The sequence below is a fragment of the Archangium sp. genome (assembly GCF_045802675.1).
Classification (GTDB): Bacteria; Myxococcota; Myxococcia; order Myxococcales; family Myxococcaceae; genus Archangium.
Genome location: NZ_JBJMQO010000135.1, coordinates 1 through 44,458, shown reverse-complemented (window position 1 = coordinate 44,458; position 44,458 = coordinate 1). Strand labels below are relative to the sequence as shown.

Annotated in this window: 29 protein-coding genes and 1 pseudogene; 15 read left to right on the top strand and 15 right to left on the bottom strand. The window is 70.7% G+C overall.

The features are described 5' to 3' along the window. Nucleotides 1–1,149, bottom strand: a pseudogene (locus ACJ8AN_RS37550) (vitamin B12-dependent ribonucleotide reductase); the annotation flags it as partial. A 585-nt stretch (nucleotides 1,150–1,734) separates the two neighbouring features. Here ACJ8AN_RS37550 and ACJ8AN_RS37545 point away from each other — a divergent pair. Continuing rightward, nucleotides 1,735–2,070 (top strand): (2Fe-2S) ferredoxin domain-containing protein, encoded by a 336-nt coding sequence (locus ACJ8AN_RS37545; RefSeq protein ID WP_407760414.1) that lies wholly within the window; start codon nucleotides 1,735–1,737, stop codon nucleotides 2,068–2,070. A gap of 91 nt (nucleotides 2,071–2,161) precedes the next feature. On the opposite strand, the gene ACJ8AN_RS37540 is transcribed toward ACJ8AN_RS37545, so the two are convergent. Next, nucleotides 2,162–2,872 (bottom strand): Bax inhibitor-1/YccA family protein, encoded by a 711-nt coding sequence (locus tag ACJ8AN_RS37540; RefSeq protein ID WP_407760413.1) that lies wholly within the window; start codon nucleotides 2,870–2,872, stop codon nucleotides 2,162–2,164. A gap of 114 nt (nucleotides 2,873–2,986) precedes the next feature. Next, entirely contained in the window at nucleotides 2,987–4,453 is a 1,467-nt protein-coding gene (locus tag ACJ8AN_RS37535; RefSeq protein ID WP_407760412.1) for a hypothetical protein, read from the bottom strand. 201 nt (nucleotides 4,454–4,654) lie between these two features. Here ACJ8AN_RS37535 and ACJ8AN_RS37530 point away from each other — a divergent pair, with 201 nt between their 5' ends. Next, nucleotides 4,655–6,307 (top strand): thiamine pyrophosphate-binding protein, encoded by a 1,653-nt coding sequence (locus ACJ8AN_RS37530; RefSeq protein WP_407760411.1) that lies wholly within the window; start codon nucleotides 4,655–4,657, stop codon nucleotides 6,305–6,307. On the opposite strand, the gene ACJ8AN_RS37525 is transcribed toward ACJ8AN_RS37530, so the two are convergent. Continuing rightward, nucleotides 6,295–7,152 carry an alpha/beta fold hydrolase gene (locus ACJ8AN_RS37525; protein ID WP_407760410.1) on the bottom strand — a complete coding sequence of 286 codons (858 nt, stop codon included), beginning with the start codon at nucleotides 7,150–7,152 and terminating at the stop codon, nucleotides 6,295–6,297. The genes ACJ8AN_RS37530 and ACJ8AN_RS37525 overlap by 13 nt on opposite strands. A 42-nt stretch (nucleotides 7,153–7,194) precedes the next feature. Continuing rightward, nucleotides 7,195–7,596, bottom strand: coding sequence for a cyclic nucleotide-binding/CBS domain-containing protein (locus ACJ8AN_RS37520; RefSeq protein WP_407760409.1), 402 nt, complete (start codon nucleotides 7,594–7,596; stop codon nucleotides 7,195–7,197). Between the two features lie 88 nt (nucleotides 7,597–7,684). On the opposite strand from ACJ8AN_RS37520, the gene ACJ8AN_RS37515 reads away from it, so the two are divergent. Continuing rightward, entirely contained in the window at nucleotides 7,685–8,233 is a 549-nt protein-coding gene (locus ACJ8AN_RS37515) for an isochorismatase family protein (protein ID WP_407760408.1), read from the top strand. 6 nt (nucleotides 8,234–8,239) lie between these two features. On the opposite strand, the gene ACJ8AN_RS37510 is transcribed toward ACJ8AN_RS37515, so the two are convergent. From ACJ8AN_RS37510 to ACJ8AN_RS37485, 6 genes are all read right to left on the bottom strand, one after another. Then, nucleotides 8,240–9,118, bottom strand: coding sequence for a metal ABC transporter permease (locus ACJ8AN_RS37510; RefSeq protein ID WP_407760407.1), 879 nt, complete (start codon nucleotides 9,116–9,118; stop codon nucleotides 8,240–8,242). Next, nucleotides 9,099–9,920, bottom strand: coding sequence for a metal ABC transporter ATP-binding protein (locus tag ACJ8AN_RS37505; RefSeq protein WP_407760406.1), 822 nt, complete (start codon nucleotides 9,918–9,920; stop codon nucleotides 9,099–9,101). Before ACJ8AN_RS37505 ends, ACJ8AN_RS37510 begins: the two co-directional genes overlap by 20 nt. Continuing rightward, nucleotides 9,907–10,626, bottom strand: a complete 720-nt coding sequence (locus tag ACJ8AN_RS37500) for a hypothetical protein (protein WP_407760405.1) — start codon at nucleotides 10,624–10,626, stop codon at nucleotides 9,907–9,909. The genes ACJ8AN_RS37505 and ACJ8AN_RS37500 overlap by 14 nt, the downstream gene beginning before the upstream one ends. 3 nt (nucleotides 10,627–10,629) lie before the next feature. Beyond that, nucleotides 10,630–11,553, bottom strand: a complete 924-nt coding sequence (locus tag ACJ8AN_RS37495) for a metal ABC transporter substrate-binding protein (protein ID WP_407760404.1) — start codon at nucleotides 11,551–11,553, stop codon at nucleotides 10,630–10,632. Between the two features lie 24 nt (nucleotides 11,554–11,577). Next, nucleotides 11,578–12,921 carry a zinc-regulated TonB-dependent outer membrane receptor gene (locus tag ACJ8AN_RS37490; protein WP_407760403.1) on the bottom strand — a complete coding sequence of 448 codons (1,344 nt, stop codon included), beginning with the start codon at nucleotides 12,919–12,921 and terminating at the stop codon, nucleotides 11,578–11,580. 69 nt (nucleotides 12,922–12,990) lie between these two features. Then, nucleotides 12,991–13,407, bottom strand: coding sequence for a hypothetical protein (locus ACJ8AN_RS37485; protein ID WP_407760402.1), 417 nt, complete (start codon nucleotides 13,405–13,407; stop codon nucleotides 12,991–12,993). Nucleotides 13,408–13,533: 126 nt separating this feature from the next. Between ACJ8AN_RS37485 and ACJ8AN_RS37480 the strand changes: the two genes are divergently transcribed. The 6 genes from ACJ8AN_RS37480 to ACJ8AN_RS37455 all read left to right on the top strand — a co-directional run bounded on the left by ACJ8AN_RS37480 (nucleotide 13,534) and on the right by ACJ8AN_RS37455 (nucleotide 19,375). Beyond that, entirely contained in the window at nucleotides 13,534–13,875 is a 342-nt protein-coding gene (locus ACJ8AN_RS37480; protein ID WP_407760401.1) for a Rieske (2Fe-2S) protein, read from the top strand. Between the two features lie 123 nt (nucleotides 13,876–13,998). After that, nucleotides 13,999–14,562 carry a GTP cyclohydrolase I gene (folE, locus tag ACJ8AN_RS37475; protein ID WP_407760415.1) on the top strand — a complete coding sequence of 188 codons (564 nt, stop codon included), beginning with the start codon at nucleotides 13,999–14,001 and terminating at the stop codon, nucleotides 14,560–14,562. After that, nucleotides 14,559–15,989 carry an FAD-binding oxidoreductase gene (locus ACJ8AN_RS37470; RefSeq protein ID WP_407760400.1) on the top strand — a complete coding sequence of 477 codons (1,431 nt, stop codon included), beginning with the start codon at nucleotides 14,559–14,561 and terminating at the stop codon, nucleotides 15,987–15,989. The genes folE and ACJ8AN_RS37470 overlap by 4 nt, the downstream gene beginning before the upstream one ends. A gap of 225 nt (nucleotides 15,990–16,214) precedes the next feature. Continuing rightward, entirely contained in the window at nucleotides 16,215–16,964 is a 750-nt protein-coding gene (locus ACJ8AN_RS37465; RefSeq protein WP_407760399.1) for an RNA polymerase sigma factor RpoD/SigA, read from the top strand. Between the two features lie 132 nt (nucleotides 16,965–17,096). After that, nucleotides 17,097–17,528, top strand: coding sequence for a hypothetical protein (locus ACJ8AN_RS37460; protein WP_407760398.1), 432 nt, complete (start codon nucleotides 17,097–17,099; stop codon nucleotides 17,526–17,528). After that, the gene (locus tag ACJ8AN_RS37455) at nucleotides 17,525–19,375 is read left to right on the top strand and encodes an AMP-dependent synthetase/ligase (RefSeq protein ID WP_407760397.1); all 1,851 of its coding nucleotides are present in this window, start codon (nucleotides 17,525–17,527) and stop codon (nucleotides 19,373–19,375) included. The genes ACJ8AN_RS37460 and ACJ8AN_RS37455 overlap by 4 nt, the downstream gene beginning before the upstream one ends. Nucleotides 19,376–19,477: 102 nt before the next feature. Here the strand turns inward: ACJ8AN_RS37455 and ACJ8AN_RS37450 are convergent, their stop codons facing one another. Together ACJ8AN_RS37450 and ACJ8AN_RS37445 are read right to left on the bottom strand one after the other, a co-directional pair. Beyond that, on the bottom strand, nucleotides 19,478–19,708 hold the full coding sequence (locus ACJ8AN_RS37450; protein ID WP_407760396.1) for a twin-arginine translocase TatA/TatE family subunit: 231 nt from the start codon (nucleotides 19,706–19,708) through the stop codon (nucleotides 19,478–19,480). A 74-nt stretch (nucleotides 19,709–19,782) separates the two neighbouring features. Then, nucleotides 19,783–20,784 (bottom strand): sensor histidine kinase, encoded by a 1,002-nt coding sequence (locus tag ACJ8AN_RS37445; protein WP_407760395.1) that lies wholly within the window; start codon nucleotides 20,782–20,784, stop codon nucleotides 19,783–19,785. Nucleotides 20,785–20,982: 198 nt separating this feature from the next. Here ACJ8AN_RS37445 and ACJ8AN_RS37440 point away from each other — a divergent pair, with 198 nt between their 5' ends. The 6 genes from ACJ8AN_RS37440 to ACJ8AN_RS37415 all read left to right on the top strand — a co-directional run bounded on the left by ACJ8AN_RS37440 (nucleotide 20,983) and on the right by ACJ8AN_RS37415 (nucleotide 43,000). Next, nucleotides 20,983–21,354 carry a response regulator gene (locus ACJ8AN_RS37440; RefSeq protein WP_407760394.1) on the top strand — a complete coding sequence of 124 codons (372 nt, stop codon included), beginning with the start codon at nucleotides 20,983–20,985 and terminating at the stop codon, nucleotides 21,352–21,354. 90 nt (nucleotides 21,355–21,444) lie between these two features. After that, nucleotides 21,445–21,774, top strand: coding sequence for an SCP2 sterol-binding domain-containing protein (locus tag ACJ8AN_RS37435; RefSeq protein ID WP_407760393.1), 330 nt, complete (start codon nucleotides 21,445–21,447; stop codon nucleotides 21,772–21,774). A gap of 113 nt (nucleotides 21,775–21,887) precedes the next feature. Continuing rightward, nucleotides 21,888–23,060, top strand: coding sequence for a CaiB/BaiF CoA transferase family protein (locus tag ACJ8AN_RS37430; protein ID WP_407760392.1), 1,173 nt, complete (start codon nucleotides 21,888–21,890; stop codon nucleotides 23,058–23,060). A 329-nt stretch (nucleotides 23,061–23,389) separates the two neighbouring features. Then, complete coding sequence (locus ACJ8AN_RS37425) at nucleotides 23,390–31,099, top strand: SDR family NAD(P)-dependent oxidoreductase (RefSeq protein WP_407760391.1); 7,710 nt, start codon at nucleotides 23,390–23,392, stop codon at nucleotides 31,097–31,099. Continuing rightward, nucleotides 31,096–40,596 (top strand): SDR family NAD(P)-dependent oxidoreductase, encoded by a 9,501-nt coding sequence (locus ACJ8AN_RS37420; RefSeq protein ID WP_407760390.1) that lies wholly within the window; start codon nucleotides 31,096–31,098, stop codon nucleotides 40,594–40,596. Before ACJ8AN_RS37425 ends, ACJ8AN_RS37420 begins: the two co-directional genes overlap by 4 nt. Before the next feature lie 10 nt (nucleotides 40,597–40,606). Then, nucleotides 40,607–43,000, top strand: a complete 2,394-nt coding sequence (locus ACJ8AN_RS37415) for a type I polyketide synthase (RefSeq protein ID WP_407760389.1) — start codon at nucleotides 40,607–40,609, stop codon at nucleotides 42,998–43,000. Here ACJ8AN_RS37415 and ACJ8AN_RS37410 read toward each other — a convergent pair. Further along, nucleotides 42,978–43,478: a response regulator gene (locus ACJ8AN_RS37410; RefSeq protein ID WP_407760388.1), complete on the bottom strand. Its 501-nt coding sequence runs from the start codon at nucleotides 43,476–43,478 to the stop codon at nucleotides 42,978–42,980. The two genes, ACJ8AN_RS37415 and ACJ8AN_RS37410, sit on opposite strands and share 23 nt — an antisense overlap. Then, a partial coding sequence (locus ACJ8AN_RS37405) for a sensor histidine kinase (protein WP_407760387.1) occupies nucleotides 43,475–44,458 on the bottom strand: 984 nt, incomplete at its 5' end. The genes ACJ8AN_RS37410 and ACJ8AN_RS37405, both read right to left, overlap by 4 nt.

Below are 44,458 nucleotides of genomic sequence, written 5' to 3'. Positions count from 1 at the left end.
GCAGGCCGAGTCGTCGAGGAACATGTACTCGGAGCACGGGTTGGACGCGTTGATGCGGTCCGTGTTCGAGCAGGTGTGCCAGGTGTTGATGGTGCTGTCGAACTGCAGGCCCGGGTCACCGCACAGGTGCGCCGCCTCCGAAATCTCCCGGAACAGCTCGCGCGCCTTGTAGGTGTCCATGGGACGCCCGTCGCGCACCGCGCGCGTCGTCCACGCGCTGTCGTTCACCACCGCGCGCATGAACTCGTCCGTCACGCGCACCGAGTTGTTCGAGTTCTGGAAGAACACCGACGAGTACGCCTCGCCGTTGAAGCTCGGATCATACCCGGCCTCGATGAGCGCCCAGGCCTTCTTCTCCTCGGTGGCCTTGCAGCGGATGAAGTCCAGCACGTCCGGATGGTCCGCGTTGAGGATGACCATCTTCGCCGCGCGGCGCGTCTTGCCGCCGCTCTTGATGACGCCGGCGAAGGCGTCGAAGCCCTTCATGAAGGAGACCGGGCCGGACGCGGTGCCGCCGCCCGCCAGCAGCTCCTTGCTCGAGCGCAGCGTGGACAGGTTGCTGCCCGTGCCCGAGCCGTACTTGAAGAGCATGCCCTCCGTCTTCGCCAGCCCGAGGATGGACTCCATGGAGTCGCCCACCGAGTTGATGAAGCACGCCGAGCACTGCGGGTGCTCCTCCACGCCCACGTTGAACCAGACCGGCGAGTTGAAGGCCGCCTTCTGGCGCAGCAGCAGGTGGGTGAGCTCGGCGTGGAACGTGTCGCGGTCCGTCGCCGTGGCGAAGTAGCCGCCCTCGGCGCCCCAGCGCGTAAGGGTGTCCACCACCCGGCCCACCAGCCGGCGCACGCTCGTCTCGCGCTCGGGGGTGCCGGGCGTGCCCCGGAAGTACTTCGAGGCCACCACGTTGGTGGCCAGCATGGACCAGGACTTGGGCACTTCGATGTTCTTCTGCTCGAAGACGGACTTGCCGTCCTCGCCGGAGATGGACGCCGTGCGCAGCTCCCACGCGAGCTCGTCAGCGGGATCCACCCCGGGCGTCGTGAAGAAACGCTCCACCGTCAGGCCGCCGCCGGGGACTCTCGCCCTCAGTCCCGCCGCCGTCTCCTTGCCGTCCAGAACTGCTGCCGTGGCGCTCAGGTCGTGCTCCATGGTCCCTCCCACTGCTCTCACTCAGCGTGTGAATGCAAAATTTGCAAAAAGCCAAGCCCGCGAGATCTCTCGGGATCGAGTGATCTCGATTCGACACGTCTCCCCCTGGGTGGGAGGAGGTGCGTGGCGAGGGGTCAAAATCTCAATTTTTGGGATTTCGCCTGCTCGTCCGTCCAGCAGGCAGGTAGGCAAAGGTACGATCTTCGTTCCGGGCTCGTCAAGGTTCTCTGTCCCCCAGATCTTGTGCCCGTCATCAGTGCACCACCTACAGATAGGGGAGTGTGACCGAGCCAACGGTCCACATCCGGAACGCCCACCGCGGTGCCGAGCCGCGCCGGGGGTGCCGATCTAAAGCCTGCTCGGCTGGCGATCAACTCTCTTGAACAGCCCTCTGTGAAGTGGAGCTTCAATGGGTGACGAGTCATGTAGCGTCACTCCTGCGGAAAGGTCGATGATCACTAGCGGATGTTTGCTGAGAGTCTGTGCACGAATCGTCCGGCCGCCTAGGGTCCCAGGCAAGAAAGGGGCAGGAGGCACCCGGGCGGGATAGTCGCTTTTGGACGAAGGGCGCGTTAGGAGGCCGACATGCCCCCCTTCAAGCGTCACGTATTCGTCTGTACCAACCGTCGCCCGGATGGGCACCCCAAGGGCTGTTGCGCCACCAAGGGGGCCGAGGAGATCCGCGCCGCCTTCAAGGAGGAGCTGGAGAAGCGGGGCCTCAAGGGGCAGATGAGGGCCAACGCCGCCGGGTGCCTGGATACGTGCGCGTTCGGCGTGTCGGTGGTCGTCTACCCCGAGGGCACCTGGTACGGCGGGGTGAAGCCCGAGGACGTGCCCGCCATCGTGGACGAGCACCTCGTGGGAGGCCGCCCCGTGGAGCGGCTGCTGATGCCGTTCTCGCGCAAGAAGGCCGAGGAGTAGGCGCGGGCCGGAGCTCTCGAGCGGGCATGAAAAAGGCGGTGGGCCCCGAGGGAACCCACCGCCCGTGACTCATCCGAGCCGTATGCGCCGGTTAGCGGCGGCGATCGCCGAAGAGGCGCAGCAGGGCGAGGAAGAGGTTGATGAAGTCCAGGTACAGCGACAGCGCGCCGACGATGCTCACCGTGGCGGCCGAGCTGTAACCCGAGGCGGCGTGCATCTCGCGCAGCTTCTGGGTGTCATACGCGGTGAGGCCCGCGAAGACGACGACGCTGGCGCACGCGGTGACGAAGGACAGCGCCGAGCTGTGCACGAAGAGCTGCACCACGCTGGCGATGACCACGCCGATGAGGCCCATGAAGAGGAACGTGGACCAGCCGCTGAGGTTCTTCTTGGTGAACGTGGCGAAGGCGCTCATCGCCCCGAAGGTGCCCGCCGTCATCATGAAGGCGCTGCCGATGGAAGCCGCCGTGAAGACGTGGAAGAGCACCGAGAAGGTGAGTCCGGTGAGCGCCGAGTACGCGACGAAGAGCGCTCCAGCCACCGCGCCGGACAGCCGCGTGGCCATGCCCGACAGGGCGAACACCAGGCCGAGCTGCGCGATGAACAGCACCCAACGCACGTTGAGCACCGTCTGCATCAGCTGCGGAGAGGCCGCGGTGAAGAGCGCCACCAGGCCCGTAATGGAGAGCCCGGCGAACATCCAGCCGTACACGCGCGACATGAAGGCGCGCTGGGACTCCTGCACGAGGACGTCATTCACCTCGGCGCGAGCCGTCTGCCAACCGGGAGTTTCCCAAGCCATGAATCCTGCTTCCTTTCCTTGCACCCGGGCGGGTCCTCCCGCCCGACGCGAGCTTTATAACGCGCCTACAACCGCCATGTGCGGCTTCCCTTCCCGGCTGTCCGCCACCCGGGATTAGAGCGCCTTCCAGGCCATCAGCAGCTTCTGGGCGACCTCGGTGGTGATGAGGGGCAGCACGCCGCCCCCTCCCACGATGTTCACGATCTCCGAGGTGGAGCCCCGGCACACGCCCCCCCAGGCCGGCTGCTTCGCCAGTCCCACCGAGGCATACGCCGAGTAGTCCACGTGCAGGCGCAGGCTCGTCAGGCCGCTCTCCTCGCACAGCAGGTGCTCCTCGGGGGTGGTCTCCACCACCTCCTGCACCACGAAGCCACCTCCGGCCGGGTCCGTGGCCGCCCGCTCGCACAGCTCCGCCCAGGTGGGCACCATGCCGTAGGCGGCGCGCGCCCGCTCCTCGAACGCCGGAGTGCCCACCGAGCGGCCGAGGTACACCGCCCGGCCTCCGTAGTCCCACGCCCGCTTGAGGACGAAGCGGCGGGGCTCGGCGGCCACGCGCGCGACCAGGTCGTCCACGCGCTCGCCATCCGGACCCACGCCCGCGCCGTGCCGGAAGGGCCGCGTCCAGGGCACCGAGTCGCGCACCGCCTCCAGCTCCTCGGGCGTCAGGCCCGCGGCCTGCGCGAGCTCGGGCTCCACCAGCGACTGGGAGAGCAGGGCGAACGTCGTCTTCACCTCCACCGGAGACACGGGCGGGTTGAGCAGCACCGCCTTGCGCCCGGGCACCGTGCCGAAGAAGTCCGACATCCACGGCGCCGGCGTCTCCTCCAGCCGCCGCACGAAGAGGTGCCGGTACACCAGGTCGTAGCGCTTGCCGCGCGCCTCGAAGTACTCGTCGCCGGAGACCTCGTCCGGGTGGATGACGTCCGCGTCCGCGCCGAACTCACGGAAGCGCTCGCACAGGTAGCGCTGCTCGGTGATTTGCGCGTCATTGCGGCGGCAGAGCAGGGCCACGGTGTTGGGCGTCTGGCCGTCGCGCTCCGCCGCATAGCCATCCAGCAGGGCGCGGTAGAGCGCGAGCGCGTTGCTGCCGTTGGCGGAGATGACCGCGTAGAGGGCCTTCTCGGGGTAGCGGAAGTGCCGGGCCACCACCTCGATGAAGGTGCGCGCGGCGATGTCCGAGTAGCCCTGCATGGCCGGAATGGTGGCGTTGAGCTCCAGCGCGCGCGGCTTCGAGTCCACGAAGTAGTCCACCCGCGTGGTGGCCAGCCGCTTCACGTTGGTGAAGGTGCGCTCGGTGAGCTCGCGCTCCAGCGGGGAGAGGCCGCCGAGCACCAGCTCGCGCTTGTCTCCGGCGAGCGCCGCCTGCGTCATCTTCACCGTGGCCGAGGCCAGGTGCGCGGAGAGCGTGGCGCGCTGGCGGATCTCCGCCGCGTCGAGGATGACGGGGGTGGCGGTGACGGGGATGGGCCGGGTGGAGCCGTCCTTCTGGGTGACGGCCAGGCCTCGCGCGTAGGCGGTACGCGCCAGCTCGGGTCCGAAATGGACGGCCTGACGCCGCAGCACTTCCAGGAGTTCTTGCACGGGGGATCCCTCTTGGCTCACGCGCCCTTCCTAACCCGGCTGGGGGCCTCGGGGGAGCGTCTTCGACATGACGGAGAGGGGATTGTCGCGCCGGTCCAGGGGGCGGCCGGGCATCCAGGGCCTTCCAGGGCGGCTCGATTCGAGGATGATGGCCCGACTTCCGAGGTTCCGGTTACTCCGAAGACAGGGAGGAAGCACCGCATGGGCATGGTCACCGGAGGACAGCTCGTCGGACGGATGCTGAAGAAGGAGGGCGTCCGGCACATCTTCACCCTCTCGGGGCTGCACGTGGCCCCCATCTACGCGGGCTGCGTGGAGGAGGGCATCCACATCATCGACACCCGCCACGAGCAGGCGGCCGCCCATGCGGCGGATGCGTATGCCCGGGTGACTCGGGGCGTGGGCGTGGCGGTGGTGACGGCGGGCCCCGGCGTGACGGATGCGCTCACCGGCGTGGCCAATGCGTACGCGGCCAGCTCACCCATGATTCTGCTGGGTGGCGCGGCCCCCATCTTCAACCAGAGCCGCGGCTCGCTGCAGGAGATGGAGCAGGTGGACCTCTTCCACCGCATCTCCAAGTGGTCGGATCGCATCCCCACGCCCGAGCTGGTGCCGGCCTACCTGGCCAAGGCCTTCCGCGTGGCGCTCTCCGGGCGGCCCGGGCCGGTATTCCTGGAGCTCGCCTGGGACGTGCTCTGCAACGGCGTGGACGAGGACGCCGTGCAAATCCCTCGGAGCTACCGTACGGACGCGCGGCAGGCGCCCGACCCGCGCATGGTGGACGAGGCGATGGCGCTGCTGAAGACCGCCGAGCGCCCCGCCATCATCGCGGGCTCGTCGGTGTATTGGGATGGGGCGTGGGACTCGCTGCGGCGCTTCGCGGAGACGGCGCAGGTGCCCGTGTACCTCAACGGCGCGGGCCGCGGCTGCCTGCCGGCGAACCATCCGCTCTTCTTCCAGCACACGCGCAAGGACGCGCTGAGCGGGGCGGACCTGGTGTTCGTCATCGGCACGCCCTTCGACTTCCGGCTCAACTACGGCGCCGAGCCCACCTTCAGCGCCGAGTCGAAGATCGTCCAGGTGGACATCGACCCCGTCGAGGTGGGGCGCAACCGCGTGGTGGACGTGGGCATCATCGCGGACAGCTACAGCGCGCTCACCGCCTTCGCGGACGCGGCGCCCCGGGGCAAGCGTGACGCGTTCCTCTCGCGACTGCGCGAGCGCGAGCAGAAGAAGCTGCGCGACCTGGAGCAGTGGACGAAGGACGACGGTGTGCCCATCCACCACTACCGGCTGGCGAAGGAGATGTCGGACGTGGCCAACGGGCCAGGGCAGGATCCCGTGTTCATCGCCGATGGCGGCAACTGGGTGGCGATGGCCGCCAAGGTGATTGAATTGCGGCGGCCGGGCCGGTGGTTGGATCCAGGCCCGCTCGGGTGCCTCGGCGTGGGGGCGCCGTTCGCGCTCGCGTCCAAGGTGCTGCACCCCGAGCGCACGCATTGGATCATCCAGGGCGATGGCTCGTTCGGCCTCAACGGCATGGACTACGAGACGGCGGTGCGCTTCAAGCTGCCCATGGTGTGCGTGGTGGGCAACGACGCCGCCTGGGGGCAGATCCGTCTTCCCCAGGTGCAGATGTTCGGCGAGGACAAGTCGCCGGCCACGCTCCTGGCGCCCACCCGCTACGACAAGATCGTCGAGGCGTTCGGCGGCCACGGTGAGCTCGTGACGGAGCCGGCACAGATCCGCCCCGCGCTCGAGCGCGCCCTGGCCAGCGGCACCGTGGCGTGCGTCAACGTGATGCTCGACCCGGACGCGCCGGTGAAGGCGGGCGCCATGGGCTACGCCGTCTGATTCGAGGTGTGACCGGGCACCGTGTCGGGGAACGTGAGGATGCGCCGCGCGCACTCCTCCGGGTGCTCCAGCGGGAAGAGGTGGGTGCCGGGCTGCTCCTCTGCGCGGACGCCGGGGAGCGTGCGCTTCACGCGCTCCAGCGCCGGGGGCAGGAGCGTGTCCGAGTCGCTCCCGCGCACCACGAGCGACGGCACCGCCACCGAGCGCAGCTTCCGCCACACTCCGTGCGGAGAGGTCTCGAAGACGCGGGCCTCCCAGGCCGTGGGGATGCTGAGCCGGAAGCCACCTTCGGGCGCCTCGGTCAGGCCGTGGGTGATGTAGTCCTGGAAGCACTCGGGATCGAAGTGCAGGAAGAGCGCCTTCTTGCGGTAGCTCGTGGCGGCCTCCTCGCGGGAGCCCCAGTGCTCGCGGCGGCGCCGGGCCAGGCTCGCGGGGGGAATCCGGTGCCGCATTCCGAGCAGGCCCAGTGCCTGGATGAGCAGCGCGCGCGAGCCCGTGAACAGCACCGGATCCAACGCCACCACGGCCCGGAAGAGCCCCGGGTGCTTCACCGAGGCGAGCAGCGTCGCCACGCCGCCCATGCTGTGGCCCACGCCGACCACGCCCTCGAGCCCTCGTGCGCGCAGGGCCTGGGCCAGATCGTCGGCCAGGTCGTCCCAGTTCCGCATCGAGCGGGGGTCCGTGCCCGGCACGAGCCAGCGGCCGCGCAGGGTGAAGACGTGGTAGCGCGGCTTCAGGAGCTCGATGAGCTTGCGGTAGGTGCCCGGGGGAAAGCCGTTGGCGTGCGCGAGGTGCAGCACCGGGCCGGTGCCACCCCAGTCATCCAGTTGCAGGGGGGTGCTCATCGCGCTCCCGCATACCGCAGGCGACCCTCGCTGTCTTGCCTCTCAGCCCACCCGCGGCGGCTCGTCGATGTCCTGCGCGAGGAAGCGGATGACGTCCGCGGGGGTGATGATCCCCAGCAGCCGCTGCTCGCGCACCACGGGCAGGTGGTGGATGCGGTGCTTACGGAAGAGCTGCATCACCTCGTCGGTGAGGTCGAACTCGTCCACGGTGTGCACGGGCGACGTCATCACCTCGTCCGCGCGGGTGTGCAGCGAGCGGCCCGCCAGCAGGGCGCTCATGATGTCGTCCTGGCTGATCATCCCCAGCACGCGCCCCTCGGAGCTCGTCACCGGCACGCCGCCGATGTGTGCCTCGGCGAAGAGCAGGGCGATCTCCGAGAGCGGAGTTTCGGGGGAGACGGACTTCACCGGCGCGGTCATCAGGTTGCGGGCGTGTCCCTTCATACCTCCGAGATTGGACACGCGTTGGGGGGGCGTCAATCTCCCACGCGGCGTGCTTGACGCGTCCGCGTGGCTTCGGACAATCCCCCTCATGCCTTCCTTCCACCTCAAGAGAGACCAGACCGCGCTGCTCGTGATCGACATCCAGGAGCGCCTGTGCGCCGCCATGGATCGCGACGGGCTCGACCGGATGATCAACCGCACCAACGCCGCCATCGAGGGCGCCAAGGCGCTCGAGCTGCCCGTGCTCGTCACCGAGCAGTACCCCAAGGGTCTGGGGTCCACGCACTCGCTGGTGAAGATGCGGCTGGGCAACTACTCCGCCGTGGAGAAGCTCGAGTTCAGCGCCTGCGTGCCGGACGTGACCGCGAGGCTCGGTGCTCGCAAGCAGGTGCTGCTCGTGGGCATGGAGACGCATGTCTGTGTCTTCCAGACGGTGCGCGACCTGACGGAGAAGGGCTACACCCCGTTCCTGTGCGCGGACGCGGTGATGTCGCGTCACGCGGAGGACCGGCGCGTGGGCCTGGAGCTGTGCCGCGAGGCGGGGGCCCACATCATCACGGTGGAGACCGCGCTGTTCGACCTGCTCGGGTGCGCGGGCACACCCGAGTTCAAGAAGGTCTCCGCCGCCGTCCGTTAGGCCCTCTCAGCGAGCCCCGCGCGTGAAGAGCTGTTTCACCCCACGCGCGAGGAACGCCAGCACCACGAGCATTCCCGCGCACACCGTCTGCGAGCCGCCCACGGGGAAGTTGTAGAAGTAGGCGAAGAGGTAGCCGCCCAATCCGGCCACGGCTCCCGTGACGGTGGCCAGCAGGAAGGTCCACGGCAGCCGCAGGTCGAGCATCAGCGCGGCGATCGCGGACAGGGTGGAGAAGGCGAACACCGGCAGCGCGCCGAGCGCCCGCGCCGACACGCCCACCATCAACCCGATGGAGATCATCAGCACCGAGTCGAGCGCTCGCACCGGCAGCCCCTGCACCATGGCCCCGGTGCGGTCGAAGCTGGCGAAGGTGAGGCCGCGGAACCACCACAGGTGGAGCACGAGGATGAGGGCCCCCGACACGGCCACCGCGAGGAGCTGCTCGCGCTCCACCAGCACCGCCGTGCCGAAGAGGATGGCCTCGACGTCGTGGGCCTCCTGCGAGATGCGGTCTCCCACGAGGATGGCCGCGCCGCCGGTGAGCGCATAGGCCAGGCCGAGCATGCTCTCGCGGGTGAGCCGCAGCCGGGTGGGCTCCAGCATCAGGAGCAGCGTGGCCAGCAGCGCCATGAGCACCGCGCCCAGGGTGGGCGCCACGTGCAGGCCCAGGTGGATTTCGGTGAAGAAGGCCAGCGCGACGCCCAGGCCGGCCGATTGCGTCACCGCGGCGCTGACGAACACCATGCGCCGCAGCACCACGTACACGCTGAGGAATCCCAGCACGCCCCCGGCGATGAGGGCGCACAGCATGGGATCCCGGAACAGCTCATAGGCGTCCCAGAACTGGGTCCAGGAAGAGGTCGTCTCAACCAGCTGCGGGTCCACGAGGGTGTCCTGTCGGGGTGGGGCTGGGGCAGTAGTCGTCACCGTACTGGTGGCGGAAGGCGGGATGGCAGAAGACCGTGTTCGCGTCCCCGAGGACCACGGCCGGTGCTTCCTTGTCCACGAAGAGCAGCTGGTCGGCGAACTCGGCGGCCACGCGCAGGTCGTGGCTCACCACCACCACCGCGAGGCTCTTCGCGCGGGCCAGCTCCGCCAGACGCTTCATCGTCTCGCGCTCGGCCACGGCGTCCATGGCGGCGGTGGGCTCGTCGAGCAGCACCAGGTCCGCCTCGGTGGCCAGCACCCGCGCGAGCAGGGCGCGCTGCTTCTGGCCCTCGGACAGCTCGCGGTAGGGGCGGTTGGCGATGGGGCCCGCTCCGGCGGACTGCAGCGCCGACTCCACCGCCACCCGGTCCTTGTGCGTGGAGAAGGGCTTGAGGAAGTTCCACCCGGACAGCCGGCCCCAGTGCACCAGCTCGCGCGCGCGCACCGGCAGCAGCGAGTCGATGCCGGAGGTCTGCGGCACATACGCGCTCTTCACGTGCTCGCCCGCGCGGAACACGCGGCCGGACACCGGGGGCTGCAGGCCCAGCAGCGTCTTGAACCACGTGCTCTTGCCCGAGCCGTTCCGGCCGATGACGGCCAGGAAGGTGCCTCGGCGCACCTGGAGGTTGATGGGCGGCAGCAGCGGCTGGCCCTGGTAGCCGATGACCAGGTTCTCGCAGCACAGGAGCAGGTCCTCCTGGTGCGGGTGCGTCGTGGGCTGCGACGCCGCTTGCGTCGAAGCCTCCTCACCGGTTGCCACGGGTCACCTCCGCCTCGGGTGTGAAACGGGCCAGTTGCTCGAGCAGCACCTTGCGCGCCTCGGGGTTGGCCATGCCGTTGATGTTCACCACGCCGCTCCCGTCCTGGGTCAGCGTGCTCCAGTCCACGGCATCGAAGAGCGCGGCCGTCAGCGCCAGGTCCAGGTCCAGCTTCGCCTGGGGCGGAGTCGAGCGGTCCGACGGCAGGTCCACCGCGCCGTCGAGCACCGCCACCGGCTCGTCGCCGTCCGCCGTCGTGAGGTCCAGCTTGAAGCGGCGCTCACCGGAGAAGCGCGGCGTGGCGCGGCTGTCGCGCACGGTGCCCTCGAAGTGCAGCGACTGGACGCCCCAGCGGCCCTGGGACACCTGCGTTTCGGGCAGTGCGCACCCGGGCTCGCAGCCCACAGCGCGTGGCTCCGAGGCCAGGAGGTTGAAAGGCTCGCCCACGGGGAGCGTCACCACCAGGTTGGAGCCACCGCCACCGCCCGCGCTGGCGAGCAGCTCGATGCTGGACAGCCGCAGCGAGGCCGATTCCACGCGCACCTGATAGTCCGAGGCCAGCCGCTGGTAGTCGTTATCGGCGGCCCGGTCGGAGAGCGGCTCGTAGGCGGTGTGCACGGTGGGCTCCACCACCGCGAAGCCCTGGCCGGGCTCCCACGCGCAGCCTCCGAGCGCGAGTCCGCACAGCAAGAGGAGGGGTTGGCGCATGGCTCAGGTCCCCTTGCCCTTCAGGCCGTTCTCGAGGCGCGTGACGAGGTCCTCGATGTGCTGGAGGTATGTCTTCCCGGCGCGGAAGTCGGTGCCGCCGGGGAGGACGACGAGCGGCGCGGGAATGAGATTGGACAGCTGGGTGCCGGTGGAGGACGGGTAGTAGTCCTCCTGGAGGATCATCCGGGCCTTCTTCTGGCGCGCCAGCCCGAGCACCTGGGCCACGTGGGCGGGGTTGGGAGGAATGCCCGGCTTGGGCTCGAGGTAGGCGATGGTGTCGAGGCCCAGCCAGTCGGACAGGTACGCGGTCGTCTTGTGGTAGGCGACGACGGGCGCGCCCTTCATCCCGGCCAGGCGCTGCTGCCAGCCGGGGATGGCCTTCTGCAACTCGTCGGTGAACTTCGCGAGGTTGGCGCGGTAGGCGTCCGCGTTCTTCGCATCCAGCGAGCTCATGCGGTCGGCGAGGCCCTTGGCCACGGCGATGCCCGCGCGCGGGTCATAGAGGAAGTGGGGGTTGCCGCCCGGGTGCACGTCGCCCTGGCTGCGGTCCACGGGCGTGGCGGGCGACTCCAGCGTGTGGACGAACTGGGACACCTCCACGTAGCCGGGGCTACCGGAGAGGATGCGCGCGTTGCGAGCGCCGTTCTGGAGCGTGGGCAGCCAGCCGATCTCCAGCTGCAGGCCGATGGCGAGCAGCAGGTCCGCGCGGTTGAGGTCGAGGGCCAGGTTGGGCTTGGCGTCCACGAAGTGGGGGTCCTGCGTGGGCACCGACAGCGAGGTGACCTGCACGTGGTCGCCGCCCACCGCCTTGGCGATGGCCGCGAGGTCCGGCACGGTGGTCACGACCTTCAGGTCGGCGTGGGCGGGGAGGGCGAGGAGGACGCAGAGGGCGGCGCTCAGGGGCGCGAGGAACTTGAAGAGGCTCATGGAAGACTCCGGAGCGAAAGAGGTTCAGAAGGCGTGAGCGCCGTGAGCGCCCATCACCACTTCGAGTGCGAGGAAGACCGAGTAGTCCGGGCGGTCGCGCCAGCCGATGAGATCGGTGGCGCCCTGCAGGCGCAGGCGGGAGAACTCGGTGGGCCAGAAGGTGACGTTGGCGGAGATGCGCTGGCGGTTGGCGGTCCACTCGGGGTCGAGCGGATCGTCCGCGACGAGGCCGTTGCTGTTGTGGGCCGGGGTACCGAACTCGTAGCGGCCGGCGGCGGCCCAGCGTTGGGCGAAGCGCCAGAGGACCTGGCCGTACCCGTTGAGGTCGGAGAGCACGTCCTGGGGCACCTGCCGGCGCCGGTAGAAGAGCTCTCCCTGCAGGGTCACCAGCGTATGGCTGCCTCCCGAGACGGGCCGGTACTTGAGGTACACGTCCGTGCCGAACACGTCGGAGCGGTTGTGGTAGCCGGTGGGGTTGGGCCCGTTGGCGGCCGACAGGCCCCACAGGAGCGACAGGTCATCCGACAGCGGGAAGAACTGCTTCACCGCGCCGGTGAACTGGAAGTCGAAGGGTGAGGTGACGCCGCCGTCCGCCGAGCCGAGGAAGCTGCGCGCGGTGCCCTCGCCGCTGGCGTCGGTGACCGAGCCCACCACCTCGAGGTACCAGGGCAGCGGGGAGAGCCAGGAGAGCTCGGTGCCGAGGCCGCGGTTGCCCTCGCCGCCGAAGACGCGGCCGAGGGCGAAGGGCTGGTCCACGAAGTCCCACGCGTGCGGGTGCGTGGGGTTGAGCCGGCCGAAGCGGGTGAGGAACTGCCCGGCGCGCAGCTGGAGGTTGGCGGGCAGGGCGGTGGTGGTGGCGTAGGCCTCCTCCACCTCGACGCCGAACTGGTTGAAGACGATGTTGCCGGTGAAGCGGAAGTACGGGTCCACCGCCGTGTTGAGCGACATCTCCAGCTGCTGGAAGTTGAAGCCGCTCCCGGTGGGGTCATGTCCGCCGGTCTGCAGGGGCTCCTTCGAGCTGAAGGCCGCCCCCGCCACGTCCAGGACGAAGGAGAGGTCCAGCCCCTTGATGTTGATGTTCGAGGGGCTGAGCGTCACCCCGCTGGAGGCCGCCGGGGACGAGGTGTCGGAGGTGGTGCCCGACGCTTGAGCCGCGGCGGCGTCCTTGCCCATGGCCTCCTCGAGGGCCTTCAGGTCCTCGGCCGAGACGCCCGCGGGAGGAGTCTCCTCGGGAGGCGTGCCCGTGCCGGGGGTGGAGGGCGTGGCAGGCGTACCCGATTCCGGTGCGGTCTGGGCCGACGCGGGCAGGGCGAGACACAACGAGAGGAACACGACGGAGCCGGCGAGCCGGCGCGATGTGGGGAACACAGAGGACTCCTGGAAACCGGACGCCCCGCGTGAAGGCGGACGTCGACCCGGAACTTCGCTTCGACGGCGCTAGACGCGCGCCGGAGGCGAGGCCTTGGGGGCGGTATCGAGGACGGACAGTGAGCAGAGGGACCGGGGCGGCGCGGTGGCCGGGCGGCTCACCTCGAGGCAGGCCTGTTGGACGACGGCCTGCCCATCGGGGCCCGGAAGCTCCTGCCGCGTGCTGGCCGAGGCGAAGGCGCACTCCTCATGACGGAGCGGGCCTCCCGGCGAGGGCGGCAGTTTCTCGAAGGTCTTCGCGTCCAGGAGCTGCGCGGAGAGCGCCGTGCCGCCCTTCGTCGAGGACTCCTCGAAGGCGCGGTGCGTCGGGCAGTAGCGGTGGACGTGCTCCCGCGCGTGCAGGACGCCGAGGATCGGTTGAGCAACCCAGAGCGCCACCAGCAGCGTGGCGATGAGATGTCCAGCGATGTGGGCTCGGAGTCGCATCGGTCAGGAAGATGGTAATAATTTGCTCTACTGATCCCTTGGAGGGGTGTCAAGGGTGCGACGATGTGGCGGCCCACGTATTCACGCGGGGACGGGCGGCCCACGGCGGAGCGTTGGACGACGACGATGAACGGACAAGCAGATGAGCACTTCATTCCCGTGGCGCGTCTGGCGGACCTGGACGCGCGGGGCCGGGCGGTGGTGAGGGTAGGGGAGGAGTGGGTGGCCCTGGTCCAGGCCGACGGACGGTTGTATGGCGTTCAGCAGGCCTGTCCGCACGGGGGGGGCCCCATGTCGGAGGGCGACCTGGAGGGGTGCCTCCTCTACTGTCCCCTCCACGCCTGGGCCTTCGACGTCCGCACGGGTGACAGCCCGACGTATCCCGGCGAGCGGGTGCGCATCTACGCTGTACGCGTCATCGGGGACGAGATTCAGGTGGCGGCTTCGGCTAGCTTGCGCGCGCCCTGAGGTACCTCGGCTCGAAGGACGCAAGGAGCTCCATCCGTGGGAAACCCCCGAGTTGCGCGTGACGCCTCGCGTGGCGTGAAGTCCCGGCCCGCCCCCGCTGGTGCGAAGCCCGATCGGGCCGCCATGGCCGTGGCCATCCAGGACTTCCTGCGCGCGGCGGGGCTGCCGTTGAACAGCGATCCCAACCTGGTGGGCACGCCGGAGCGGGTGGCCTTGGCCTGGGCGGACGAGTTCCTCGATGGCTACGGCCGCACGCCCGAGGAGGCGCTGGGCGAGACGTTCCCGGCGCCGTCGAGCTCGTCCGGAGAGCTGGTGGTGGTGACGGACCTGCGCTTCCAGTCCATGTGCCCGCACCACCTGCTGCCCTTCGAGGGCCGGGCGCATGTGGCCTACGTGCCGGAGAAGCGGGTGGTGGGCTTCGGCCGGCTGAGCGCGCTGGTGGACTGCTTCGCGCACCGGCTCATCCTCCAGGAGGACCTGGCGCGCGAGGTGGCCTCGTCGCTGGCGCGCGTGCTGAAGAGTCCGGCCACCGCCTGCATCATCGAGGCGGAGCAGGCATGCCTGCGCATCCGGGGAGACCGGCAGCGCGACGCCCGCACGCACGCCGAGGCCTACGAGGGCAAGCTGCGCAAGGACGGAGCCCTGCGCCGCGAGCTGTGGGCACGGCTGGGAGCCACGAGACGATGAGCCTGCCCGCGGAGCGGACCTTCCCCCGAGTGGACCCCTCGCTCCTCGAGCGCGCGCATGCCGTGCTGGTGGAGGTGCTCTCGCCCGGCCAGGTGCGCCGCGACGAGTCCACGCTCCACGACTACTCCAAGGACGAGTCCGACTCGGGCGTCTATCCGCCGGACCTCGTGGTGTTCCCCGAGAACACCGCGCAGGTCTCCGCCGTGTTCCGCACCTGCCAGTCGCTCGGGGTGCCCTTCACGCCCTGCGGGGCGCGCAGCGGGAAGAGCGGTGGCTCGCTTACCCTCCGAGGGGGCGTGGCGGTGAGCCTGGAGCGGATGAACCGCATCCTCTCCGTGTCGGTGGAGGACCTCACGGCCGTGGTGCAACCGGGTGTCATCACCGGCGAGTTGATGAAGGCGGTGGAGGAGCAGGGCCTCTTCTACCCGCCGGATCCCAACTCGTGGGAGTTCTGCACGATGGGGGGCAACGTGGCGGAGAACGCCGGAGGCCCCCGGGCGCTCAAGTACGGCGTCACCCGCGACTACGTCATTGGCCTGGAGTGGGTGCTGCCGAGCGGCGAGGTGCTCCGCGTGGGCCGCCGCACCATCAAGGGCGTGGCGGGCTACGATCTGGTGGGCCTCTTCGTGGGTTCCGAGGGCACGCTCGGGGTGGCCACCGAAATCACCCTCCAGCTCATCCCCAAGCCCCGGCACGTGAAGACGGCGCTCGTCGTCTTCGACTCGGTGCACACCGCCGCGCGGGCCATCACCGCCGTGCTCGCCGCGGGCATCCTCCCGCGCACCCTGGAGCTCATCGACGACGTGGCCCTCAAGGCCGTGGACGGCCGGGGCTTCAACTTCCCGCCCGGCGCCGGCTCGGCCGTCATCGCCGAGGTGGATGGCAACATCGAGGAGGGCCTCTTCGCCGAGCTCGCGCAACTCGGAGACATTTGTGAACGGCATGGCGCCAGGGAAGTGCTCGTGGCCCAGGACGAGTCCCAGCGCGAGAAGCTCTGGGCCGCCCGCAGGGAGGTTTCCCGGGCCCTGCGCACCCTCCGGCCGGCCAAGGTTTCGGAAGACATCGCGGTACCCCGGTCCCGTATTCCCGACATCATCCTCGCGCTGAAGAAGATGGGTGAGGAGCTGGGCCTGCTGGTGGCTACCTATGGCCACGCGGGCGACGGCAACCTGCACGCCAACATCCTCTATGAGGGCCCGCACCAGCGCGCCCTGGTGGAGACGGCCATCCGCCGCATGTTGGAGCTCACCGTTTCCATGGGCGGCACCATCACGGGCGAGCACGGCGTGGGCCACGCGAAGCGGGAATATCTGGCACTCGAGCAATCCGAGCCCGTCCTGGAGCTCCAGCGCCGTCTGAAGGGCTTCTTCGATCCTTCAGGCTTGTTGAATCCCGAGAAAATCTTTCCCGCGCCCAAGCGTTCTTAGTCCTACGCGGACACGCGCGCTCCTCCGAGCGGAAGGTCATTTCCCACCCGGATCCGGGGTCCGACACACCCCCGTGACACACCCCGGGCCTGCTTGTCGAAAGGGTAAGCGGGAGAAATACCCCGGAAGGGAAATGAGAAACCCTTCGCCACGTTGTGCGTCCTAGGGATGTGGACGCGGAACTGGGGCGAGCGCGTCCGACATAAGGAAACGGAGACGCGACACATGGCGAACAGGACGATGAAGTATGGAGCCGAGGGCCTGTCGCACTACCTGCGTCACCTCGGGGATCATTCGCAGCTGACCCGAGAGCAGGAGTACGAGTTGGCCCGGCGCGCTCGCAAGGGTGATGAATCGGCGCGGCAGACGCTCGCGACGAGCAATCTGGCCTTCGTGGTGGCGGTGGCGAAGAAGTTCGCCAACCGTGGGGCCCGCCTGGACGACCTCATCCAGGAAGGCAACGTGGGCCTGATGAAGGCGATCGAGCACTTCGATCCGAAGAAGAACGTGCGCTTCGCCACCTACGCGGTGTGGTGGATCCGCGCCTACATCACCCGCTACCTCAAGGACAACCGCAGCCAGGTGCGCGGCGGTGAGGCCGAGCGCGGCAGCATGACGGACTTCTCGCTCGACGCGAGCATCGACGAGGAAGGCGAGACGACCTTCCTCGACCGGCTCGAGGACGGCGGCCCCTCGCCCCAGGAAGTGTTCCTGGGCCGCGAGCAGACGACGGAAGTGCAGGAGGCGCTGGCCAAGGTGCGCAAGCGCATTGGCGACCTGGGGTGGGACATCCTCCAGGAGCGGCTCACGCAGGACAAGCCGCGCACGCTGGAGGAGCTGGGCCAGCGCTGGGGCGTGTCGCGCGAGCGCGTGCGGCAGGTGGAGCTCAAGACGAAGAACTTCCTCGAGCGCTACCTGGCGGCCTTCAATCAGGACGAGGAGATGGACTCCTCTTCCTCCGCCGACGCCGCCTGACCTCGGGGACAGGCTCCATGTCCGCTACCAGACGGGGCGGTACTCCGGTGCAACACGCACTGTGGGTACCGCCTCTGTCGTTGCGGGACGGTGGGTTGTGGGGGGCGGAAAGCGCGTGCTAACACGCTCGGTATGCGGTCGATTTCACTTGCCCTTTTCTTCCTGGCCGCCCTTCCGGCCCTGGCCGCGACCCCCGAGGAGCTGTCCTCCTGGGAGGGCCTGTATGCCCGCCGCGGGGACGCCTCGCTGAAGATTGAGCGGATGTACGAGCGGGGCGGCCCCCTGCTCGCCAAGGGGCGCGACTACTTCGAGCTGCCCGGGCCCAAGCGTGACCTCGAGAAGTCCGCCACTCACTTCCAGAAAGCTCTCGCCAAGCACCCCGAGTCGCTGCGCGGCTGGCTGTTCCTGGCCGAGACGCTGCTCGCCGATGGCGAGGAGAAGAAGGCACAGGAGGCCATCATGAAGGTGACTCGAGGCAGTGTGGCGTATGACCCGGCCGAGGGCCAGCGCGCCCAGGGGTTGTCGAAGAAGGTCCAGGCCGACATCGAGGAGGAGCTCAAATGAGGGTGGAAACCCCGCTGGCCACTCCCGCTTCGCCCGCACGCAACCTCGTCGAGTTGCTGCTGCAACGTGCACAGACGCCCGCCAAGGTGGCGGCGAGTTGGAAGACGGGAGGCCGCTGGGAGGACGTCCCCTGGGGGCGCATCCTCGAGGACGTGAAGGCGCTGTCCGCCGGCCTCATCGCCCAGGGGGTGAAGCCCGGGGATCGCGTGGCCGTCTTCGCCGACACCAGCCTGCAGTGGGTGGTGTGCGATCTGGCCATCTCCGCCGCCCAGGCCATCACCGTCCCCATCTACGCGTCCAACACGCCGGAGGAGGCCCGCTACATCCTCAACCACTCCGAGGCCTCGCTCGTCTTCGTGGACCATGACGAGGCGACGCCCAAGCAGCCCGGGCGCGCCACCCGCCTGCGCCAGCGGCTCGCCGAGTGTCCTGGCGTGCGCAAGGTGGTCCTCTTCGAGGGCCCGGTCTCGGGGGAGCAGGAGCTCTCGCTCGCGGACCTCATGGCCCGGGGGCGCGAGGCCCACGGGGCCCGGCCCGAGTCCTTCGACGAGCGCGTGCGCGCCATGGGGCCGGACGACGTCTGCTGCATCATCTACACCTCCGGCACTACGGGAGATCCCAAGGGCGTGCTGCTCACCCACGGCAACTGGGCCTACGAGGCCAACGGGGTGAAGGGCATCGGGGTGATGACGCCCTCCGACTCGGTGATGATGTTCCTGCCGTTCGCGCATTCCTTCGGGCAGGTGGTGAAGGCCGCGTGGCTCGCCATGGGCTTCCGCATGGTGTTCGCCGAGTCCACCGAGAAGCTGATGGACAACCTCATGGAGACGCACCCCACCGTCCTCCCGGCGGTGCCGCGCGTCTTCGAGAAGGTCTTCAGCAAGGTGGTGGCCGATGGCACCGCCGAGCCCGGGCTGAAGGGCCGGCTGGTACGCTGGGCCTTCGCGCTCTTCGACGAGTACGTGGAGGCGCGCAACCAGGGCCGCGAGCCTCCCCAGGTGGGTCTGGCGCTGGCGCGCAAGCTGGTGTTCAGCAAGGTGCGCGCGAAGCTCGACGCGAAGCTGGGCGGCAACCTGCGCCTGTTCGTCTCCGGCGGCGCGCCCCTGTCCCCGAAGATCGCCTGGTTCTTCGACCTGCTCGGCTACAAGGTGCTGGAGGGCTACGGCCTCACCGAGACCTCCGCCGCCACCACCGTCAACCTGCCGGACCGGTTGAAGATCGGCAGCGTGGGCCCGCCCATGCCCGGCTCCGAGGTGAAGATCGCCTCCGACGGCGAAATCCTCATCCGCGGCCCCGGGGTGATGAAGGGCTACTACAAGAACCCCGAGGCCACCGCCGAGGTGCTCGAGTCCGACGGGTGGTTCCACAGCGGGGACATCGGTGAGGTGGACGTGGACGGCTACGTCCGCATCACCGACCGCAAGAAGGACATCATCGTCACCTCCGGCGGCAAGAACGTGGCGCCGCAGAACCTCGAGAACCTGCTCAAGACGTTCCCCCTCGTCAGCCAGGCCGTGGTCCATGGCGACCAGCGCAAGTACCTGGTGGCGCTCGTCACGGTGGCCGAGGAGCCCGCGCGCAAGCTGCTCACCGACAAGGGCGTGACGCCCGGCAACTACTCGGAGCTGTGCCGCCGGCCGGAGATCCACGCCGCGGTGCAGGCGGTCATCGACAAGGTGAACGCGGAGCTGCCGTCCTACAGCACGCTCAAGCGCTTCGCGGTGATGGAGGCGGACTTCAGCCAGGAGTCGGGAGAGCTCACCCCGAGCCTCAAGGTGAAGCGCAAGCACGTCAGCCTCAAGTTCAAGGCGGTGCTGGACGGCCTCTACGACAAGGACGGCGCGTAGGCGCGCGCCCCCGGCACGTCAAACGACGACGCCCGGGCCGCCTCTCCCACGGAGGGGGAGGCCGCTCGGGCGCGAGCTTCGGGGAACTTCGAGTGGGACGGCTCAGCCCTGGTGGCTGGTGCTGCGGGCGTTGACGTCCTTCTCGACGGCACCGTTGCTGGCGAGTGTCCCCGGCTTCTTCTCGTCGGCGGGCGTCTCGTCACCGGCGAAGCCGCGCTTGAAGTTGCGGATGGCGCTTCCCAGCGAGGAGCCGAGCTGAGGCAGGCGCGACCCCCCGAAGAGGAGCAGCAGCACTCCCATGATCAGCAGAATCTCCGACATCTTCAGACCCATCACGCACTCCTTGGAAAAGGCGTGGGCAGGATAGCCCCAGAGTGCGCGGGTCGCCAGCACGACGAAAGGGTGACTCAGGCCTGGATGCCCGCCGAGGTAGCGAGAGCGATGGGGAGTGTAAGGTAGAGGGTGGTGCCTCCCGCATCCGTTGTCACGCCAACCGAACCGCCGAGCGCCTCCACCTCCTGCCGGGCGAGCGTCAGACGCAGTGGATCCTCCAGCTTCTTCTCCCGGAAGGCCCGCTCCTCGCGTGCGAAGGTGAGGGCGGTTTCCTCCTCGGACGGAGGCACGCCGTCGCGCCGCACCTCCACCCGGAGGCGGCCACCGTCGGGACGCACCCGCACCCGGAGCTGCTCCCCGGCCTGGGCGCGCAGCAGGTGGTGACGGAGGAAGGCCTCCACGGCGTGCTGCACCCGGCCCGCGTCCACGTCCACCTCGGGCAGCGGCCCCTCCGGCAGCTCCAGGCTCAGCGCCACGCTCGCCGCACCCGCGGCCTCCAGGTGGTGCTCCACCGCCGTGGCGAGCAGGGGCTCGAGCGCCTGCCGCTCCTGTTCGCACGCCAGCATGCCCAGGTCGGCCCGGCTCGCGTCGAAGAAGTCCTGGGCGAAGGCGAGCGCCTTGTCCGTGTTGCGCAGGATGGTTTCCAGGCCCCGTTTCGCCTTGGGCTCGAGCGGAATGCGGCCGTTGAGCAGCAGCGCGGCGTAGGAGCGCACGTTGGCCAGGGAGCCCCGTAGATCGTGAGAGGCCATGCCCAGGTAGCGGGCGCGCCGGTGGATGAGCTCCTCGTCGCCCTCCACGGGCAGGGTCCACACCAGGCGCGCGCCGTCCTCCAGCGAGCGCTCGCCCGCCCGCACCCGCCGCCCCTCGCGCTCCCAGACGTCCACGCCCGGCAACCGGTGGAAGCCCACTCCCTCCAGCAGCTCCTCCAGGCTTTCCACGGCCTCGGGCAGCCGCTCCACGCCCAGATGGGAGCGCAGCCGGCCATCCACCTCGCGCAGGACGCCCCGCCTCGACAGGAGGGCGAACCCCGGCACCTCCTCTCCGGCCGCCTGCCGATGCTCCCCCTCGTACCTCACGCCTGCCGTGCTCTCGTCCATGGGTTAGGAAAACGGTGGGCAGGCAATGTCGATTTTGCAACGCGCCTGCCTTCCTGCCCTACGAGCCGGTTGATTTCCTCGTCACCTTCCCGCGCCTTGAGAGAAAATCGAGGGTGCGCGCATCCTCAGGAGAAGACTCTGTCCTCAGTCAATTTTCAGCACCCGGGCTCCCATGTCGTGCTGGTGGTCGATGACGACCCGGACATCCTCGAGGCCCTCTCCGAGATCCTCGAGGCCGAGGGCTTCGAGATCCGCCGCGCACGCAATGGCAAGGAAGCGCTCGATCGGCTCGAGCCGGATCCTCCCCAGCTCATCCTGTTGGACCTGATGATGCCGGTGATGGACGGCTGGGAGTTCGCCCAGCGCATGCGGCAGCGGCCGTCCGTGGCCGGCATCCCCCTCATCGTGCTCAGCGCGGACCGCAACGTGGGCAGCAAGGCCACGGACATCGGCGCGGTGGGCCACCTGGCCAAGCCCTTCGAGCTCAACGACTTGCTGGACATGGTCCGCCGCTCGCTGGGTCAGGCCCAGGCCAGTGCCGGCCGCTGAGCCCCTTCTCACGGCTTGACCGGCCCGGGCACCGTCACTACGGTCCGGGCCGGCGTTGATTCACCAATCAATCCCTCAAAGGAGCGAGTCATGGCGAGTGCGCAGGAGATCATCGAGAAGGACATCCCGGCCACGCTGCAGCAGAAGCCAGAGCTGGCCAAGGACATCAACTCGGTCATCCACTTCAACATCACCGGCGACAACGGCGGCACCTGGACGCTGGACTGCACCAAGACGGACGGCTGGGTGACGAAGGGCGCCGAGGGCACCCCGAAGATGACCGTCACCGTCAGCAACGACGACTTCGTGAAGATCCGCTCCAAGCAGCTCAACGCCCAGATGGCGGCCATGCAGGGCAAGCTCAAGTTCAAGCCGATGGACATGGGCCTCGCCATGAAGCTGGCGAAGCTGCTCGGCTAGAGTGACCGGAGCGGCGCCCTCGGGCGCCGGGCTCCACGGGCGGCGCGTGCTCCTCCTCCGGGGCCGCGCCGCTTCTTTTTTGTCCCCCTCCCCCCAACCCCCACTCCCCCACCATGAACACGCTCCCCCTGTCCGGACTCAAGGTCCTGGATCTCTCCCGTCTGCTGCCGGGTCCCTACGCCACGCTGGTGCTCGCCGACCTGGGCGCCACGGTGGACAAGGTCGAGGACCCCGGCGGCGGTGACTACATCCGCCAGATGCCGCCCCTGCGCGAGGACGAGAGCGCGCTCTTCTACGGGCTCAACCGCAACAAGCGCTCGCTCACGCTCGACCTCAAGTCCGCCGAGGGGCGCGAGGCCCTCCTGCGCCTGGCGAGCGGCTACGACGTGCTGGTGGAGAGCTTCCGGCCCGGCGTCATGGACAAGCTGGGCGTGGGCTTCAGCGCGCTGCACGCGCGCAACCCGCGGCTCATCTACTGCTCCATCTCCGGCTACGGGCAGACGGGACCGGACCGGCTCAAGGCGGGGCATGACCTCAACTACGCGGCGCGCGCGGGCGTGCTCGGCTACGGCGGGCGGGCGGACGGAGCGCCGGCCTTCCCCGGCGTGCAGCTCGGTGACATTGGTGGCGGGAGCCTCTTCGCGCTGGTGGGCCTGCTCGCGGCGCTCCACGAGCGCGAGCGCACCGGCCAGGGCCGCTTCGTGGACGTGTCCATGACGGATGGCGCCGTGGCCTTCCTGCACATGCACCTGGCGGCGCGCCTGGCCATGGGCGAGCACGGCCAGCCGTTGCGGCGCGGCCGCGAGGCCCTCAATGGCGGCTATGCCTGTTACGGGCTGTACCGCACCCGCGACGGCCGCTACCTCGCCGTGGGCGCCCTGGAGCCCAAGTTCTTCGCCGGGGTGTGCGAGGTATTGGGACGCCCGGAGTTGCTCGCGGACGCGTACGACACGGGCGAGGCCGGCGAGCGCGTGAAGGCCGAGCTCTCGCGCCTCTTCGCCGAGCACCCGCTGGCGTATTGGAAGGAGCGCTTCGCCGGCACCGACGTCTGCGTGGAGCCGGTGCTCGAGGGCGACGAGGTGCTCGAGGATCCCCAGCTGCGCGCGCGTGGCCTTTTCGTGGATTCCGAAGACTCCCAACGCGGGCGCAAGGTGACGCACCTGCTCACGCCCCTGCGCATGGGAGAGACACCGCTGCGTCCTCCGCCTGCTTTGGGACAGCACTCCCAGAAAATTCTTTCGGAGGCTGGCTTTAGCCCCGAAGAAATTGAAAAGCTTGTCAGCTAGGATTTGACAGGAATTAGAGGGCACCCCGGAGCGGAAGATTCCCCCGACAGGAATCGGGGATCTCCCGCAAAGGGTGGGGGTCTGTCTTTACCCGCTCCCCAGGCAATAAGAGACATGCGATTTTGAGGCGTGCCGAGTGGGGGGCTCGCATTTCTCTGCCAGTGACGTCCGGTCTCGAAGCCGGGGGGGATAGCATCGGATGAGTGGAATCAACGTGCCGGTCAGGCCAAATCACGTGAACCCCGTGAGGGGCGTAATTCATTGACAGTCGGGCGGTTGACACCCGCCAACGGCGCAGTGGACCTTTGACGGACACAGGAAGGCAACACATGACGGAGAGCGAGAGCCAGCTGGGGCCGGGCGCCGGAGCCGCCGCGAAGGCGGATTCGGAGTTGGGGGGCGCCGAGGCCGGGGCCGCACATGGAGGAAGGGATGCGGAGCCCATCGCGGTGGTGGGCCTGGCGTGCCGTCTTCCCAGCGCCCCCGATGCGGAGGCCTTCTGGCGTCTGCTGTGTGAGCGCAGGGAGCTGCTCCAGGAGGTGCCCCCGGAGCGCTGGGACAATGGCGTCTGGTACGACGCGGACCCGCAGGCGCCGGGCAAGGCGAACACCCGTCACGGCTATTTCCTGGAGCGGGTGAGCGGGTTCGATCCGCTCTTCTTCGGGATTTCTCCGCGCGAGGCCTCGGAGATGGATCCCCAGCAGCGGTTGATGCTGGAGGTGATGTGGGAAGCACTGGAGGACGCGGGCGTGCCGGCGGTGAGCTTGAAGGGCTCGCGCACGGGCGTGTTCATGGGCGCCATCTGGCACGACTACGCGGACCGGCACCTGAGCGAGCGCGCGGCGGTGACGCTGCACAGCGCGACGGGACAGTCGCTCAATATCATCGCCAACCGGCTCTCGTACTTCCTGGGCCTCAAGGGGCCGAGCCTGACGGTGGACACGGCGTGCTCCTCGTCGCTGGTGGCGGTGCACCTGGCCTGCCAGAGCCTGCGCTCGGGTGAGTCGCGGCTGGCGCTGGTGGGCGGCGTGAACCTGATGTTCTCGCCCGAGGCCAACGTGCTGCTGTCCAAGTTCGGAGGGCTGGCGCCGGATGGCCGCAGCAAGGCGTTCGCCGCGGGCGCGGACGGCTTCGGGCGCGGCGAGGGCGCGGGCCTGGTGGTGCTCCAGCCGCTGTCGGCGGCGCTCGCGTCGGGGGCGCACATCTACTGCGTCATCCGCGGCAGCGCGGTGAACAACAACGGCACCGGCAACGGGCTCACCGCGCCGAGCGTGCCCGGACAGGCGGCGCTGCTGCGCGAGGCGTACGCGCGCGCCGGCGTGCCCACCAACCGCGTGCACTACGTGGAGACGCACGGCACGGGCACCGCGCTGGGAGATCCCACCGAGGCCAGCGCCCTGGGCGCCGCGCTCGGCGAGGGGCGGGCCATCGACCGGCCGCTGCTCATCGGCTCGTTGAAGGCCAACGTCGGCCACCTGGAGGGCGCCGCGGGCATCACCGGCCTCATCAAGCTGGCGCTCTCGCTGTCGAAGCGGCTGGTGCCGCCGCACATGATGCACGGCGAGCCGAGCCCGCGTATTCCCTTCGGCGAGCTGAGGCTGAGCCTGCCGCAGCGGCTGATGCCGTGGCCCAGCGAGGACGAGCCCGCGACGGCGGGAGTGAGCGCGTTCGGCTGGGGCGGCACCAACGCCCACGTGGTGCTGGAGGAGTCGCCGGTGGGGCGCGAGGAGCTGCTGCCGCTGGCGGCGGACTCCCAGGCGGAGCTGCTCGCCCAGGCGGCGAAGGCGGAGGAGCTGCTGCAGCACGAGGAGTCGCCGGTGTGCGTGCGCGACCTGTGCCGCACCTGGGCGCTGCTCACGGGGACGGGCGGCCACCGGGCGGCCTTCACCTTCCGCACGCGCGCGGAGCTGGCCCTGCAGCTCAAGTCCTTCCGGCAGGGGCGGCGCCGGGCGGGCCTCTTCACGGGGGAGCTGGGCACGCCGCCGCGGGTGGCCTTCATGTGCTCGCCCCAGGGCTCTCAGTGGGCCACCATGGGCCGCGAGCTGCTGGCCACGGAGCCGGTGTTCCGCGCCCGCGTGGAGGCGCTCGACACCACCTTCATGCCGCTGGCCGGCTGGTCGCTGGTGGAGGCCATGAGGGATCCGCACTCGCGGGTGCTCGCGGACGAGGACGCCGCCGAGCCGCTGACGCTCGCGATGCAGGTGGGCCTGGCGGCGCTGTGGCGCGCCTGGGGCGTGGAGCCCGAGGTGGTGGTGGGCCACGGCGTGGGCGAGGTGGCCGCCGCGTGCATCGCCGGGGGCCTGGAGGCCGCGGACGCGGTGTGGAAGGTGTACCGCGCCAGCCGCCTGCGGCAGTGGGAGTCGCTGCGGGACGAGCTGGAGGCGGCCCAGGAGCGGCTGTGGGCGCGCGAGGGGGGCATCCGCTGGGTGTCCACCGTGGCGCGCGAGATGGGCGTGGAGGGCCGCACGGGGGATGCGCGCTGCCGCACCCTGCGCCAGCCCGTGCGCTTCGCCCAGGCCGCCGAGCGCCTGGTGGCCGACGGCATCGACTCCTTCGTGGAGCTCAGCCCCCACCCGGTGCTGTGCCGCCCGGTGGAGCAGCTGCTGCGCAAGGCCGGCAAGGCGGGCGTGGTGGTGGGCTCGCTGCGGCGCGACGAGGCCCGCGCGGCCCTGCTGGAGTCGCTCGCGGCGCTGCACGCGCGGGGCGTCCAGGTGCGCTGGGCCTCGCTGCCGCCGCCGCAGGTGCCCGTCACCGAGCTGCCCTCCGCGAAGCCGCCCCCCGAGGCGGCCGGACGCACGGAGCTGCTGCCCCTGTCCGCCCAGACGCCCGAGGCGCTCACCCAGGCGGCCAGCGCCCTGCTCGCGCGCCTCGAGGAGCGCCCGCTGGCGCTGCACGACGTCTGCTACTCGGCCTCCGTGCACCGCACCCACCTGCACTACCGCCTGGCGCTGCTGGCCCGCACGCCCACCGAGACCCGCGACGGCCTCAAGGCCTTCCTGCGCGGCGAGGTGCGCCCGGGGCTCTCCGTCACGCGCAACCTGGATGGCCGGCACCAGCCCGTGGTGTTCGTCTTCCCGGGCCAGGGCTCGCAGTGGCTGGGCATGGGGCGCCGCCTCATGGCCGAGGAGCCCGTGTTCCGCTCGGCGCTCGAGCAGTGTGACGCCGCGCTGCGCCGCTTCGTGGACTGGTCGCTGATAGAGCTGCTGTCCTCGGACGACGCGGCGTGGATGGAGCGCATCGATCAGGTGCAGCCCACGCTCTTCTCCATCCAGGTGGCGCTGGCGCGGTTGTGGCGCGCCTGGGGCGTGGTGCCCGACATGGTGGTGGGCCACAGCATGGGGGAGATCGCCGCGGCGCACGTGGCCGGGGCGTTGGACCTGGTGGACGCGGCTCGCATCATCTGCCGCCGCAGCCTGCTGATGCGCCGCGTGAGCGGCCAGGGCGGCATGGTCATGGTGGAGCTGACGATGGACGAGGCGCGCGTCGCCATCCGCGGCCTGGAGGACTGGCTGTCCGTGGCCGCCAGCAACAGCCCGCGCTCCACCGTCCTCTCCGGCGAGCCGCACGCGCTCGCCCAGGTGGTGGAGAAGCTGGAGGCGCGCCAGGTCTTCTGCCGCCGGGTGAAGGTGGACGTGGCCTCGCACAGCCCGCAGATGGAGCCGCTGCGCGAGGACCTGCTCCGGGCGCTCGAGGGCCTGGCACCCCGGCGCGGCGAGGTGCCGCTGTACTCGACCGTGACGGGCGAGGTGACGGACGGCGCGGACCTGGAGCCGGGCTACTGGGTGCGCAACCTGAGGGATCCGGTGCTGTTGGCCCCCGTGGTGGAGAGCCTCGCCCAGAACGGGCACTCGCTCTTCGTGGAGGTGAGTCCGCACCCCATCCTGCTGCCCGCCATCGAGCAGACCATCGCCCACCTGCGCATGGAGGGCACGGTGCTGCCGTCCCTGCGCCGCGAGCAGCCGGAGCGCGAGGTGATGCTGGAGACGCTCGGCGGCCTCTACGCCGCGGGCCGCGAGGTGGAGTGGAAGGCGCTGTACCCGGAGAGCGGCCGCCGGGTGCGGCTGCCGGACTACCCCTGGCAGCGCCAGGACTGCTGGTTCCAGCCGGGCGAGGCGGCTCCCTCGCCGAAGGTGACGCGCGAGCAGCGGGGCCACTCGCTGCTGGGACCCGTGCGCCGCTCCTCGCTGCGCCCCGGGGCCTTCTTCTGGGACGTGGAGGTGGGGGTGCAGCACCTGCCCTGGCTGGCGGACCACCGTGTGCAGGGCACCATCCTCCTGCCCACCACGGCGTACCTGGACTGGACGATGACGGCGGTGCAGACGGCACTGGGGCCCGGGCCGTGGGTGCTCGAGGACCTGCGCATCGACGACGCGCTGGCGCTGCTCGGTGACAGCACGCGCAAGGCGGAGCTGCTGGTGGACGTGGGCTCCACGGGCGCCATCTCCTTCAAGGTGTCCAGCTTCATCCCCACGTCGGGCGGCGGCGGCGGCGCGGAGATGTGGACGGTGCACGCCAACGGGCGCGTGCGCGCGGCGGACTCCAACGGGCGCGGCTCGCTGCCGCTCACCATGGTGGAGGAAGTGCAGCGGCGGTGCACCGAGGTCCGCATCGGCGAGGGGCACTACCAGGGCATGGAGCAGCGCGGCCTCCAGTACGGCCCCACCTTCCGGGGCCTCAAGGAGTCGTGGCGCCGGGACGGAGAGGCCGTGGGCCGCATCGAGGTGCCCGAGGCGCTCGGGCCCGGGAGCGAGCTGCACCCCGCGGTGCTCGACGCGGCGCTGCAGGTGCTGCTGGATGCGGTGCCCTCGGGGGACACCACCTTCGTCCCCGTGCGCCTGCGCCGCTTCGAGGTGCTGCGCCGGGGCACACCGCAGTGGGCCCACGCGCGCCTGCCTTCCCTGGACTCCTGGCGCAAGGGCATGCCCCTGGAGGGGGATGTGCTCCTGCTCGACGCGCAGGGCGTGCCGCTCGCCGAGGTGGAGGGCCTGGAGCTCTCCGCGCTGGCCACGCGCTACGGCCGCGCCCGCTCCGAGCAGGATCGCTCGCTCTTCGAGCTGGTCTGGCGCCGGGTGGGCCTGCCCGCGGTGTTCGAGCCGGGCTCGGCCGACGCGCCCTGGCTCATCTTCCAGGACACCACCGGGGTGGGGGCCGCGCTGGCGGAGATGCTGGAGTCGTGGGGTGGCTCCTGCGTCCGCGTGGAGGCGGGGACGGGCCTGCGCAAGCTGGGCGCCCGCCACTACACGGTGACTCCCGGCTCGCGCGAGGACCTGCACCTGGTGCTGCAGCAGTGCTACCCGCAGGGCAACACCTGCACGGGCGTGGCGTACCTGTGGGGCCTGGACATGCCGTCCCCGGACGTGTCCGGTGAGCGCGCCCTCGACGAGGCGGTGCGGGCCTGCGCCGGCACGCTGCGCATCGTCCAGGAGGTGCTGCGGATGGGGTGGAGGGATCCTCCGCGCCTGTGGCTGGTGACGCGCGGCGCCTACCCGGTGCTGAACTCGCCCGCGACGGGAGCGCTCCAGGCGACGCTCTGGGGCCTCGGCCGCGCGGTGGGGCACGAGCACCCGGAGATGCACTGCACGTGCGTGGACCTGGATCCCTCCTCGCCCAGCGTGGACGTGGAGGCCCTGGGCCGCGAGCTGGCCGCGCGCGCCGACGACGAGCAGGTGGCGCTGCGGGCGGGGGCTCGCTTCGCGGCACGGCTCGTGCGGCGCTCGGGCTCGAAGGAGATGCTGGTGGAGCCGCTGCTGCCCGCGGCGGGACGCTCCTTCCAGGTGGAGACGCCTCCGGCGGGCTCCTTCGGCGGCGTGACGGTGCGCATGGCCGAGCGGCACCAGCCCGGCCCGGGCCAGGTGGAGATCGCCGTCGAGGCCTCGGCCCTCAACTTCATCGACGTGATGAAGACCATGGGCCTGTACGTGATGAAGAACACGGGCAAGGCCCCCGGGGCGCCGCTGGAGGGCCTGCCGCTCGGACTGGACTGCGCCGGCCGGGTGGTGGCCGTGGGCGAGGGGGTGACGGACCTCGAGGAGGGAGACGCGGTGGTGGCCTTCGCGCCGTCCGCCATGGCCTCGCACGTCGTCACGGATGCGCGCTTCGCCGTGCGCCGCCCCGAGAACCTGAGCGCGGTGGAGGCCAGCTCCATCCCCAGCGTCTTCATGACGGCCTGGTACGCGCTCAACCACCTGGCCCGGCTGCAGAAGGGTGAGCGCATCCTCATCCACTCCGCGGCGGGCGGGCTCGGACTGGCCGCGGTGCAGATCGCCCAGTACCTCGGCGCCGAGGTGCTCGCCACCGCGGGCACGCCGGAGAAGCGGGAGCTGCTGCGCTCGCTGGGCATCAAACACGTGATGGACTCGCGCACGCTCGCCTTCGCGGACGAGGTGCTGCGCGTGACGGGCAAGGAGGGCGTGGACGTGGTGCTCAACTCCCTCTCCGGAGATGCCATCACCCGGAGCATGGAGGTGCTCGCACCGGACGGGCGCTTCCTCGAGGTGGGCAACCGCGACATCCACGGCGGCCGGGCGTTGGACCTCTCCCAGTTCAGCCGCCGGCTCGTGTACGCGGCCATCGATCTGGTGGGCCTGAGGGAGCAGCGGCCGGCGCTGTGCTCGCGGATGCTGCGCGAGGTGGTGGAGCGCATGGCGACGGGCGAGCTCAAGCCCGTGAGCCACCGCGTCTTCCCCGTGTCACAGGTGTCCGAGGCCTTCCGCGAGATGGCGCAGGGCCAGCACGTGGGCAAGCTCGTCGTCACCATGGAGGACCCGGAGCTGCGCGTGGTGCCGCCGCGGCCGGGCTTCCGGGTGCGGCCGGACGGGACGTACCTCATCACCGGTGGCCTCGGTGGCCTGGGCCTGGAGGCGGCGCGCTGGCTGGTCGGTCATGGCGCACGCCACCTGCTGCTGCTGGGCCGCAGCGCCTCGCCCATGACGGCCCTGCCGGAGCTGGAGGCGCTGCGGGCCGAGGGGGCTCGCGTGGAGGTGATGCGCGCGGACGTGGCGGACGCGCGGCGTCTGGCCGAGGTGCTGGAGCTCACGCGCGGGGACATGCCCCGGCTGCGGGGCGTGCTACACTGCGCGGGCGTGCTCGATGACGGCATCCTGGAGCAGCAGGAGCCGGCGCGGTTCCGCTCGGTGATGGCGCCGAAGATTCAAGGCGCGTGGAACCTGCACATGCTCACCCGTGACGAGCCGCTGGACTTCTTCGTCCTCTACTCGTCCATGTCCGCGCTGCTGGGCCTGCCGGGCCAGGGCAACTACGCGGCGGCGAACGCGGCCATGGACGCGCTGGCCCATTACCGGCGCCAGCAGGGCCTGCCCGGCCTCAGCGTCAACTGGGGTCCCTTCTCCGAGGTGGGTCTGGCCGCCGCGCACTCCAACCGGGGCGAGCGCCTGGCCTACCAGGGCATGGCGAGCTTCACCCCGCGTCAGGGCAGCGAGCTGCTCGAGCGGCTGCTGGAGGAGGGCGCGGTGCACGTGGGCGCGGTGTCGCTCGACGTGCGCCAGTGGCTGGAGTTCTTCCCGAGCGCGGCGTCCATGCGCGTCTGGGACGAGCTGGCCGCCGAGCGCAGCGAGGGACAGCGTGGGCGCTCGGACTTCCTGGTGGAGCTGCGGCGCACCGCGTCCGGCGAGCGGCCAGGCAAGCTGGAGGCCCACCTGCGGGAGCGGCTGGCCCAGGTGCTGCGAATCGATCCCTCGCGCGTGGGCCGGCACGAGCCGTTCCGCGGCCTGGGGCTCGACTCGCTGATGAGCCTGGAGCTGCGCAACCGCATCGAGGCGGCGTTGGATCTGAAGCTGTCGGTGACGCTGCTGTGGGCGCACTCGACGCTGATGGCGCTGTCGACGTACCTGTTGGATCAGCTGGGGCTCGCGCCGAAGCATCACGAGGCGGCGGCCCCGGTGGAGCCGGTGCACACGGCAGTGGTGATCCGGCCCCCCGTTCCGGCGGATCCAGAGGTCCATCAGCTCGCGGAGCTGTCGGAAGGGAAGTTGCTCGAGATGGTGGATGACGCGTTGGCGGCCTGGGAGGACGTGAAGTGAGCGAGGAAGTGAAGGACGAGCTCAAGCAGCGCCTGGCGCGCGCCGTGATGGCGATGCAGAAGATGCAGGCCCGTATCGATTCCCTCGAGCGGGCCCGCACCGAACCCATCGCCATCATCGGCATGGGATGCCGCTTCCCCGGCGGAGCGGACACGCCGGAGGCGTATTGGGAGCTGCTGGCGGCCGGGAGGGATGCCGTCCGCCGGGAGCCGTCCTCGCGCCGTGCCGGGCCGGACACGGGCTCGCCGCGCTGGGCGGGTTACCTGGAGGACGTGAGCGGCTTCGACGCGGCGTTCTTCGGCATCTCTCCGCGCGAGGCCACCAGCATGGACCCCCGCCAGCGGCTGCTGCTGGAGGTGGCCTGGGAGGCGCTGGAGCACGCGGGGCAGGATCCCGAGCGGCTGGTGGAGACGCCCACGGGTGTCTTCGTGGGCCTCACGGGTGACGACTACGCGAAGCTGCTGCCCACGGACCCCGAGCACATCGACGCCTACTACGGCACCGGCAACGGCCACTGCTTCCCGCCCGGACGTGTCTCGTACACGCTCGGGTTGCAGGGGCCGAGCCTCGCGGTGGACACGGCGTGCTCGTCCTCGCTGGTGGCGCTGCACCTGGCCTCTCAGAGCCTGCGCAATGGCGAGTGCCACGTGGCGCTCGCGGGCGGCGCCAACCTCGTGTTGGACCCGTCCGTCACCGAGACGCTCGTGCGCATGCAGGCGCTCTCTCCGAACGGCCGGTGCAGTGCCTTCGACGCGCGGGCCAATGGCTTCGTGCGCGGCGAGGGCTGCGGGCTCGTGGTGCTCAAGCGGCTGTCGGACGCGCAGGCCCAGGGGGATCGCATCCTCGCGGTCATCCGTGGCTCGGCCGTCAACCAGGATGGGCGCTCGCAGGGACTCACCGCACCCAACATGCTCGCTCAACAGGCCCTGCTGCGGCAGGCGTTGGCGAACGCGAAGGTGGACCCTTCCGCCCTCGGGTACGTGGAGGCCCACGGCACCGGCACGCCGCTCGGAGACCCGATCGAGGTGGAGGCGCTCGTCGACGTGATGGGCAAGCCGAGGCCGGATGGCTCGCGGTGCGCGCTCGGCTCGGTGAAGACGAACTTCGGCCACCTGGAGGCGGCGGCGGGCATCGCCGGGCTCATGAAGGTGGTGCTCGCGCTCCAGCACGAGGCCATCCCCAAGCACCTGAACTTCAGCCGGCTCAACCCGCGCATCCGCCTGGAGGGCACGCCGTTCTTCATCCCCGGCGAGCTGTGGCCGTGGAAGCGCTCGGCGACGCCCCGGCTCGCGGGCGTGAGCGCGTTCGGCATGAGCGGCACCAACGCGCACATCATCCTGGAGGAGGCGCCCATTCCGGCGCCGCCCGCGTACACGCTCACCCGGCCCACCGCGCACCTGCTGACGCTCTCGGCCCGGAGTGAGGAGGCCCTCTCGGCCCTGGTGCGCCGCTACGCGGACCACCTCACCGACCATCCGAACCTGGACGCCGCGGACGTGTGCTTCACCGCGAACACCACCCGCGCGCGCATGCCGCACCGGCTGTCCGTGGTGGGCGGCTCCTCGCAGGCGCTGGCCACGGGCCTGTCCGCGTTCGCCTCGGGACGCAAGACGGAGCAGGTGGTCCAGGGCAAGGCGGGACACTCCGCACCCCGGGTGGCCTTCCTCTTCACCGGTCAGGGCTCGCAATTCCCCGGCATGGGCCGGCGGCTCTACGAGACGTCCGCTGTCTTCCGTGATGCCCTGGAGCGCTGCGCCGCGCGGCTCAAGCCGAAGCTGGACCTCTTCTCGGTGCTGTACCCGAAGGACGGGGTGCCCTCGCCCATCGACCAGACGGCGTACAGCCAGCCGGCGCTGTTCGCCCTGGAGTACGCGCTGGCGGAGCTGTGGCGCTCGTGGGGCGTGGTGCCGGACGCGGTGATGGGCCACAGCGTGGGCGAGTTCGCCGCCGCGTGCGTGGCTGGCATCCTCTCGATGGAGGACGCGTTGGAGCTCATCGCCGAGCGCGGGCGGCTCATGCAGGCGCTGCCCGCGGGCGGCGTCATGGCCACGGTGTTCGCCACCGAGGCCCAGGTGGTGCCGCTGCTCGCGCCGTACCGGGACCGAGCGTCCATCGCCGCGTACAACGCTCCGGGCCAGCTCACCCTGTCCGGTGCCGCCGACGCCGTGGAGCGCATCATCTCGGCGCTGGAGTCCCAGGGCATCGCGGCGCGCAAGCTCACCGTCTCGCATGCCTTCCACTCGCCGCTGGTGGATCCGATGCTGGACGCCCTGGAGGCGAAGGCGGCACGGATGAGGTGGAAGGCGGGCCAGATTCCGCTCATCTCCAACGTGACCGGCCGGCCGGTGGGCCCGGGCGAGCTGGGCTCCGCGGGCTACTGGCGCCGCCACGCGCGCGAGGCCGTGCGCTTCCAGGAGGGCATGGAGTCCCTGCGCGGGCTGGGCATCGACGCCTTCGTCGAGGTGGGCCCGCACACCACGCTGCTGGGGCTCGGCAAGGCGTGCCTGGGCGAGGGGCCCGAGTGGCTCCCCTCGCTGCGCAAGGGCAAGGATGACGCCGAGCAGATGCGGGCCGCGCTCGGACACCTGTTCGTCCGGGGGCTCGCGCTGGACTGGCGCAGGGTGGACCCGGAGCTCGCGCGCCGCAAGGTGGCGCTGCCTCGCTACCCGTGGCAGCGGCAGCGGTACTGGGCCCTTCCCGAGGTGTCCACCTCCGTGGCGAGCGTCCGGGCCGAGGCTTCCCCCGCTCGAGCCGCGAAGGGCGAGCTGTACGGACTGGAGTGGCAGCCCGCGGCGCGTCTGGCGCCGTCCTCTTCTCCGGCGCCTGGCACCTGGCTGCTGCTGTGCGATCGCGGTGGCGTGGGCAAGCAGCTCGCCGCGCGCATCGAGGCCCAGGGGCTGTCCTGCGTGAAGGTGGACGCGAACGATACCGCGGGCCTCGGGCGGCTGTGGCGCGAGCGCTTCTCCGTGGCGTCGCCCTGCGCGGGCGTGGTGTACCTGGGCGGCCTGGATGTGACGGGCGTGGACGGCGCGGGCATTCGCGAGGCCTGTGCAAGTGTGGCCTCCGTGCTGCGCGTCGTGGACGGCTCGCAGGAGCCGGGCGGACGGCTGTGGATCATCACCCGGAGCGCGCAGGCCGCGGGTCCGGGCGTGGCGAAGGTGGAGCCCGCCCAGGCACCGCTCTGGGGACTCGGGCGGACCGTGGCGCTGGAGAGTCCGGGCCGCTGGGGTGGGTTGATCGACCTGGGCCCCGAGGAGGGCGTGGACTCCCTCTGGGACGAGCTGCGTGCCGCGTCGGGTGAGGATCAGGTGGCGCTGCGGGGCGGCCAGCGGTTCGTGGCGCGTCTCGTGGAGCGCGAGGCCCCGGAGTCCCGGCCCATGACGGTGCGGGCCGAGGCCACCTACCTCATCACGGGGGGCCAGGGGTCGCTCGGGCTCGAGGTGGCGCGCTGGCTGGTACGCCGGGGCGCGAGGCACCTCGTGCTCACCGCGCGCCGGGCCTTCCCCGAGCGCTCGCAGTGGGAGGTGCTCCAGGCCCAGGGCGGCGAGCAGGCCGAGCGGATCTCCCTCGTGCGCGAGCTGGAGGCGGCGGGCGCCGAGGTGCTGTTGGCCCAGGCGGACGTGTCCCGGCGCGACGCGATGGCGGCGCTGCTCGAGCGGGTGAAGAGCTCGATGCCTCCGCTGCGCGGCATCGTCCACGCTCCGGCGGTGTCGTCGACGGCGATGGTGCGCGACCTGGACGCGGAGATGCTCGACCGGGTGCTGGCTCCGAAGGTGGAGGGCGTCTGGCACCTCCACGAGCTGACGCGCGAGGAGCCGCTGGACTTCTTCGTGCTCTTCTCGTCCATCGCGGCCGTGTGGGGCTCGGCGGGCGTGGGGCACTACGCCGCGGCCAATGCCTTCCTGGATGCGGTCGCCGTGCACCGGCACGCGCTCGGCTTGCCGGCGACGAGCATCAACTGGGGGCTCTGGAGCGGCCAGGGCGCGGCCACCCCCGAGGAGAAGCGCTGGCTGGACACCCTGGGCGTGGAGCCGATGGAGCGAGAGTCCGCGCTGGAGTGGATGGAGCGGCTCGTGGGGGCGCGTGTGCCGCAGGCCGTGGTGGCCAGCGTCCGCTGGGAGCGCTTCCGGCCCATCTTCGAGTCCCGTGGCCCGAGGCCCCTGCTGGAGCGGATTCGCAAGGAGACGGCCTCGCAGACGGCGGCTCCGGCGAAGGCCGACGCGAAGGCTTCCGCCCCGGCACCGTGGCGCGAAGCGGCCTCCGCGTCCGCCCGGCACGAGGCGTTGCGGTCCCTGGTGCAGGAGACCGTGTCGCGCATCCTCGGCCTGCCGTCCGGCGAGGTGCTCGAGGCCGAGCGCGGCTTCCACGAGCTGGGGATGGACTCCATCATGTCGGTGGAGGTGAAGGTCCGCCTGGAGAAGTCGTTGGGGCTGTCGCTGCCGGCGACCCTGGCCTTCAACTTCCCGAGCGTGCGGGCCCTCACGGAGCATCTGTTCTCGCTCGTCGAGGCGGAGGCTCCCCGCGCCGCCGCGCCCGAGGCCCGGAGCGAAGCCCCGCCGGACGAGCCCATCGCCATCGTCGGCATGGCGTGCCGGCTGCCGGGTGGAGCGGACTCGCCAGAGGCCTTCTGGAAGCTGTTGCGCGAGGGCACGGACGCCATCTCGGAGATTCCGGCGGACCGGTGGGACGTGGACGCCTGGTACGACGCGGATCCGGAGGCGCCGGGGAAGATGTACGTGCGCTCGGGCGGCTTCCTTCGGGAGGTGGACCGCTTCGAGCCGCAGTTCTTCGGCATCTCGCCGCGCGAAGCGGAGAGCATGGATCCGCAGCAGCGGCTGGTGCTGGAGGTGGCCTGGGAGGCGCTGGAGCGGGCCGGCCAGGACGTGAAGGCACTGCGTGAATCGCGCACGGGCGTCTTCGTGGGCATCACCACGGCGGACTACGCGCGGGTCATCCTCCAGGGGCGGCCCGAGGACGTGGATGCATGGTTCGCCTCGGGCACGTCGCTGAACGTGGTGGCGGGACGGCTCTCGTACACGCTCGGCCTGCAGGGCCCGAGCATGGCGGTGGACACGGCGTGCTCCTCGTCGCTGACGGCGCTGCACCTGGCCTGCCAGAGCCTGCGCTCGGGCGAGTCCACGATGGCGCTCGCGGCGGGAGTGAATCTCATCCTGTCGCCCGAGCCGATGATGGCCGTCTGCAAGGCGCGGATGCTCGCGGCGGATGGGCGGTGCAAGACGTTCGACGCGTCGGCGAATGGCTTCGCCCGGGCCGAGGGCTGCGGCGTGCTGGTGCTCAAGCGGCTCTCCGAGGCGCAGGCGAACGGGGACGACATCCTCGCGGTCATCCGCGGCACGGCGGTGAACCAGGACGGAGCGAGCAGCGGGCTGACGGTGCCGAACGGACTGGCGCAGCAGGCGGTCATCCGCGAGGCGCTGGGGCATGCGGGAGTCTCTCCCGCCGAGGTGAGCTACCTGGAGGCGCACGGTACGGGGACGTCGCTGGGAGACCCCATCGAGGCGGAGGCGATGTGGTCGGTGCTGAAGGAGGGGCGCAAGGGAGGCGAGTCGCTGTGGATGGGCTCGGTGAAGACGAACCTCGGGCACCTGGAGTCCGCGGCGGGCGTGACGGGCGTGATGAAGGTGGTGCTGGCGATGCGGAACAAGCAGCTGCCGGCGCACCTGCACCTGAAGACGCCCAACCCGCACATCGACTGGAAGAGCATGGCCGTGAAGGTGCCGGTGGAGCTGACGCCGTGGGAGCCGACGCAGGGGCGGCGCCTCGCGGGGGTGAGCTCCTTCGGCTTCGGCGGGACGAACGCACACGTGGTGCTGGAGGAGGCGCCGCCGATGCCGGTGCGGACGCGGGACGTGGAGAGACCGGAGCACGTGCTGGTGCTGTCGGCGCGGAGCCCGGAGGCGCTGAGAGCCCAGGCGGACCAGTACGCGCGAGTGCTGGAGGAAGGGCGCGCGGAGCTGGGAGACGTGTGCTTCACGGCCGCGGTGGGACGCGCGCACTTCGAGCACCGGCTGGCGGTGGTGGGCCGGGACTCGAGGCGGATGCGCGAGCTGCTGTCGGCGGTGGCGGCGGGCGGGGAGGCGCAAGGCGTGGTGCCGGGGAAGGCGGCGGGCCCGGCGCGCGAGGTGGCCTTCGTCTTCGGTTCGGCCGTCATGGGCAAGGAGACGGGCAAGGAGCTGTACGAGACGCAGCCCGTCTTCCGCGAGGCGGTGGACAAGTGCGCTGAGGCGCTCAGGAGCGTGCTGGAGACGCCGCTGGTGCAGGTGCTGTACGGCCCCGGCTCCGCGCTGTTGAAGGAGGAGGCGTACGGCAGGGCCGCGGAGTTCACGCTGTCGTGGGCCCTGGCGCGGCTGTGGCGCGCGTGGGGCGTGCTGCCAGCGGGGGTGGTGGGGCAGGGCGTGGGCGAGTACGTCGCGGCGGTGGAGACGGGAGTGCTCGGCCTGGAGGAGGGGCTGAGGCTCGTGGTGGCCAATGTGCCGTTGGTGCGCTCGGAGAAGGGCAACACCGAGGGCGCCGAGGTCCTCTTGCTCCACCCGGGCGAAGCGGACTGGACGCGGCTGCTGAAGACGCTGGGCGCGCTGTACGTGAAGGGCGTGGAGGTGGACTGGGCCGCGTTCGATGCACCGTACGCCCGGCGCCGGATCTCCCTGCCCACGTACCCCTTCCAGCGCCAGCGCTACTGGTGGCGGGGCGCGCCGCGAGGGGCACTCGCTCCCCGGGGCGAGCAGGCCCTCACGCCGCACTTCGGCCGGCGGCTGCGCTCCCCGGTGCTCGACGCGCTCGTGTACGAGACGGCCTACGGACCGTCCCGGCCGGCGCACCTCAACGACCATCGCCTCTTCGGCTCGCTCGTCGCGGCGGGGTCCTCGCACGTGTCGCTGGTGCTCTCGGTCATCGAGGACGCCTTCGGCTCGCCCGCGTGCACGCTGGAGAACCTGGCCTTCCCCCAGGCGCTGGTGCTCGCGGACGACGAGGAGCGCACGCTCCAGGTCATCCTCACGCCCCAGGAGCAGGGCCGGGCCTTCGAGGTGAAGTCGCTCGGTGGCTCGGACGGCGCGGAGACGTGGGTGCTGCACGCCAGCGGCGGAGTGCGGGTGGGCCTCGCCGAGCCGCCCCAGCCGTGGGCCTCGCGCGAGGAGCTCCTGGCCCGTTGCAGCGAGCGCCGCTCGGGCGACGAGCTCTACAGCGCCATGAAGGAGCAGGGCTACACGCTGGGCTCGGGCTACCAGTGGATCCACTCGGTGGCTCGCGCGGGAGATGAGCTCCTCGGGGAGATGCGGCTGCCTCCGCTGCCGGACGACCTGGAGGACTACCCGCTCTACCCGGGCTTCGTGGACTCGTGCTTCCAGGTGCTCGCGAGCTGGACGCTGGATCTCCAGGCCCGCAAGTCGGACGCGCTGCTCATCCCGTTCAGCGTGTCGCGCTTCACCGTCTACCGGCGGCCGCGCGGGACGGTGTGGTGCCATGCCCGCATCGAAGGGGGCGGGAAGGCCGAGCCGGGTGCGCCCATCGGCGGCGACCTGCGCATCTTCGACGAGCAGGGGCTGGTGGCGGAGGTGCTGGGCTTCCGGGGACGGATGGCGAGCCGGGAAGCCGTGCGCCTCAGCACGCACGCACGCCGGGACGAGGCCCGCTACGACATCTTCTGGCGGCCCATGCCCACGGCGGTGCCCACCGCGACGCCCGTGGCGGACAGGAAGCAGCCGTGGGTGCTGCTCATGGATGGCCAGGGCGTGGGCGAGCGGCTCGGGCGCATGCTCGAGGAGCACGGCGCGTCCGTGGTCCGCGTGCGCTCCGGGGAGCTCACCCGCGTCCCGGACGGCTGCGCGGGCGTGGTGTACCTGGGAGGCCTGGATCAACGGCCTGGCAAGGACGCCACCGCGGAGTCGGTGCAGCGGGCGGCGCTGGAGGCGAGTGATGGCGTGGTGCGGCTCGTGAAGGCGCTGGCGAGCCGGGACGATGCGCCTCCCGTGTGGCTCGTCACCCGGGGCGCGCAGGCGGTGAAGGACACCCGCCCGGGGCTCGCGCTGGCCCAGGCGACCCTGTGGGGACTCGGCCGGGTGATGGACCTGGAGCTGCCCGGAGTGCGTTGCACCCGCGTGGACCTGGATCCGGAGAACCTCGAGGGCAGCATCCGGATGCTGTTCTCCGAGCTGGGAGGCGGTGCGCTCGCTCCCGAGCGCGAGGTGGCCTTCCGCGGCGGCGTGCGCCTGCACCCGGTGCTGCGCAAGGACACGAGCTCGCGCGGCGCCTCCATCACGCTCCGCGCGGACGCCACCTACCTCGTCACGGGCGGGCTCGGTGGACTGGGCCTGGAGGTGGCGCGGTGGATGGTGGAGCAGGGCGCGCGTCACCTGGTGCTGGTGGGCCGCCGGGCGCCTTCGGCCTCGGCCACCGAGTCGGTGCGCGCGCTCGAGAAGGCGGGGGCCCACGTCCTCGTGGCCTCCGTGGACGTCTCGCGCGAGGCGGACGTGGCGAAGCTCCTCCAGCGGCTCGACGCGGAGTCCCCACCGCTGCGGGGCATCGTCCATTCGGCGGGCGTGCTGGATGACGGAGCGCTCGCGCAGCAGGACCTCGCCCGCTTCGAGCGGGTGATGGCGCCGAAGGTGGCGGGAGCGTGGAACCTGCACCGGCTCACCGGGAACCGGGAGCTGGACTTCTTCGTCTTCTTCGCCTCGGCCTCCGCGATGCTCGGCTCGGCGGGACAGGGCAACTACGCCGCGGCGAACGCCTTCCTGGACGCGCTCGCGCACGAGCGGCAGGCCCGTGGGCTGGTGGCGCAGTCGATGGATTGGGGACCGTGGGCGGAGGCGGGCATGCTGGGCTCGCTGGATGCGCACGTGTCGCGCTCCCTGGAGCGCCGGGGCATCCGGCTGCTTCCGACGCGGCAGTGCCTCGCGCTGTTCGGCGAGGCGCTCGCGAGCGGCAAGCCGCAGGTGGCCCTCATGTCCGTGCAGTGGCCGGTGTACCTGGAGTCGATCGGGGCCCTCGGGCGCTCGTCCTTCTTCGAGACGCTGGCACCTGTCCGGGGCGCCGGGCCTCGCGCGGTGCAGCCTCCGCGCTACCCGCTGGCGGAGCAGCTCCGGGCGGCAATGCCTCACGAGCGGCCCGAGGTGCTGGCGCGGGGCCTCCAGGACGAGGTCGCGCGCATCCTCCGGCTGCGGCCCTCGGAGCTCGACTGGCGTCAGGGTTTCGCCGAGCTCGGCATGGACTCGCTGATGGCCATCGAGCTGCGCAATGTGTTGCAGAAGGGGCTCGGTATCTCCGTGCCGGCGACGGTGGCGTTGGATCACCCGACCGTCGACTTCCTGGTACGGCACCTGCTGGGCGAGGTGTTGAAGCTCGACACCGGGGAGACGCCGAAGGCACCTCCCGTGTCCGCGAAGCCCGAGGACACCACGCTGGAGAAGGACCTCGAGGGCCTGTCCGACGCCGAGCTGGCGCGGCTGGTGGCCGAGGATCTCGCCAAGGATTCGTGAGGGAGCGGGAATGTCCGAGGAGCTCAACCATCGCCAGTTGTTGCAGCAACAGCTGGTGAAGATTCGCAAGCTGGAGGCCCGGCTGGAGCAGGCCGAGGCCGCCCGGCGCGAGCCGATTGCCATTGTGGGCATGGCCTGCCGTCTGCCGGGGGGCGTGGAGACCCCGGAGGACTTCTGGGACCTGCAGGTGAAGGGCGTGGACGCCACCAGCGAGGTGCCCGCGGACCGTTGGGACGCCGAGTCCTTGTACGACCCGGATCCCCAGGCACGGGGGAAGATTCGCACCCGGCGCGGAGGCTTCCTGAAGGACGTGGACCGGTTCGACGCGCGCTTCTTCGGCATCTCGCCGAGGGAAGCGGAGTACATGGATCCGCAGCAGCGGCTGGTGTTGGAGGTGGGGTGGGAGGCCCTGGAGCGCGCGGGGCACGCGGTGGAGCGCTCCAGGCGGGACCGGGTGGGCGTCTTCGTGGGGGTGATGAACAATGATTACGGGCAGCTCGCGCTGAACGCGGGAGGCCTGCGAGTGATTGACCCCTACTTCATGGGGGCGAGGGCGAACTGCGCCATCTCCGGGAGGCTGTCGTATCTGTTTGGCTTCCAGGGCCCGAGCCTGGTGGTGGACACGGCGTGCTCGTCGTCGCTGGTGGCGGTGCACCTGGCCAGCCAGAGTCTGCGCAATGGCGAGTGCTCGCTGGCGCTGGCGGGGGGCGTGAACCTCCTCCTGTCGCCGGAGGCGAGTGTCTATCTTTCCAGCAGTGGGGCGCTGTCGCCGGACGGGCGGTGCAAGGCCTTCGACGCGTCGGCGGATGGCTTTGGCCGGGCCGAGGCGTGTGGGTTGCTGGTGCTCGAGCGGCTGTCGGATGCGCGGGCGAGGGGCGCCCACATCCTCGCGGTCATCCGGGGCTCGGCGGTGGGGCATGACGGCCCGAGCAGCGCGTTCACGGTGCCGAGTGGGGTGGCGCAGCAGTCGGTCATCCGCGAGGCGTTGCGGAGCGGGGGCGTGTCACCGGCCGAGGTGAGCTACCTGGAGGCGCACGGCACGGGGACGGCGATGGGAGACCCCATCGAGGCCGAGGCGATGTGGTCGGTGTTGAAGGAGGGGCGCTCGGGCGGGGAGTCGCTGTGGATGGGCTCGGTGAAGACGAACCTGGGCTATCCGGAGGCGGCCTCGGGGGTGGTGGGGATGATGAAGGTGATGCTGGCGATGCGGAACAAGCAATTGCCGGCGCACCTGCACCTGAAGAAGCCCCATCCCCACATCGACTGGAAGGGAATGGGCGTGAAGGTGCCGGTGGAGCTGACGCCGTGGGAGCCGACGCAGGGCCGGCGCATCGCGGGGGTGACGTCCTACGGGCGGACCGGAACCCTGGCGCATGTGGTGTTGGAGGAGGCGCCAGCGCGGGCGGAGGTGAAGCGGGACGTGGAGCGGCCGGCGCACGTGCTGGTGCTCTCGGCCCGGAGCGAGGAGGCCTTGCGAGCGCAGGCGGGCCGTTACGCCCGCTTCCTGGCGGAGGGCAGCGCGGAGCTCGCGGAGGTGTGTTTCACGGCCGCGGCGGGGCGGGCCCACTTCGAGCACCGGCTGGCGGTGGTGGGCGCCCCGCTGCAACAGGTGCGCGAGAAACTCCTCGCGGTGGAAGCGGGTCGCGCGGTGGAGGGCGTGAAGGTGGGGAGCGAGGTGACGCACGCGCCCGGGGTGGTGTTTGTCTTTGGAGGGGAAGGGGAGCGCACCGCGGGCATGGGCCGCGAGCTGTACGAGACGCAGCCCGTCTTCCGCGAGGCGCTGGAGAAGTGCGGAGAAGCGCTGAAGGGCGTGCTGGAGAAGCCGCTGGTGCAGGTGCTGTATGGCTCCGAGTCCGCGCTGTTGAATCAGGAGCCGTACGGCGGGGCCGCCGAGCTCGCGCTGGAGTGGGCTCAGGCGCGGCTGTGGCGGGCCTGGGGCGTGCAGCCCAGGGCCGTGGCCGGTCACGGAATCGGCCTGTTGGCGGCGGCGGTGGAGGCGGGAGTCTTCAGCCTCGAGGAAGGGCTGAGATTGGCGTCGGGCGGGCCATCCCAGGCAGGCGCCTACGCCGCACCCAGACTGCTGCTGGTGGACGCCGGGACGGGAGCGGCGGTGGGTGGCGAGGCCCTCCAGAAGGAGCTCTGGCGCGAGGCCCGGAGCCAGCGGCCGCCGCTCGGGGACGAAGCCGGGCAGGCGTTGAAGGCCCACGGGGTGGAGGTGTGTCTGGGATTGGGGCCCCGGCTGGAGTGGGCCCGGATCCTGGAGACCCTGGGCACCCTGTACGTGCGAGGCGTGGAGGTGGACTGGGCCGCCTTCGATGCGCCCTACGCGCGGCGCCGGGTCACCCTGCCCACCTATCCCTTCCAGCGCGAGCGCTACTGGCTCAAGCCGGAGCGGGCTCGGTGAGGGTGACGGCCAGTTCGCGCACCTCCTGCCCGTTGAAGGGCTTGCGCAGCTCCTTCAGCAATTGGAGGTCGCTGAACTCCCGCACGAGCTCCGCCCACGAGTAGTCGGAGTAGGCCGAGCACAGCACCACGCGCAGCGAGGGAGCCACCTCGCGCAGGCGCCGCAGCGTCTCGGCCCCGTTCCAGCCCGGGGGCATCCGGTAGTCAAGGAACACCAGCGCATAGGGCTGGTGGGCCTCCACGGCCGCGCGGATCTTGGCCAGGCCTTCCTGTCCCTGGAAGGCCGAGTCCACCTCGAACTCGGGCTCGGTGGGGCCCGTGGTGCGAGAGGCAGGCGGACCGAAGAGGGCCTCCTCCAGCAGATCGATGTCTCCCCGGCTGCGGCGCTGCTCCGGAGTGAGGATCCGCCGGAAGTCCGTGTGGATGGCCTCCGAGTCATCGATGATGAGGACTCGCTTCTTGCTCTCACGCTGGGTCATGCCGCCGCCTGTTGTGCCGGGAGATAGGGGAGCTCCAGGGTGAAGGTGGCTCCGTGTCCCGGACCGTTACTGTGAACGGTCAGCGAGCCACCCATCTCCTGCGCCGCGATGGCGCTGGAGTGCAGGCCGAAGCCATGCCCTTCCTCGCGGGTGGTGAAGCCATACTGGAAGATCCGGGTGAGCATCTCCGGCGCGATGCCCATTCCGTTGTCATGAACCACGATGTGGAGGCGGTCACTCCCGGCGGGCTCCAGCTTGACGGACAGGAGCCGCTCGGCCGGTGCGACCGAATCCATGGCGTACTTGGCGTTGCTGACCAGATTGACGAGGATCATCAACGCCTTGTGCTTGTCGGTGAGCACCGGAGGCATCAAGGCCAGTTGGCGCTGCACCTTCACCTGATGGCGGATGAGCCCGGCCGAGTTGATGCGGATGGCGTCCTCCACCAGATCCACCAGTTGAACGGGCTCGTGGACGCGGGGAATGCGCGCGTAGTTCTGCTGCACCTTGACGATGTCGCCCACGTGCTCGGTGTAGCGGCCCACGTCGTCGAGCAACGAGAGGATGTCCTGACGCTCGTCGAGCAGGTTCTGCCCCAGCTTGCTCAGGAAGGGCATGACGTTCCGCCCGCGCTCATCCTGGGTGAGGAAGGTGCCCACGTCGGACTCGTGCTCCTGAATCATGCCGGCCACACGGCCCACGTGCTCCAGACGCATGTCCGCCATCCGCTCCTTGGCGAGCATGGCGGAGGTGTAGACGCTGTTGAGCACGTTACCCACGTTGTGCAACACATTGGTGGCGATCTCCGCCATGCCGGCGCGCCGGGCCGTCTGCACCAGTTGCATGTGGACGTCCTTGAGCTCGCGGGTGCGCTCCTCGACCCGCTGCTCCAGACCCTCGTTGGCCTGACGCAGGGCTTCCTCGCGGCGCTGCACCTCGTCGGCCATGCGGCGGAAGGAGCGGGCGAGCTGTCCCAGCTC

Coding starts and splice junctions, on each gene's coding strand:
- ACJ8AN_RS37470 (WP_407760400.1), top strand. CDS start 14,559: ATGAGCCTGCCCGCGGAGCGGACCTTCCCCCGAGTGGACCCCTCGCTC.
- ACJ8AN_RS37500 (WP_407760405.1), bottom strand. CDS start 10,626: ATGCGCCAACCCCTCCTCTTGCTGTGCGGACTCGCGCTCGGAGGCTGC.
- ACJ8AN_RS37525 (WP_407760410.1), bottom strand. CDS start 7,152: ATGAGCACCCCCCTGCAACTGGATGACTGGGGTGGCACCGGCCCGGTG.
- ACJ8AN_RS37480 (WP_407760401.1), top strand. CDS start 13,534: ATGAACGGACAAGCAGATGAGCACTTCATTCCCGTGGCGCGTCTGGCG.
- ACJ8AN_RS37415 (WP_407760389.1), top strand. CDS start 40,607: ATGTCCGAGGAGCTCAACCATCGCCAGTTGTTGCAGCAACAGCTGGTG.
- ACJ8AN_RS37460 (WP_407760398.1), top strand. CDS start 17,097: ATGCGGTCGATTTCACTTGCCCTTTTCTTCCTGGCCGCCCTTCCGGCC.
- ACJ8AN_RS37430 (WP_407760392.1), top strand. CDS start 21,888: ATGAACACGCTCCCCCTGTCCGGACTCAAGGTCCTGGATCTCTCCCGT.
- ACJ8AN_RS37530 (WP_407760411.1), top strand. CDS start 4,655: ATGGGCATGGTCACCGGAGGACAGCTCGTCGGACGGATGCTGAAGAAG.
- ACJ8AN_RS37520 (WP_407760409.1), bottom strand. CDS start 7,596: ATGAAGGGACACGCCCGCAACCTGATGACCGCGCCGGTGAAGTCCGTC.
- ACJ8AN_RS37485 (WP_407760402.1), bottom strand. CDS start 13,407: ATGCGACTCCGAGCCCACATCGCTGGACATCTCATCGCCACGCTGCTG.
- ACJ8AN_RS37495 (WP_407760404.1), bottom strand. CDS start 11,553: ATGAGCCTCTTCAAGTTCCTCGCGCCCCTGAGCGCCGCCCTCTGCGTC.
- folE (WP_407760415.1), top strand. CDS start 13,999: ATGGCCGTGGCCATCCAGGACTTCCTGCGCGCGGCGGGGCTGCCGTTG.
- ACJ8AN_RS37465 (WP_407760399.1), top strand. CDS start 16,215: ATGGCGAACAGGACGATGAAGTATGGAGCCGAGGGCCTGTCGCACTAC.
- ACJ8AN_RS37410 (WP_407760388.1), bottom strand. CDS start 43,478: ATGACCCAGCGTGAGAGCAAGAAGCGAGTCCTCATCATCGATGACTCG.
- ACJ8AN_RS37540 (WP_407760413.1), bottom strand. CDS start 2,872: ATGGCTTGGGAAACTCCCGGTTGGCAGACGGCTCGCGCCGAGGTGAAT.
- ACJ8AN_RS37425 (WP_407760391.1), top strand. CDS start 23,390: ATGACGGAGAGCGAGAGCCAGCTGGGGCCGGGCGCCGGAGCCGCCGCG.
- ACJ8AN_RS37435 (WP_407760393.1), top strand. CDS start 21,445: ATGGCGAGTGCGCAGGAGATCATCGAGAAGGACATCCCGGCCACGCTG.
- ACJ8AN_RS37450 (WP_407760396.1), bottom strand. CDS start 19,708: ATGGGTCTGAAGATGTCGGAGATTCTGCTGATCATGGGAGTGCTGCTG.
- ACJ8AN_RS37515 (WP_407760408.1), top strand. CDS start 7,685: ATGCCTTCCTTCCACCTCAAGAGAGACCAGACCGCGCTGCTCGTGATC.
- ACJ8AN_RS37455 (WP_407760397.1), top strand. CDS start 17,525: ATGAGGGTGGAAACCCCGCTGGCCACTCCCGCTTCGCCCGCACGCAAC.
- ACJ8AN_RS37545 (WP_407760414.1), top strand. CDS start 1,735: ATGCCCCCCTTCAAGCGTCACGTATTCGTCTGTACCAACCGTCGCCCG.